This is a genomic window from Symplocastrum torsivum (assembly GCF_059505465.1).
In genome coordinates this window covers 1-56,057 of the sequence record NZ_JCACKQ010000044.1, presented here as the reverse complement: position 1 = coordinate 56,057, position 56,057 = coordinate 1, and the positions used below count along the sequence as shown (strand labels likewise).

General features: G+C 46.0%; 58 protein-coding genes. 30 read left to right on the top strand and 28 right to left on the bottom strand.

The window, feature by feature from the left end; all coding sequences use genetic code 11:
• Positions 1-289: 289 nt before the first annotated feature.
• Positions 290-853: a shikimate kinase gene (locus tag AC5JL3_RS13915; RefSeq protein ID WP_496075038.1), complete on the bottom strand. Its 564-nt coding sequence runs from the start codon at positions 851-853 to the stop codon at positions 290-292.
• 56 nt (positions 854-909) lie between these two features.
• A complete protein-coding gene (locus AC5JL3_RS13910; RefSeq protein ID WP_496075037.1) occupies positions 910-2,487 on the bottom strand; it encodes an NB-ARC domain-containing protein in 1,578 nt (525 codons plus the stop codon).
• Between the two features lie 347 nt (positions 2,488-2,834).
• Between AC5JL3_RS13910 and AC5JL3_RS13905 the strand changes: the two genes are divergently transcribed.
• Positions 2,835-3,026, top strand: coding sequence for a hypothetical protein (locus AC5JL3_RS13905; protein ID WP_192222106.1), 192 nt, complete (start codon positions 2,835-2,837; stop codon positions 3,024-3,026).
• A gap of 161 nt (positions 3,027-3,187) precedes the next feature.
• Here AC5JL3_RS13905 and AC5JL3_RS13900 read toward each other — a convergent pair whose 3' ends face one another.
• The 3 genes from AC5JL3_RS13900 to AC5JL3_RS13890 all read right to left on the bottom strand — a co-directional run bounded on the left by AC5JL3_RS13900 (position 3,188) and on the right by AC5JL3_RS13890 (position 7,017).
• Entirely contained in the window at positions 3,188-3,907 is a 720-nt protein-coding gene (locus AC5JL3_RS13900; protein ID WP_496075036.1) for a hypothetical protein, read from the bottom strand.
• A gap of 125 nt (positions 3,908-4,032) precedes the next feature.
• Positions 4,033-4,662 (bottom strand): flavin prenyltransferase UbiX, encoded by a 630-nt coding sequence (locus AC5JL3_RS13895; RefSeq protein ID WP_496075035.1) that lies wholly within the window; start codon positions 4,660-4,662, stop codon positions 4,033-4,035.
• A gap of 99 nt (positions 4,663-4,761) precedes the next feature.
• On the bottom strand, positions 4,762-7,017 hold the full coding sequence (locus tag AC5JL3_RS13890; RefSeq protein ID WP_496075034.1) for a ribonuclease R family protein: 2,256 nt from the start codon (positions 7,015-7,017) through the stop codon (positions 4,762-4,764).
• A 985-nt stretch (positions 7,018-8,002) separates the two neighbouring features.
• Between AC5JL3_RS13890 and AC5JL3_RS13885 the strand changes: the two genes are divergently transcribed.
• Positions 8,003-8,953: a slr1353 family protein gene (locus AC5JL3_RS13885; RefSeq protein WP_496075040.1), complete on the top strand. Its 951-nt coding sequence runs from the start codon at positions 8,003-8,005 to the stop codon at positions 8,951-8,953.
• A gap of 100 nt (positions 8,954-9,053) precedes the next feature.
• Here the strand turns inward: AC5JL3_RS13885 and clpP are convergent, their stop codons facing one another.
• The 6 genes from clpP to argB form a co-directional block, all read right to left on the bottom strand.
• Complete coding sequence (clpP, locus tag AC5JL3_RS13880; RefSeq protein ID WP_192222111.1) at positions 9,054-9,662, bottom strand: ATP-dependent Clp endopeptidase proteolytic subunit ClpP; 609 nt, start codon at positions 9,660-9,662, stop codon at positions 9,054-9,056.
• A 139-nt stretch (positions 9,663-9,801) separates the two neighbouring features.
• Positions 9,802-10,632, bottom strand: a complete 831-nt coding sequence (locus AC5JL3_RS13875) for a DUF3153 domain-containing protein (protein WP_496075033.1) — start codon at positions 10,630-10,632, stop codon at positions 9,802-9,804.
• Positions 10,633-10,703: 71 nt separating this feature from the next.
• Positions 10,704-12,008, bottom strand: coding sequence for a TldD/PmbA family protein (locus AC5JL3_RS13870; RefSeq protein WP_496075032.1), 1,305 nt, complete (start codon positions 12,006-12,008; stop codon positions 10,704-10,706).
• A gap of 85 nt (positions 12,009-12,093) precedes the next feature.
• Positions 12,094-12,435 (bottom strand): hypothetical protein, encoded by a 342-nt coding sequence (locus tag AC5JL3_RS13865; RefSeq protein WP_496075031.1) that lies wholly within the window; start codon positions 12,433-12,435, stop codon positions 12,094-12,096.
• Positions 12,436-12,499: 64 nt separating this feature from the next.
• Entirely contained in the window at positions 12,500-13,024 is a 525-nt protein-coding gene (locus tag AC5JL3_RS13860) for a hypothetical protein (protein WP_496075030.1), read from the bottom strand.
• A 95-nt stretch (positions 13,025-13,119) separates the two neighbouring features.
• The gene (argB, locus tag AC5JL3_RS13855) at positions 13,120-14,013 is read right to left on the bottom strand and encodes an acetylglutamate kinase (protein WP_192222116.1); all 894 of its coding nucleotides are present in this window, start codon (positions 14,011-14,013) and stop codon (positions 13,120-13,122) included.
• A gap of 403 nt (positions 14,014-14,416) precedes the next feature.
• Between argB and AC5JL3_RS13850 the strand changes: the two genes are divergently transcribed.
• The gene (locus tag AC5JL3_RS13850; RefSeq protein WP_496075029.1) at positions 14,417-15,061 is read left to right on the top strand and encodes a DUF8692 domain-containing protein; all 645 of its coding nucleotides are present in this window, start codon (positions 14,417-14,419) and stop codon (positions 15,059-15,061) included.
• 144 nt (positions 15,062-15,205) lie between these two features.
• Here AC5JL3_RS13850 and AC5JL3_RS13845 read toward each other — a convergent pair whose 3' ends face one another.
• Together AC5JL3_RS13845 and AC5JL3_RS13840 are read right to left on the bottom strand one after the other, a co-directional pair.
• Positions 15,206-15,574 (bottom strand): hypothetical protein, encoded by a 369-nt coding sequence (locus AC5JL3_RS13845; RefSeq protein ID WP_496075028.1) that lies wholly within the window; start codon positions 15,572-15,574, stop codon positions 15,206-15,208.
• A 7-nt stretch (positions 15,575-15,581) separates the two neighbouring features.
• Entirely contained in the window at positions 15,582-15,926 is a 345-nt protein-coding gene (locus AC5JL3_RS13840) for a hypothetical protein (RefSeq protein WP_496075027.1), read from the bottom strand.
• A gap of 241 nt (positions 15,927-16,167) precedes the next feature.
• On the opposite strand from AC5JL3_RS13840, the gene AC5JL3_RS13835 reads away from it, so the two are divergent.
• On the top strand, positions 16,168-16,407 hold the full coding sequence (locus AC5JL3_RS13835) for a helix-turn-helix transcriptional regulator (protein WP_496075039.1): 240 nt from the start codon (positions 16,168-16,170) through the stop codon (positions 16,405-16,407).
• Positions 16,408-16,585: 178 nt separating this feature from the next.
• Here AC5JL3_RS13835 and AC5JL3_RS13830 read toward each other — a convergent pair whose 3' ends face one another.
• On the bottom strand, positions 16,586-17,527 hold the full coding sequence (locus AC5JL3_RS13830) for a helix-turn-helix domain-containing protein (RefSeq protein ID WP_496075026.1): 942 nt from the start codon (positions 17,525-17,527) through the stop codon (positions 16,586-16,588).
• A gap of 106 nt (positions 17,528-17,633) precedes the next feature.
• On the opposite strand from AC5JL3_RS13830, the gene AC5JL3_RS13825 reads away from it, so the two are divergent.
• Positions 17,634-17,948, top strand: coding sequence for an HNH endonuclease signature motif containing protein (locus AC5JL3_RS13825; RefSeq protein ID WP_496075025.1), 315 nt, complete (start codon positions 17,634-17,636; stop codon positions 17,946-17,948).
• 9 nt (positions 17,949-17,957) lie between these two features.
• A complete protein-coding gene (locus tag AC5JL3_RS13820; protein ID WP_496075024.1) occupies positions 17,958-18,491 on the top strand; it encodes an SMI1/KNR4 family protein in 534 nt (177 codons plus the stop codon).
• Between the two features lie 32 nt (positions 18,492-18,523).
• Here the strand turns inward: AC5JL3_RS13820 and AC5JL3_RS13815 are convergent, their stop codons facing one another.
• Both AC5JL3_RS13815 and AC5JL3_RS13810 read right to left on the bottom strand, forming a co-directional pair.
• Positions 18,524-18,925 carry a helix-turn-helix domain-containing protein gene (locus AC5JL3_RS13815; protein WP_496075023.1) on the bottom strand — a complete coding sequence of 134 codons (402 nt, stop codon included), beginning with the start codon at positions 18,923-18,925 and terminating at the stop codon, positions 18,524-18,526.
• The gene (locus AC5JL3_RS13810) at positions 18,909-19,208 is read right to left on the bottom strand and encodes a type II toxin-antitoxin system HigB family toxin (protein ID WP_496075022.1); all 300 of its coding nucleotides are present in this window, start codon (positions 19,206-19,208) and stop codon (positions 18,909-18,911) included. The genes AC5JL3_RS13815 and AC5JL3_RS13810 overlap by 17 nt, the downstream gene beginning before the upstream one ends.
• Before the next feature lie 114 nt (positions 19,209-19,322).
• Here AC5JL3_RS13810 and AC5JL3_RS13805 point away from each other — a divergent pair, with 114 nt between their 5' ends.
• The gene (locus AC5JL3_RS13805) at positions 19,323-19,985 is read left to right on the top strand and encodes a YbhB/YbcL family Raf kinase inhibitor-like protein (RefSeq protein ID WP_496075021.1); all 663 of its coding nucleotides are present in this window, start codon (positions 19,323-19,325) and stop codon (positions 19,983-19,985) included.
• A 64-nt stretch (positions 19,986-20,049) separates the two neighbouring features.
• Here AC5JL3_RS13805 and AC5JL3_RS13800 read toward each other — a convergent pair whose 3' ends face one another.
• Entirely contained in the window at positions 20,050-20,385 is a 336-nt protein-coding gene (locus AC5JL3_RS13800; protein ID WP_192222125.1) for a YbjQ family protein, read from the bottom strand.
• Between the two features lie 151 nt (positions 20,386-20,536).
• Here AC5JL3_RS13800 and AC5JL3_RS13795 point away from each other — a divergent pair, with 151 nt between their 5' ends.
• Positions 20,537-21,637, top strand: coding sequence for a tetratricopeptide repeat protein (locus AC5JL3_RS13795; protein ID WP_496075020.1), 1,101 nt, complete (start codon positions 20,537-20,539; stop codon positions 21,635-21,637).
• Between the two features lie 25 nt (positions 21,638-21,662).
• On the opposite strand, the gene AC5JL3_RS13790 is transcribed toward AC5JL3_RS13795, so the two are convergent.
• Together AC5JL3_RS13790 and AC5JL3_RS13785 are read right to left on the bottom strand one after the other, a co-directional pair.
• Positions 21,663-21,803 carry a QAALIT motif small membrane protein gene (locus AC5JL3_RS13790; protein ID WP_496075019.1) on the bottom strand — a complete coding sequence of 47 codons (141 nt, stop codon included), beginning with the start codon at positions 21,801-21,803 and terminating at the stop codon, positions 21,663-21,665.
• A 277-nt stretch (positions 21,804-22,080) separates the two neighbouring features.
• Complete coding sequence (locus tag AC5JL3_RS13785; RefSeq protein WP_496075018.1) at positions 22,081-22,842, bottom strand: HEAT repeat domain-containing protein; 762 nt, start codon at positions 22,840-22,842, stop codon at positions 22,081-22,083.
• A gap of 205 nt (positions 22,843-23,047) precedes the next feature.
• Here AC5JL3_RS13785 and AC5JL3_RS13780 point away from each other — a divergent pair, with 205 nt between their 5' ends.
• From AC5JL3_RS13780 to AC5JL3_RS13730, 11 genes are all read left to right on the top strand, one after another.
• Positions 23,048-24,481, top strand: coding sequence for a transposase (locus tag AC5JL3_RS13780; RefSeq protein WP_496075017.1), 1,434 nt, complete (start codon positions 23,048-23,050; stop codon positions 24,479-24,481).
• Positions 24,482-24,917: 436 nt separating this feature from the next.
• Positions 24,918-25,838 carry an ornithine carbamoyltransferase gene (gene argF, locus AC5JL3_RS13775; RefSeq protein ID WP_496075016.1) on the top strand — a complete coding sequence of 307 codons (921 nt, stop codon included), beginning with the start codon at positions 24,918-24,920 and terminating at the stop codon, positions 25,836-25,838.
• Between the two features lie 169 nt (positions 25,839-26,007).
• Complete coding sequence (gene lexA / locus AC5JL3_RS13770) at positions 26,008-26,652, top strand: transcriptional repressor LexA (protein ID WP_192222131.1); 645 nt, start codon at positions 26,008-26,010, stop codon at positions 26,650-26,652.
• A 68-nt stretch (positions 26,653-26,720) separates the two neighbouring features.
• Positions 26,721-28,019, top strand: coding sequence for an AmpG family muropeptide MFS transporter (locus AC5JL3_RS13765; protein ID WP_496075015.1), 1,299 nt, complete (start codon positions 26,721-26,723; stop codon positions 28,017-28,019).
• The gene (locus AC5JL3_RS13760) at positions 28,009-28,473 is read left to right on the top strand and encodes an ABC transporter permease (RefSeq protein ID WP_192222133.1); all 465 of its coding nucleotides are present in this window, start codon (positions 28,009-28,011) and stop codon (positions 28,471-28,473) included. Before AC5JL3_RS13765 ends, AC5JL3_RS13760 begins: the two co-directional genes overlap by 11 nt.
• A 101-nt stretch (positions 28,474-28,574) precedes the next feature.
• Complete coding sequence (locus tag AC5JL3_RS13755; protein WP_496075014.1) at positions 28,575-28,808, top strand: DUF8624 family small hydrophobic protein; 234 nt, start codon at positions 28,575-28,577, stop codon at positions 28,806-28,808.
• A gap of 183 nt (positions 28,809-28,991) precedes the next feature.
• Positions 28,992-29,498 (top strand): GNAT family N-acetyltransferase, encoded by a 507-nt coding sequence (locus tag AC5JL3_RS13750; RefSeq protein ID WP_496075013.1) that lies wholly within the window; start codon positions 28,992-28,994, stop codon positions 29,496-29,498.
• Positions 29,499-29,641: 143 nt separating this feature from the next.
• Entirely contained in the window at positions 29,642-31,378 is a 1,737-nt protein-coding gene (locus AC5JL3_RS13745; RefSeq protein WP_496075012.1) for an alpha/beta hydrolase, read from the top strand.
• 12 nt (positions 31,379-31,390) lie between these two features.
• Positions 31,391-31,942 (top strand): DUF1963 domain-containing protein, encoded by a 552-nt coding sequence (locus AC5JL3_RS13740; protein WP_496075011.1) that lies wholly within the window; start codon positions 31,391-31,393, stop codon positions 31,940-31,942.
• A 217-nt stretch (positions 31,943-32,159) separates the two neighbouring features.
• Positions 32,160-33,080, top strand: coding sequence for a tRNA pseudouridine(55) synthase TruB (gene truB / locus AC5JL3_RS13735; RefSeq protein ID WP_496075010.1), 921 nt, complete (start codon positions 32,160-32,162; stop codon positions 33,078-33,080).
• Between the two features lie 89 nt (positions 33,081-33,169).
• On the top strand, positions 33,170-33,400 hold the full coding sequence (locus tag AC5JL3_RS13730) for a hypothetical protein (protein ID WP_496075009.1): 231 nt from the start codon (positions 33,170-33,172) through the stop codon (positions 33,398-33,400).
• A gap of 586 nt (positions 33,401-33,986) precedes the next feature.
• On the opposite strand, the gene AC5JL3_RS13725 is transcribed toward AC5JL3_RS13730, so the two are convergent.
• Positions 33,987-34,205 carry a hypothetical protein gene (locus tag AC5JL3_RS13725; RefSeq protein WP_496075008.1) on the bottom strand — a complete coding sequence of 73 codons (219 nt, stop codon included), beginning with the start codon at positions 34,203-34,205 and terminating at the stop codon, positions 33,987-33,989.
• Positions 34,206-34,418: 213 nt separating this feature from the next.
• Here AC5JL3_RS13725 and AC5JL3_RS13720 point away from each other — a divergent pair, with 213 nt between their 5' ends.
• The 6 genes from AC5JL3_RS13720 (at position 34,419) to AC5JL3_RS13695 (ending at position 40,203) form a co-directional block, all read left to right on the top strand.
• On the top strand, positions 34,419-34,940 hold the full coding sequence (locus AC5JL3_RS13720) for a DUF1499 domain-containing protein (protein ID WP_496075007.1): 522 nt from the start codon (positions 34,419-34,421) through the stop codon (positions 34,938-34,940).
• Between the two features lie 85 nt (positions 34,941-35,025).
• Positions 35,026-37,017, top strand: coding sequence for a S9 family peptidase (locus AC5JL3_RS13715; RefSeq protein ID WP_496075006.1), 1,992 nt, complete (start codon positions 35,026-35,028; stop codon positions 37,015-37,017).
• Between the two features lie 50 nt (positions 37,018-37,067).
• Positions 37,068-37,673 carry a rhomboid family intramembrane serine protease gene (locus AC5JL3_RS13710; protein ID WP_496075005.1) on the top strand — a complete coding sequence of 202 codons (606 nt, stop codon included), beginning with the start codon at positions 37,068-37,070 and terminating at the stop codon, positions 37,671-37,673.
• Between the two features lie 18 nt (positions 37,674-37,691).
• Positions 37,692-37,934, top strand: a complete 243-nt coding sequence (locus tag AC5JL3_RS13705; protein WP_496075004.1) for a TIGR02450 family Trp-rich protein — start codon at positions 37,692-37,694, stop codon at positions 37,932-37,934.
• 376 nt (positions 37,935-38,310) lie between these two features.
• A complete protein-coding gene (locus AC5JL3_RS13700; RefSeq protein WP_496075003.1) occupies positions 38,311-38,847 on the top strand; it encodes a hypothetical protein in 537 nt (178 codons plus the stop codon).
• Between the two features lie 375 nt (positions 38,848-39,222).
• Positions 39,223-40,203 carry a calcium-binding protein gene (locus AC5JL3_RS13695; protein ID WP_496075002.1) on the top strand — a complete coding sequence of 327 codons (981 nt, stop codon included), beginning with the start codon at positions 39,223-39,225 and terminating at the stop codon, positions 40,201-40,203.
• A 1-nt stretch (position 40,204) separates the two neighbouring features.
• Here the strand turns inward: AC5JL3_RS13695 and AC5JL3_RS13690 are convergent, their stop codons facing one another.
• The 6 genes from AC5JL3_RS13690 to AC5JL3_RS13665 all read right to left on the bottom strand — a co-directional run bounded on the left by AC5JL3_RS13690 (position 40,205) and on the right by AC5JL3_RS13665 (position 46,203).
• Positions 40,205-40,432, bottom strand: coding sequence for a hypothetical protein (locus AC5JL3_RS13690; protein WP_496075001.1), 228 nt, complete (start codon positions 40,430-40,432; stop codon positions 40,205-40,207).
• 46 nt (positions 40,433-40,478) lie between these two features.
• Positions 40,479-42,725, bottom strand: coding sequence for a glycoside hydrolase family 57 protein (locus tag AC5JL3_RS13685; RefSeq protein WP_496075000.1), 2,247 nt, complete (start codon positions 42,723-42,725; stop codon positions 40,479-40,481).
• A 234-nt stretch (positions 42,726-42,959) separates the two neighbouring features.
• On the bottom strand, positions 42,960-43,202 hold the full coding sequence (locus tag AC5JL3_RS13680; protein WP_192222149.1) for a NifU family protein: 243 nt from the start codon (positions 43,200-43,202) through the stop codon (positions 42,960-42,962).
• Between the two features lie 160 nt (positions 43,203-43,362).
• Positions 43,363-44,013: a DUF3386 domain-containing protein gene (locus AC5JL3_RS13675; RefSeq protein ID WP_192222150.1), complete on the bottom strand. Its 651-nt coding sequence runs from the start codon at positions 44,011-44,013 to the stop codon at positions 43,363-43,365.
• Positions 44,014-44,134: 121 nt separating this feature from the next.
• Positions 44,135-45,799, bottom strand: a complete 1,665-nt coding sequence (locus AC5JL3_RS13670) for a sensor histidine kinase (RefSeq protein ID WP_496074999.1) — start codon at positions 45,797-45,799, stop codon at positions 44,135-44,137.
• Between the two features lie 173 nt (positions 45,800-45,972).
• Positions 45,973-46,203, bottom strand: a complete 231-nt coding sequence (locus AC5JL3_RS13665; RefSeq protein WP_496074998.1) for a type II toxin-antitoxin system CcdA family antitoxin — start codon at positions 46,201-46,203, stop codon at positions 45,973-45,975.
• 210 nt (positions 46,204-46,413) lie between these two features.
• On the opposite strand from AC5JL3_RS13665, the gene lepA reads away from it, so the two are divergent.
• From lepA to AC5JL3_RS13650, 3 genes are all read left to right on the top strand, one after another.
• Positions 46,414-48,225, top strand: a complete 1,812-nt coding sequence (gene lepA, locus AC5JL3_RS13660; protein WP_496074997.1) for a translation elongation factor 4 — start codon at positions 46,414-46,416, stop codon at positions 48,223-48,225.
• A gap of 601 nt (positions 48,226-48,826) precedes the next feature.
• Complete coding sequence (locus AC5JL3_RS13655; RefSeq protein ID WP_192222154.1) at positions 48,827-49,789, top strand: UDP-glucuronic acid decarboxylase family protein; 963 nt, start codon at positions 48,827-48,829, stop codon at positions 49,787-49,789.
• Between the two features lie 166 nt (positions 49,790-49,955).
• Positions 49,956-51,344: a UDP-glucose dehydrogenase family protein gene (locus tag AC5JL3_RS13650; RefSeq protein ID WP_496074996.1), complete on the top strand. Its 1,389-nt coding sequence runs from the start codon at positions 49,956-49,958 to the stop codon at positions 51,342-51,344.
• A gap of 131 nt (positions 51,345-51,475) precedes the next feature.
• Here the strand turns inward: AC5JL3_RS13650 and AC5JL3_RS13645 are convergent, their stop codons facing one another.
• Positions 51,476-52,255: an ABC transporter permease gene (locus AC5JL3_RS13645; RefSeq protein WP_496074995.1), complete on the bottom strand. Its 780-nt coding sequence runs from the start codon at positions 52,253-52,255 to the stop codon at positions 51,476-51,478.
• Between the two features lie 284 nt (positions 52,256-52,539).
• Between AC5JL3_RS13645 and AC5JL3_RS13640 the strand changes: the two genes are divergently transcribed.
• The gene (locus AC5JL3_RS13640) at positions 52,540-53,673 is read left to right on the top strand and encodes a DegT/DnrJ/EryC1/StrS family aminotransferase (protein WP_496074994.1); all 1,134 of its coding nucleotides are present in this window, start codon (positions 52,540-52,542) and stop codon (positions 53,671-53,673) included.
• Positions 53,674-53,762: 89 nt separating this feature from the next.
• On the opposite strand, the gene AC5JL3_RS13635 is transcribed toward AC5JL3_RS13640, so the two are convergent.
• Entirely contained in the window at positions 53,763-54,512 is a 750-nt protein-coding gene (locus AC5JL3_RS13635; protein ID WP_496074993.1) for a DUF561 domain-containing protein, read from the bottom strand.
• 133 nt (positions 54,513-54,645) lie between these two features.
• Here AC5JL3_RS13635 and AC5JL3_RS13630 point away from each other — a divergent pair, with 133 nt between their 5' ends.
• Positions 54,646-55,749, top strand: coding sequence for a protein kinase domain-containing protein (locus AC5JL3_RS13630; protein WP_496074992.1), 1,104 nt, complete (start codon positions 54,646-54,648; stop codon positions 55,747-55,749).
• Positions 55,750-56,057: the final 308 nt, after the last annotated feature.

Genomic DNA, 56,057 nt, shown 5'->3' with positions numbered 1-56,057 from the left:
GGGTAAGGCTTTGGCGGCATAATGGCAGGTAGACTTCCGCCGAAGTCTACTAGAGCAACAACAAGAGCATTGATTAAACGATGCTTCATTGCTTTTTTATCCTCCTTATTGATGCCACTCCCTCTAAGCGTTTCATCACGATGAAACTTGACTGCTAAAACAGGAATTCGTTGTGCTATTTATGCGGCTTAGCTTTGGGGCTTTCCTCAGTAGTAAACCCAGACACATAGAATACGCCGAGAAGGTATTCTTACTTCAGTATCAGGGTTAACTGTATTAATACCAAAACTCAGTTATTTGGGTTAGATGAGTCAGCCGGTAGTGATTTCAGTACCGTGGGAATCTTGGCAATAATCGCATCTGCAATCTGTTCTGGTGTCTCAGTAGCGCTTACTGGGATGTGGAGGTCGGCTTCAGCATAGAGGAGATTCCGCTGGTTAAGGAGTGTTTGTAGAGCTTGTGCCGGATTCGCATCTTGCAGAAGAGGGCGACTTGTATCGTTTTGGAGACGCTCAACCAATACTTCTACGGGTGCATCTAGCCAGACAATCAAGCCGTGATGTAAATAACTCCAGTTTAAGTGTCGCAGTACGATGCCACCACCTGTAGCAATTGCCAACTTAGTATGAGCCGATAATTCCGATAGGACTTGAGATTCCAACTGCCGAAAGGCATCTTCACCATCATCAGCAAAAATCTCATTAATCGTTTTACGGGCAACTTTCTCAATCAAGACATCTGTATCAAAAAATTGGTAGCCTAGCTTATTGGCTAGTAGCTGTCCTACCGTTGTTTTTCCGGCACCCATCATGCCAATGATAAAAACGTTGAGTCCTTGTAATAAGTTGTTCACAATCAAGAGGTTATTAGTTTTTAGTTGTTAGCTAAACCTGGCTATCTATGAATTAATCAGCTTTTTGGTACTACATCCTCATTCGTTGCGGCTAAGCTTGTTAAGGTTCCATTTTGATTTGTTGCCGCTGGTTTACTCTGGTTGTCGTTGAATAGCAAACTTGTGAGAGTACGCCCAACGAGCAAGGCAACTTCCTTTGCACTCATCTCTTGTACCATTTGGTCAGTTAATTTTTGAATGACATAGACTTTAAGGAGAGGGGATTGTGTAAAGCTAGTGGACTTTCTTTCAATAAGCGATCGCCTTTGCAAGGACTCCAACGCTTCTAACCTCTGCCACTTTGACATACCTGGTACAAGCGCCTCTGACCCTACAGGTAACATCTCCAAGCGTGGCTCTATCGCCAATCCATACATCAGTTGCTTTTCTATAGGCGAAAGGCGATTGAATTGCTGGTCTAATAGTTCGCGGATATCACCAAAAACAATCGTACCTTCTGCCAAAAATTCTGTAACATCCCCATCAAAGATATCTTGAATCGTCGTTGCAGCAATTTTGATGAGTAATGGATTATTGGCGTAAAGCCTAACAATTGACTCCTGTTCAGGCTCTAAACCAGATTGACATTTGATTTGAAAAAGCTTGATACATTCTTCCGTATTTAAGCCATCTAATTGGAATGTGCGAATAGGTAGTTTTGTTCCTGCAAGAATTGCAATGTCTTTTGGTTTTTCTCGACTAGTAACTACACAACAGCTTTTGTGGCATTCTTCTCCCAGACGCGCAAAGAGTTGCCCATAGTCTTCATAGCCTTCACAATACCCTCCAGCGAATTCGTGAGGGCGCAAAATTGCTTCCACCTGATCTAAAACAAGTAAACACCGATGCGATCGCAAATACGCCATCAACCAGGAAATTTTCCCTCCCACTGTGATGGGTAGACTGATAGGCTGTTGTTCACCAAGCGATTGAACAAGGTCTTCCAAGAAGTCTTCTAGTCGTGGAGATGACCGAAGGCTGCGCCAAATCAAAGACTCAAACTGCGGGGCTGCTTGTTCGGCTAGCTTGGTAGCCAGAACAGTTTTTCCAATCCCTCCCATCCCCAAAATCGCAATTAAGCGACAGCCCTCTTCAACAATCCACTCATTTAGCTGAGTCAGTTCCTTCTGGCGTCCATAGAAGACTTCAACCGCAATCCCTGCCTGCCACTCCTGATGCTTATCAATCGCCTGACTAACCTTAGTTGAGGGTTGAGGAGATTCAGGTTGGTAATCAGCTACAGCTTGTTGACCATAGGGTAGCTTATAACCAGCTTTCTCCAGCAGATTCGTGATGCGGCTCCAGTTCTTAATCGCCATCCCCGACCCGCCCTGTTGAAGCAGCAAGTCCTGAATGTATTTGTACAGCCCATTGGATAAATAAACCCTTACCGCGCTGCTACTACCACTTTTGTATACTTGAGCGGCAATCTCCGCAGGGCTGTAGCCACAAAGCAATCCTCTCAAAAATTTCTTTTCAACTGGTGTTAGACCCCTACCCTTAGCAACGGCAAGGTCTACATAGAGCTTTTCCAGATTCCAGTTGTTTGCCGCTTCTGTAAAGTTCGCTTCAAGCTGCTCATCAGTAGATGCCATTGGCTTGCCAGGTTGTCAAATACCAGATTGTTAACGATTCACTCTAACAAAGTAACAGGGACATCATAACGAATTTGCTAACGTTGGTTAGCTGCTAGAGAGTGCCTACTTTGGTTATGCTAAGCTTCAGCAATACTTCATCTATACTTGATATGAGCTTTGCATAAAATTCATCATAGCTTGCGACAAGTACTAGAGATGAAGTTATTGAGCGTCTATTGTTTTGAGGCTTCTGCCACTGAGGGGGCTACTCTTCTAGAGGACGGTCAATGTTTACCGTCAAGCTCCTTAACAACTTCTAAGACTTAACGTTCCATAACTGTTGTCAATATAGGGTGACAAAGCATATGCTCATGATTCGTAACGTTGTCCAACAGGCAATTGCTACCGGGTATTTGACGATAGAGGCAGAGGAGCAATTGCGACAAATGCTGGCTAAAAAGTATGACCGGGAAGATTTAAGGGCTTTTATGAGCTTACAGCAAGCAGCTATGGCAGGCTTGGTAAAGCAACAGTCTCGTGAACTCCTGCACTCATAGATTTTGTAATCACAATCAGGAGCCAGATCAATTCCGTTTGAATACTGCTCCTATTGGAAGCTGCCACTTGATTTAGGGAAGTTAGCGATTTTTGCTAATGGTTTCAGTCGCAACAACTATAGGCGAAGGATGAAAAATAGAATGGAATCAGTAGGGCTTCGCTAGCGCCGTCTCGGATCTCGCTCATCATCATCAAACTCCTCATCATCTTCAAAACCCCAATCCTCTTCATCGTCTTCCGGTTCAACGGGTTTTTGAAAGGGTGGCGTAATCACCCGATAGTTGGCATCATAAACCGCATCAGATCTGCCCACACCTGACTCGTTTTCATCCCGGTAGCTGTAGGAGTAGACAGAACCCGCTTGGGAACTAGATTTTGGCTCTTGCTTCACTTCATAATTTGTGCGATCGCCTTGTGGGGTACTTCTGGAGTAATTACGACTCGCCTCTTGGTTTACTGAAGTTGATGCGGCTGGCTCTTCATCAAAATCCCAGTCCTCATCAATACCCTCTTCCCAATCCGATGACTCGCTTCTACTAGTTGGTGTTTCAGGAGGGGGTGGGGGTGGGCTGTAGCGAGTTTGAGTCTCCGGTTCTGGTTCTGGAGTTTCCCGCGAAAAAGAACGGCTTCGGGGCGGTACCTCAGTGCGTTCTGCCACACGCCGAGGTGAAGAACCTCTGACAAGAGAGTTCAACAGTTGCAGGAAAAAACTAGTTGCCACTCCAGCCGCAAATGCTCCTCCAATCCATGTGGCTAATGGCTGGGCAGGCGTTGTCACCCCCAAAAACACAAGCGGCAGTACTGGCGACAAATTGGAAAAGGCAAACAAGGTTAGTCCGCCCACCAGTGACAATAGCAGTACAATCCGAATTACAGGCATTTTAAGAGTTATGAGCTTTGAGTTGAGTTAGGAAGGTGCCAGCGATTGCTTTCTTGAGAAAATGCTAGAAGTTGGATTCTAACTCTAGGGTACTGCTTTAATCCCCACTCATCACCCACAACTCCTCAATGTCCCTGCCAACGATTAATTGGAATACAGTCAATATCCAACTGATCTAAAGCCCGCGCCACAACAAAATCCACTAAATCTTCAATCGTTTGAGGATGGTGATACCAAGCGGGGATAGCAGGAACAATTCTTACCCCTGCTTCTGCCAGCGTGGTGAGGTTGCGGAGGTGAATCACGCTCAAGGGAGTCTCACGAGGGACAAGAACCAGATTTCGCCCTTCTTTGAGTTGAACATCGGCTGCGCGTTCTAGCAGGTCAGAACTTAAACCTGTGGCAATTTTTGCTACGGTACTCATACTACAAGGAATAATCACCATCCCTAGCGTCCGGAAAGAGCCGCTAGCGATCGCCGCTCCGACATCCCCCCAGCGATGACAACTTAGTTTGCCGCCTGTAGGCACTCCAGCTTGTTGACGCCAAAATTGTTCCTGTTGGTCAGGTTCTGGTGGCATCCGAATGTTATCCTCGGCTTGCCACACCATGTAGGCTGATTTCGAGGCCACAAGGTCAATGGTATAGTCAGCCTCTAAGAGAAACTTTAAGGTTCTCACCGCATAAATTAAGCCAGAAGCACCCGTAACACCTAAAATTAGGGGTTTAGTCTGTTGTCCGTTGTCTGTTGTCATTTATCGTTAGTTGTTGGTTATTAGTTGTTAGTTGTTAGAGGGGTAGCTGTTTAACAACTAACAACTGGCGTTGGAGGAGTGACCAATATGACAAATGACTTACTCTTCTAAATCTTCCTTGCGGGCAATGCTACCGCCACCAACGGTTACGAGGTCGATTTGCTGGCGATAGTAATCAACGCTCTTCACTTGGACTTCAACGCGATCGCCTAGTCGATAAGCGGTGCGGTTTTTGCGCCCGACCAAACAGGCGTGGCGAGAGCGATACTCATACCAGTCATCTTTAAGAGAGCTGACGTGAACGAGTCCTTCTACGAGCAAGTCTTCAATTTCAACAAAGAAGCCGTAGGACTGCACCCCAGTAATCAAGCCACTGAAGACATCCCCTGTGCGCTCTTTCATCTGCTCAGCTTTCTTTAAGCCCTGCAAATCAATCTCCGCATCAGCCGTAAGCTTCTCACGGTCATTGAGATGGGGAACCAGGGTTGTCGCTTGAGTTTCCAACTCTTGCTGCGTCTCTGGTGGTAAAACATTCCAGTTGACGTTACCGTGGCTGCTGCTATGGGTGAGTGTAACGCGATCTTTGGAACGGGTAGAACGGCGATCGCGTCCTTGGTCAAACATTTCCAGTAGCACCCGTTGCACAAACAAATCGGCATAGCGCCTCAGGGGCGAACAAGCGTGGGTATAGCCACTATCTAACGCTAGACCAAAGTGAAATCCCGGTTTAGAGCTGTAGCCCACTGGCTTTAGAGTTGACTGCAATAAGTAGGTCAACACTTTGGGCGCGGTTGATTTGGCAAACAGTTGGGTAAAGCGTTGGTAGTCCTGAGGTATAACCTCTTCCTCCTGCTCTAGCTGCATATCTAGCTGGAGATTGTTGCCCAGCTTGATCAAGTCCTGAAGCTCATCGGCATCGGGTGGAGATTGTACGCAGTAAATCCCTGGCAAGGCTAAGGCGTGTAAATGAGAGGCGACAGTTTGATTCGCTAATACGGCTAATTCAGCTAAAAGCGATCGCACTGGCAATGAGGAGGAAGCCACTAACGCTCCCAGTCTTCCTTCATCTTTATAAGGGTAGGGGTACTGATTGTCAGTGATACTGAATTCAAATGCCCCCCGTTGCTGTCGCTGGGCTTTTAGAGCAGGACTGATCGTAAAAAATAGCTGGTTGAGCATCTCAGCAGCATCGCTTACCTCTGAGTTTGCCTCCTGATGCTGTACCAAAATTAACTGGGCTTGCTCGTAAGTTAGCTGATGGTTGACCTGAATGACTGAAGGTCGAATTTCAAACTCTACGAGTTGACCTGTCTCATCAAGGGTCAGGAGTACAGAAATTGCTAAGCGGTCTTCACCGGGAACCAAAGAACAAAGACGCTCAACCGCTTCAGGCAGCAACGGCAGCAACGTATCTCCTAGATAAACAGCAGTGCCGCGTTTTCTCGCTTCTTTATCCAACGGCGAGTCAGGCTTAACAAAGCTAGCGACATCAGCGATGTGGACACCTAGCTGCCATCCCGTTTCCGTTTCTTCCAAAGTAAAAGCGTTTTCAACAAGCCCAGAATTACCGATTTCTGAATTATCCTCAATCGTAATTGTGAGCAGCGATCGCAAATCGAGACGTTTCTTTAAATCCGCCTTGCGTAGCTGTTTGGGGAGTGAGTCAGCGGCTTTGAGGATGTCTTCCGGGAAGTTGCGGCGTAAATCATGCTTACAGCAAACGATATCGGTATCAGCCGCGTCTTCAGCGTCAGTGCCTAGGATACGGGCAACCCGACCAAGCGGAGGGTAGTGTCCTAAGGGGTAGCGTAATACTTCAACATGAACCAGATTCTCAACCGCCTGCGCTAAGGTTTCGTCATTCGGTTGGAGGTCAAGTTCAAAGAGCAGTCGGTCATCCAGAGGGACGGCTCGATAACCGTTGTCAGTCTGTTTGACTCGCGCCAGGACAGAAGGGTTGACCCGCTCTAAAATTAAGCGCACCTGCCCTTCAGGACTCCGGCGTCGGCTGCCTTCTTTCGTAATCTTTACCAAAACGCGATCGCCATTCCAAGCCGTACTCAGATGGCTCTTCTGAATGTAAATATCATCAGCTCCCTCAACATCTTGAATCGCAAAGCAAAATCCCTTGCTCGAACAGCGCAGCTTGGCTTCAACAACGTCTTCTTCCTGAACCCGTCGGTACCTGCCACGGTCTTTAATTAAGATGCCGACTTTTTCCAGTGCATCTAGGGCAATGTGGAGTCTTTGGAGACAGTCCTCATCCTGACAACCGAGTTTCTTCTCCAAAACCTTAGGAGCGACTAATTTTTCATCTGAGAAATTTGAAAGCAATGTAGCGATTGAAAATTCCATCAACAATCCTTCTTATCTGATTCGTGATTTTGCTGCTCTTGCCCTGTTGGCAATGCGCTCACACACTGTGACGGTACCTAGGAGAGCACGTAACCAAAGGACTCCACCAGTTGCGATTGGGAACAACAGTCCTCGTGGGTGTGGGGAAAGTTGCCTCATCGCTCCCAATTCAAAGTTCAAAATCCAAAATGTTTGAACTTTGAATTTTGAGATTCAAACCCCATCCAGGCGGGTAGGGCACTTCACCGGGTTAGGCAAGTAAAGATTTACCTAAATCGGTTTGCTGACTGTATCTGTTGTCTTCCGAAGTGAGACTGGGAGCCTCAATCCATTACAAGAGAGATGGATTAACTTACTCTTGAAATTTCCCTAACCTTGAGAAAGTGCCGATTTTTACTAGTGTTTCAACGGCAAGGGTCTATTCCTGCTTTTCACTACTCTTATCCTGTATGATTACTTCCCACCCCAGATAACTGCCACAAAACAGGGAACTCAGGATACAGTTATCTGGAAGAAGTCATCAATACTGGGTTAAGAGTGCTTAAACTACCCAGTTTCTAGCTTACGGACACATAGTTTGACACACCGCCTTTCAGGGATTGTTACCGCTCTTCGTTCTGGCTCTTCCAATTTTAGATTTTGGATGATTAGACGGCTGGCTTCGTTTCAAGCTCCCGGATTAATCCATGGAAACCTAATCTAAAGTCTTAATCCCGAATCACTCTTCGCGTAGCAGGTGCGGAGCGCGTAGACCTCCGAGAAAGTCCTTAGGGTTTAATCCAAACGATTGAGGCTATTTAAGATTGGAGTAGACCGATGGTCTTTTAGCCATCGCGAAGACTTCCAACCCTCACGCCCCAACAATCGTCCATTCAAAATCGGATGAGTCGCTTTGCGGCAAGGGCAATGGGTTACAGTGACAATAGACAGTCTTTAATTATTCTAGGTTCTAGGCGTCCGTTCACAAAATCTGTTCTTGAAAAGAGTGTATGTAGTTTATAGCCATGTGCGCTTTTCTCTTGGCAGTGGTGTAGAAACAGCGCCACGTTTGAAACACGGTGAAACGTTTATGTTTACTCACTTTAGAGTTCGTTATCCTAACGGCAGCCTAGTCACTGAGCTATCAGCAATTGATCATGGTAAGTACATCGTGCGTTGTTTAGTTCAAGATGGGGGAACCACCTTAGTGACAGGTCTTGCTGCTGCCCAAACAGTTGAATTGGCAGAAGATCAGGCAAGAAGCCGCGCTTTAGCGATTTTAGGTATTGACACAACAGCTACTGAGGAAAAGGAAACTCACCTCGAAACTCGTGAGGTGACGGTTCCACTCAACCCAACACTCCATACTTCTCCCACAGTCTCAGACGCTACCGCAGCGCTATCAGAAAGCCTCAAAACAACTCAACCGACTCAGCTTCCAGACGCTCCGGTAGACAATAATGGTAGCCATGTGTCGCCAATTGAGCCAGCAGAAGTGACTGCGCCTCCTGTTGTGGAGGTTTCCACCAAAACCCAGCGTCGGTCAAAGCGCGAGAAAGTGACTGACGTTACGCCAACAACGCCACCTGTCGTTGATGAAATTCCGTTTGCTGATGAAATTCCCTCAGTTGAGGTTGAACCCTTTGAAGAGGCTGAACCTTCTTTGGTAACAGCAGAGATGTCCCCGACTTCGCTAAATGACACTTCAGCCGAGTCTTACTTGCCCAGCGAACCTGAGATAGCGACTAGTGAACCACCCATTCCTAGTACTCCTATTGATTTTTCTGACATCATTGCCAGAACAAATGTGGAACTCAAGCGTTTAGGCTGGACTAATCAGCAGGGGCGTGATTATCTGGTACAAACTTACGGTAAGCGATCGCGTCAGCTTCTAACCGACGCTGAATTACTTGACTTCCTACATCATCTCGAATCTGAGCCAACACCGGAAGATTAAGTATGAAGTGTTGTTTGTTGTTGGTTACTTGTTTTTTGTATTCTTTAACAAACAACAAATAACCAACAACCAAGCAGACAATTCACACCTTTAGTGTTATCTATCCAACCGCAACCGCTGTACGTGTTGCCGAGGGACGGCGTTCAATCACTTGGTCAATTAAGCCGTAGTCCTTCGCTTCTCCAGGCGACATGAAAAAGTCACGCTCTGTGTCTTCCTCAATCCGCTCCATTGGCTGACCCGTGTGTTGTGCCAAGAACTCGTTAAGCCGCTGCTTGTGGTAGAGAATTTCTCTGGCTTGAATTTCAATATCCGTCGCCTGTCCTTGGGCACCGCCTAGGGGCTGGTGAATCATGATTCGGGAATGTGGTAAGCTCATCCGCTTACCCTTTGCTCCGGCACTTAAGAGGAAAGCGCCCATACTAGCGGCTAAGCCCAGACAGATTGTACAGACATCTGGACGGACTTGATTCATCGTATCGAAAATGCCCATACCCGCTGTCACAGAACCGCCGGGAGAGTTGATGTAGAGGTAAATGTCTTTTTCAGGGTCTTCAGCTTCTAAAAATAGTAGCTGAGCAACAATTAAGTTTGCCAAGTCAGAATCAACCTGTTGTCCTAGAAAGACAATTCGCTCCCGTAGAAGACGAGAGTAGATGTCAAAGGCGCGTTCACCACGCCCGGATTGTTCAATAACTGTGGGAATCATGCAGTACAGCCGTTTGTATCTCTTTAGTTAGATTGTAGCGATTGCCACGATAGGCTGTTGTTCCTGAAGAAGGGGAGTAGGGTGCGTCATCACGTACCCTACTACGAGAGAGGTTCTGTGTAAGTCCTGAACTTATTGTTTACGGTACCTCTGACAAAACCTTGGGCGTAACAGGTTTAACCGTTGTCCACGGGAAAGATTTGTACTTCCAGTAGAAACCACCTAATACCAACAACAAAATCACGAGTGTACCTGTCCCAAGTGGGCTAGGAAGCCAAAACACTGCTTCAATATGGTTCAACTGACCCGGCTTAAGCGTCCACAATAGCTGATGCCCGTTATTGTAGGCTTCTGGGCTAATCGCATTGTCCGCGTTCTGGATACTACGTGCGCCCCAAGGTGTTTCTAAACTAAACTGCAAATTTAACAGTGAGTCGGGGCTAATAATGACGTTGCCATTGCTTGAGAGGACACCTAGCGATCGCAAATCTACGTCATAACTGAAATGATTACGATGCCACAGTAAAAAGTTACCTTGATCAATGTGGAACTTAGAATCAAAATCGGGTAAATCTACCGCCTCAACTGGCTTAGATTTAGCATCTTTCTTCACAACCGGATTGAAAAACTGGTTAAACTTTGACTCCAGTTCCGCACCGCTACTAAACGGAATGGTGACAATAATCTCCTGATTGGAAAGACGCTTCGTTCTACCCTGAAGCTGCTTTGCTCGACCCTCAATACTTTTGAGCCATTCCCGTACCTGAGAATTGCTAAAGTTCGTCAGGCGTTCTTCCAGCTTGATATGCTGAACAATCGCGCCGTGATGCTGACCTTCAAAATTCACCCCGACATCGTACCTAACACAACCAGAAAGCAACACCGATGCCAGCAAAATTACCCAAAGCACACGCAAGCGCCCCAGAGTTTGACGGATAAACAGCAATACATCAAAAGTCACTCGTTTCACTCTCGTCCCCTCCTTATCGTTCTCGTCTTCGCCGCGCTTGGTTAATGCCTCTTCACAGTTCACTCAAAAAACTACTCACGAGCAGCAACCCCTAACTGCCCAAACAAGAGACAGGGTAAATAAGCACTACCACCGACCCATTCCGGCTTATCGCCCAAATCTACCAGATTTTTGAAGGCTTCAAAAATACTTCCGGCAACCATCGTATTCTTAACGCGACCAACAATCTCCCCTTTTTCAACCTTATAGCCCAAATCCAGGTTTACCGAAAACTCTCCGGCTAGTTGATTCGATTGACCTGCACCCAGCACTTGATCGACAATTACCCCTTCTTCCATACCTGCTATCAAATCAGCAGTGGAAGTCTTCCCAGGCGACATACAGCCATTCACCAACTCGGTTCCTGGACGAGATAATCCACCTCGGAAACCATTCCCCGTCGGCGCACAACCCGCACGGGCTGCCCAACGCCGATCCCAGTAAAATTCCTTCACAATGCCCTGTTCAATCAGCACTTTGCGCGTCGTTGGTGTCCCCTCATCATCAAACGCACAAGCAGAAGAACCAATACTAGGGTCTTCAAAAATCGTTAAACGCTGATCAAATAGCTGCTCCCCAACTTTACCAGCCAGAGGAGATGCCTTTTGGAAAACCGCTTGACCGGAAAGAATGGTCTTAAACAACCGTCCAATCGTACTAGCTGCTGCTGTGGGGGTAAAAAGTACTGGAAAAGTTCCACTCTTGATTGTTGCTTGCTGCTCTGAGTGCTGATACTTTTGCAAAAGTTTTTGGAGGAGGTGTTCATAGTCAGGGATACCATCGTGCACCACGTCGTAGGTGTAAGCTTGGAGAAAATCTTCCCCTTTAACCAAGTTTCCTGACAGCGATGCACTAACAACCTGATTAAAGCGTGAACCATAAGCGTTGCCCGTCGTCGCAATCTTGACAGCGCCAGAGCGGACATGAAACCCGACATCTACCAAAATATCAGGGTTGTAGGCATGAATCTGCTCAATCAGACGCTCTCCCACCTCTACAAATTCTTGAGTTTTCGGTGGTATGTAATCTGTTTCAGGGGCACTCAGTTGGACATTACTCGCAAATTCAAACTCAGCCGGGTCACCAATTTCTGAAGTCTGTACGGCAGCAGCAACTAAGTCATCTAGTCGGGTTAAATCTGTGGAACTTGCAAATCCGATCCGACCATTACAAATGACACGCAGCGCCACACCCTGAAGGGCTTTTGTGGAGAGTGACTTTAAGCGATTATTTTCAAACTGAATCGGCGTGTCTTGGCTTGAAAGGTAGTAGACTTCAGCCGCATCGACGTGCTGAGTCGCCAGTGTCAAAATCTTCTCTAGCGTTGCATCGCTCACAATCCAGACTCCCGCTTTACCCCTACAGATTTTAACCTGACTTCAATGCCAACAAACTTAATCTCCTCTGCTCCTCCTGCTCCCCCTACTCTCTCTCTCGTCCCTTTCTCTTGTTCCCTCTGCCTTGATTAATCTGCCACAACACTATTCCGCTAATTCCTCCTAGCACTGTAGCCACAGGAATAACTAGGGATAGCTTTGGGTCTATCATCGCTCTTTCTATCGAAACCTGCTGGATAATCATCACAATCAGTCTCACAATGGCGCCAACCCCTACCCCAATCCAGGCTCCAGTTAAGCAAAGGTTAATCAATAAAGATGATTCCAAGGCTCTAGACGTGAGCGTTCCTATAACAGCAGCAATAATGAAGCCAAATAAGGCTTCCGTGAACATCACAAAAATTAGCCCAATGATTAAGTCTGCCATGGCAAATCCCTTAAGTTAACCTACCGCCATACCCAACGACTGGGTGTAAGGGCATTCTTCTGGTTCAAAAACTAAACCAAATCAGTCCACCTACTGTTAGAGTAAGCGCAAGCAGTGCTACCCAGATAAATTGATTATCTTTGGTATTTACCTGAGTGAGATCGACGGGTTTTGGTTCAGGTTGTTCTCGTGGTTTGCGGGTAGCAACCGTGTTAACACTACCCCGACGTTCTTTAGGGTCACTTTCTGCGATCGCACCTAGGTCGGGAATTTTTGTCATCCATTCCGAAGGTCTGGCTAGCTGGGGGGCTTGCAGAATATAAAGTAAGCGTTTGCCTTCTTTACTCGTTTCCGGATCAGGATGACGACTAAGTTGCTGACAAAGAGCGATCGCTTCTGTTTTTTGCCCAGCCGCCTCATACGCTGTCACTAACCACATTTGTGCCTCTCCTCCCAAGCGAGAGGTTCGCCCCATCAAAGCACTTGCTGCTTCCAATCGCTGTACAGCGATGCGATAGTCACCGCGTTCAAATGCCGCTTTCCCTGCCTGGTACTCAATGAGGAATTTTTCCTTGTTTTCTGAACTCACGTTTCGACTTTGCTGATCTACTTTACTTAAAGCTAACGAAGTAGGCGTGCAAAATAAACAAGACCCGGAATACAAGGTAATCAGTTCTTCTGTGCCTAGCTGAAAAACTCTGAGGCAACAATCATTGAGCCAATCCCCTCATCGGTAAAGATTTCCAGGAGTAGTGCATGGGGAATGCGACCATCAATAATGTGAGCCGCCCGAACGCCTTGAGCAAGCGATCGCACACAACAGCTAACCTTCGGAATCATCCCACCGCCAACAATACCAGCACTAATTAAATCTCGTGCTTCTTGAATGCTTACCTTGGGAATCAGAGTCGAGGGGTCTTTATAATCCTTCAATATCCCCGATGTATCGGTAAGCAAAATCAACTTCTCTGCCCCTAGAGCAGCAGCAATTTCACCAGCAACAGTATCCGCATTAATATTGTAGGCTTGCCCCGTTTCATCGGCGGCAACACTCGACACTACTGGAATGTAGCCACTGTTGCCCAGAGATTCTAGGAGATTAACATCCACACTGCTCACTTCCCCAACAAAGCCAATTCCCTCTCGACCTTCTGGACGGGCTGTGATGAGATTCCCATCCTTGCCACATAGTCCTACAGCTTTACCACCAGCACGGCTAATCAGAGAAACTAATTCTTTATTGACCCGACCGACTAATACCATCTCCACAACATCCATTGTGGGGGCATCAGTTACCCGTAAACCATTTTTAAATTGTGGCTCAATACCCAGCTTCCCTAGCCAACTATTAATTTCTGGGCCACCACCATGGACAACCACAGGTCGCAAACCCACACAGGCTAAAAAGACAATATCGCGAATAACTTTATCCTTCAGGGTGCTGTCTTTCATTGCAGCACCACCGTACTTAACAACTACCGTCCGACCAGTAAATTGCTGGATGTAGGGTAAGGCTTCACTCAGCACCCGCACACGGGTTGCTTCAGCTTGCCTAATATAATCGCTATCGTGAAGCATGGGCAGCGAACCTAGAACAAAAAACACCTCCAAAAAAGTTTAATTCATTTTGCACAGTGCTGATGAGGTAAGAGTGGCGGTAAAAAATCCGACTTTTAAAAATTTTCTTTTTTAGTGAATATCACTGACTTTGACTGTTCACAGTTAACAGTTAGACTAATTTTTTCAAGAAATCTCTTGTATTTACCTGTATGCACAGACATAAGCTCCTTGTTTTTCTGGAGGTTCTTTAGCCCTGTGCAAGTCTCGCTTCCTCTAGGCTATCCTGGCTCTAAGCCAACGCTCTGGGAAGGCATGAGTTATCAGTGATGCAATTGAATCAATAAGAACACTTCCGGAACTAACAACAAAGAAGTGGTAAACCTGCAATATACCTCTAGACGGAAGCTAGATTTTCATAATAATGTTTGAAACAATCACGAAGCAACTAAAAGCAGACCACTTCGTTGTCTGGTTCAACAGTTTCACTGTATTACTATTTTTTGCCCTTTCTATCTATGTCAAGCTTTTCGATAAAGGGGGACAACTTGTACTACTTTTTGAAGACCCTTTTTCAGCGAATCGCCCCTACATTGGAACCTTCTCCGCCGTATCTGATTTACTGTGGTGTGTAGCTGTAACAATCTGTCTATGTAGCTTTGGATTACTACAAGCAATTCGACCTGGGCAAAAAGTAAATTTCTTTATTTTGTGTTCTGCGATCACAACTGGAGTCTTGCTGATAGATGATGCCTTCCGAATCCATCTCATCGTCGGAAAGATTGGTATTTCCAAAACAATAGTGTATTTATTCTATGGCACTGCAGCACTGGTCTATGGATTCACTTTTTGGCGCATCATTCGAGTAACACCCTATATTTTGCTAATTCTCGCCGTGCTTTTATTTATCTTCTCTGCAATGGTTGACACAACACCTCTGCCAGGAGAAGGAAGTGTTGCAATGCTAGAGGATGGCACAAAGTTATTAGGGATTATTAACATCACCCTTTACTTTAGAAATGTCTGCTGGCAAGCTGTGTTAGAAACTCTTAGTGTATGGAAACGTTGAACAGTTAGGTGATCGCATCTTCAATGTCTCATTTGGAAGCGCTGATTGAAAAGCTCAGTCGCTTTGGTTCAACAGTTACCTCAATTGTGTTGTCCTCGCCTGTGAAGCTACGAGGAATTAAACCACAGCGGTTGTGATCAGAAATTAGGCTGATTCTTGCTGGTGCCAAAGTATATTCCAGCGTTTTGTCCAGATTTGGGACAAAAATGAATAATGCTCCTCGTACTGGGTTTTGTGAAGTTTGAAATCATCTTCGATGGCAAGCCATAGCGATCGCAGTTGTTGCCACGTTGAGCAGTTTTGAATTTGACAGGCGACAGCATTTTGCCACTGTTGCAGTTTCCGATAGCTGAGGAATTGTCCGCCTTTATCTTGGCGATGGATAAAGAGAACGTATGCCCAACATTCGACTCGCACAATTAGGTGTTGGGGAATTTTGAGGAGTTGTGCGATCGCGCTTATGGTAATTCGGAATTTCTGGGCAGGTTGGAGGCGGCGAAATAATTTGGTCATGATGGCTTTACTCCTGGGTTGACCTCTCCCCCAGCCCCTCTCCTGCAAGGAGAGGGGAGTTAGATTCATGCTCCCCCTTCCCTTGCAGGGAAGGGGGCTGGGGGGTTAGGTCTTCATCTTCTGGCGTAACATCAAACATGATTTCAAAAGGAACATTTGGAATCAGTTGTTTCAAGATTCTTAGATGACCCTCCGCGTCAACTCGACGGCGAAAGCGTCCGACGATTCGCATCTGGACATCGGACACGGCACGGATGATGCACCACGGATTCAGCTTGTCTTTGTAGCTCATAGGGATTCTGTGCGATCGCATTTTCGCGATCGCAATGCTTGGTTTTTGCAGATATGACACCCAGCCAGAACAGGCAGTTGCCGTTCAATGCCGAACGGAATTTACCAGACACCTGCTGGTTGGTGGTAAGCGTGACAATTTATGTAAGACACTAACAAAGGACAGGTATCTTAGAAGGTCTGAAGGTGACTAAGCCAGACAGTAGCTTTCTAGGTCACCTGCCCGTTTGTACTATCTATATTATCCAAGCACGCTTGGAATTAACTTGTCAAGTCTGCTTGGATAACTATGCTTGGAAGAAATGACAGAAGAACGAGAGTCGGCTCTGAGGAAGCGCAGAGAGGAATTAGGCTTAACTCAAAGAGACATTGCACTAGCTCTGGGTAAGACTGATCAAACCATCAGCAATTGGGAGACAGGTATATACGAGCCAAAGATGACGCCTCGCGAAATAAAAGCTCTTTGTCGGTTACTGAAATGGACTTTAGAAGAAATGCCTGATGAGTTTGGAGTGCCGCGATCGCAATCAGAGGACGCCTAGGTAAGTAATGAGCGTTATTGACAATCTGTGGGTTTTGGTGATTACGCTTTTAGTGAGGGTGCGCTCATAAAGCAATGGAGAAGAATCTTACTCTGTTCATCCTCCACTTTTCTTTACCTGTTGCAGTTGTTCAACACACTTGAGTACAGTCAGTTTATTAAAAAGGTAAATTTTACAATTAAATCTCTATTAATTTTTTTGTGAAATAACTTATAAATTCTTGTAGAACTTCACTTGAGTTGATACATACCTGCCAGTTTTCAGGAGAAAGTTTATCGTAATTGACTACTAAGTATGTGTCGCTTTCACTCAGAGTATCGAGGTTAAATTCATCCAAAAGAAGGCTAGGGGCAGCGACACACATGGGGGGATCATCATATTCCCAATAACAAGTATTGAGTTGAAAGTCACCTACTGTTTTTTTTTCAGCTTGCAATGAGTTCCAATAGTTACGGTGAAGTGAGTTTAAGAAGATATCTTTTTTACTAGGTAATACTAAGAGCCTTGCTTTTGTAAAAAGATCTGCCTCTCCTAACACAAAAGTGTATTTCCAATACTTCAGGTTCAATAAATGTGGGTCTAAGATATCTTGACGAATAGAAATGCATATACCATCTTTACGTTGCGATAGAATGAGTTGATGCGAGTTAGCTTTTTTTTCGTAATTCTTGAGCTGATACCCTACGTCTTGAAATGCTCTGTTAATCTTAAACTTTTGGTTAAAACCAAGTTGCTCAAACATCTTAGTAGCTAAAGACATCAAATTCTCCCCTGAACCCGCCTTGCTCTCTACTGATTCTTGGGGCGGCTTGGCGATCGCCTCTTCACTTTTAGCTAAACCAGGAGAAGCAAATATTGTTTTTCCGGCTGCCGAGTCACTATATCGATCAATTTGTTCCAGTAACTCTTGTTCTGTAATTCCTAATCCCTGTGCAAGTTGCTGACGTGTTTTTTTTCTAGGTTCTGCAATTTCATTTCCTGGCTTGGGATTGAGAAGTTTACTCACGTAGCTCTGTTGTAGTCCAGCTTGTTTGGCAAACTGTCGATCACTCAGGTTTTTCTCACGTAGTAACTGTTTTAGAGCCGCTCCAAATAACTTAGCTTCTTTAGGTTTGTACATCTAAAATTCAACCGTTGAAATTCAACCCGTGGAATGCTTTCAACCTTCCGAGACAATAATACTCGCCCTTAAGATTGGGCTGTAATAATTTAGGTATGCTATCAATATGGTAAACCGGGCTGGCAAACCCTATCCCTCTGTCATTGACCCAAGAACAAACAACCCAATCCCGTTTCCATCGGGGGATATAGTTAAAGTTCCGAAGTCCGACAGAGTACCGTGGGGAAGAAAAGAGCGAGGGGAGTATATCGCAGAATGGTATCGCAGAGGTTACGACACCCCTCCCGGAGGCTGGAAGCCATATGATATCCACCACATCAAGCCCAGAGAATACGGTGGAACCAACGATTTCGACAATCTTGTCCCTGTTTTGAGACAGGTTCACATTGATGAATTCAATTCCTTCTGGCGGGACTGGTAGCAACCAACTATGAACGAGCAAGACATCGAAAAGTTAATCCATACCATTGAATCCATAGGCGTTGTCGATTCTCCAGATGTGTCGATCCCAATGTCAATGCATTGTCAGGTTCTACCACCCCAACCTTGGGATAAAAAAGCATTTGAGGAGTCTCTGGGAATTACTTTGCCCTCAGCTATCATCCACCTCTGGGATAAAACATCCGGCTTACGTCTGTTTGAGGATATAACCTATGGGCAGTGGGGTTTGATATTTTGGTCTGCCAATCAAGTTATTACCGAGCAAGAAAAACGGATTGCCCAAAGAAAAGAAGATTTCTATCCAGGAGACTTAATCGTTGGTGAGTTTCTGGGTGATGCAGACCTTTTGGTACTGAGGTGCGATCCGACTTCCCCAGACTTCAGCAACGTGATAATTGCACTACCTTTGGATTCTCGTGAAGAATGGTATCTTGCCGCCAACTCCTTAGAAAGTTTCTTGAGTAAGTTTCTAGCAGCCAAGGGAGACAAATTTTGGGAGAATCAATCCCAACTTACGGCTTGAGTAACACGCACAGAAATAAGGCAAAGCAATTGTCAAATAAACAAACTAGAACTGACCTTAAAAAATTCTCCCATAGCCTTAGCTTGCTCCTGCGTTATCTCCTGCTTACCCTCAATCACTTCAGCAACAACCTCTTCAGAACCAATAACATCCACCAAATCTTGCTGCTTTATATCTTGCTGCTCCATCAAGAAAAGTAGTATCGAATGGGGAGTAGAAGCTTCTCCAGGTGAATAAAACTCTCGCTCAAACTTTTCTATCAAAGTGATGAGTAACTCATAAAGCTCATTTTCTTCTAGACTCCGATTTGGACGGTGCATTAACTCTTCTACAATTGCCAAAGCTCTCTCATTTTCCTCTTCCGTTCTAATCAGCTTTGGTTGATGCTGAATCAGTAACTCAGTATATTTATCTGGATTAAAAGTAAGAGTCATTTTTCCAGGTATCCTTATCGTATTCCGCATGAGTCAGAATATATTTGATGTAAATTAATTGTCTTTCATAATCTATACTCACAATTAATCGGTAGTTATTGCCCTTAATGTTAAATATAGTAAAGTTCCCGACTGCTTCCGCTGTTGGAAAAACTGATTGAACCTCAACTAAGTTAGACCAATCTGCCTTGCTAGCAATTTTATACCAGCTATCTAAAGCCTCACGACAATTACCGTGCTTTTTACTATATTCACGCAAGCGTCGGTAGCTGATGACGTGCATTAGCCAGAACCTACCTTAGTTAAATGAGTCTTATCATAAAAAAATAATTCTATTATTCAACTACACTAAAAGCCCCTGCTGAATAAGCAAAGGAAACGCGATCGCCTTTGTGGAATGAGCCACCGTTTACCCTACCACTCTCAAGGCTGGCTAGAGACCATAATCTCATCAACCATCAACTCTAACTCTATAGGTCGAAGAGACTTTCTACAGTGGAGTGCTAATCTGCTGGGGTTAATAGGGCTATTGCTGGCAAGTTGTAAGCCTACCAGCAACCGCTCAACCTCAACGCAGTTGCAAACACAATCTGTCAATAAGACGATGAAGATTGAGAGTACAGCTTTTATAGACAACGGGATGATTCCGTTTCTATACACTTGTGATGGTCAAGATATCTCCCCAGAACTCACTTGGGATGCCCCACCAGCAGGAACCCAGAGCCTCGCTTTGATTGTTGATGACCCCGATGCTCCAGATCAAACCTTTGTCCACTGGGTTCTCTACGATTTGCCCCCTGAAATCAACCAGTTACCTCAATCTGTTGGCACTGAACCGACGCTATCGGGTGGTGGTATCCAAGGAAAAAATGATTTTGGCAACTTCGGTTATGGAGGTCCTTGTCCACCGACAGGCGTCCATCGCTACTTTTTTAAACTCTATGCCCTTGACCGGGAACTAGGACTGGAGGCTGGTGCGACCAAAGCCAAGGTAGAGGCAGCAATGAATGGTCATATTCTTGCTGCTGCCGAACTCATTGGACGCTATGCACGTTCTTAAATTAAGCAGGCTTTAAGTAGTTGAACAATTAGAGTAGAAATTTAAAAGACCTAGCTGCTAAAAATTAAAGCCTACGCCCCAACTTCACCGCTGTACCAGTAGCTGTGATGAGTAACAGTGCGCCTTTTTGGTCAATATTTATCGTACCTGTGTCGATTTCAACGCCAATCACAGCATCAGCACCTAAGCGTTGGGCACGTTGTTGTAATTCAGCGATCGCATCCTGCTGACCTTTCTCAAAAACCCGCTCATAACTGTTGGTACGCCCACCAATTACATCACGAATTCCCGCAAAAAAATCTCGCAGGGCATTGGTACCATAAACGACCTCCGCCGTAACAATTCCCAAATATGTTTCAATAACTACACCTTGAATGACATCCGTTGTTGTTACAATCATCAACTGTCTATCTTAAAATCGTCTTCGAGAATTTCGAGCCAGTTTTCTGGCAACGATGGAAGCCCTTTCCCAGGACGATTAGTTCCTGATCAAAGGCTTCCGTAATCGTAACACTGAGAAATTGCACCGAATACATACGAGAAAATTAACTGTGCAAAAACAGATTCCGTTTCTAGTTAGTAGCCTGTTGTTAACTGGGTTATTTAACACACAGCTACTAGCCGTCCACGCAAGTCAACCTTTGGTACTGAGCCAACGACAAACCAACGAACAGCTCAATGAACTCCTTCGTAGAGGGCGAGAGTTGGTAGATGCAGGGAATTATGAGCAAGCGATCGCAACTTATCAACAAGCGGCCTCCCTAGATCGGCAAAATCCTAGGATTTTTTCCGGTATTGGCTACTTACAAGCGCGTCAGGGTAACTTTCGAGAAGCAGCCAAAGCTTATCAACAAGCGATCGCACTTGACCCCAATAACGCTGAATTTCAGTACGCGCTAGGTTACAGCCTTGCCAATACTGAGGATAATGCTGGTGCAGCTACTGCCTATCGCCGTGCCATTGGACTCAACAGTAATAACGTCAACAGTTATTTAGGTTTAGGTTTTGTGCTGCTGCGACAGAAAGACTATGACGGCGCTGTCGATGCTTATCAACGAGTGGTTGAATTTGAGCCAGGAAATGCCCAAGCTTATGAACTGATGGGTTCAGCACTGTTACAGGATGGGCGCACCCAGGAAGCGATTAAGGCACTTCAACAGGCAGCAACACTCGCTCCCCGTCAAGGCAGTGTACAGCTAAGTTTAGGAAACGCTTTTTTGAGCGAGGGTAATGTGACGGCTGGACTAGGCGCTTTTGAACAGGCAGCCCGCCTAGCCCCACGCAATGCTCAAGTTCACCTCCAAATCGGCAAAATTCTGCAATCACGAGAGGATTTCACTGGAGCCTTGCAAGCCTTTCAACGAGCGGCTTCTGCGGAACCAAATGCAGTGGAAGCCCATGCCGCCATTGGCGAACTCATGCTGGAGCAAAAGAACTATTTAGAAGCGATTGTTGCCTATCGACGCCTGACTGAACTCGCTCCCCAAAACCCACAAGCGTTCTACAACTTAGCGGTAGCTTTAAAAGAACGCGATCGCACCAGAGAAGCGATATCGGCTGTAGAAAAAGCCCGTGACCTTTACCAAAGTCAGGGCAACAAAGATGGTGTTAAACAAGCTGAATCCCTCTTAGATGAACTCAAATCCAGATAACCGGATGCTGCGGTTAGGGACTACCCTATCGCAAACCTATTAGTATTTTTTGCGGGACTTCTAGCGCCGGAGAAACGGCTGAGGGCTGAGTAGTGGTGGGATTCATGTGTGCTATGAGGTTAAGCACAAATGTAATAGTAGCGGCTTGGAGAAGTCTTTTGAACATCGTAGGCACTCCTCTATCTCGATTTTCATTGATTAGATTACGTCAGGTGATAATAACCGTACTTCATCTGACTGATTCACCCAACCGGATGTTTCTTGGTAATGCTACCTAATGAGAAATTCCGTGCCAAAGGTCTACGTTCCGCCTTTTCAACTGGCACACAATTGGGATCGAAGATTAAAGATTGGGGATTTCTGCTATAGCAGTCGGCAAGGCAAATAGAACAAAGCTATATATTGAAGCCAAGACCCGTCATTCTCTGCCTTCTGCCTTCTGCCTATAACAACCCCTCTAACTCCAACGACTCGACCATTTGAAGCCCACGAGGGTCCCCTACTCTCAAAAGTGCAGCCTTGGCATCTTCCTGAACTCCCATATCTTCATCTTCAGCAAAGGCTTCAATTAAGGCATCAATTGCACCCGCATAGACAGCATTAGACGGAAGTTGCCGACACAGTTGTCCTAATGACCAAGCACAATTACTCCGCACGGCAGCTATAGGGTCTTGCCTGAGGGCAGTAATAAGTGGCGGAATTGAGGCAACAATATCTTCATATGCCAACTCAGCCATCTGCGCTAGAGAACTAGCTGCCCACAAACGCACGGCTGAAATATCCGTTTTTAGCGCGTCAGTGAGAGAGGGTAAGCTACGGCGATCGCGACAATTACCTAATGCCCAAACAACGCCTTTACGGACATAACCATTCCAATCGCAATTAAGCTGATTAATCAATGGCTCTACAGCACTTGGACTCGGATTACGTCCAAGCGCATAGGCAGCACTCACCCGCACTAAGGGACAAACATCAGTCAACAGTCCAATCAGATGAGGAATCGCCCGCTCATCCTGAAGTTCACAAAAGGCTCTCGCCGCCAGCATCCGTTGCGGCGTTTCTGGTGCCGTCAAAAGGGCAAGCATCGCTTCTGGATTGGGCTTATGAGCCTCTGATTCGGCATCAACTGGCTCTAAGTTATCCAGAGGGCTTTCTTCTAGCTCATCCGCCGTATCAAGTAGGCTTAGATCGTCATCATCATACATACCTGATAAAGTATCGTATCCAATCCGATTAGACCACCCTCTTCTTGTGTCATTTAACCGAAAAAATGCAAAACGTTAAGAAAACTAACGTTCGAGCGCTATTTTCTAAGTTTCAAAACCTGAATTTGGTATTGGTATAGTAGACGACACCAAGAATTTAGTTGATAGACGAGTTTGCTGATGTGCTTAAACAAAGGGGGGTAATGTGACCGACCACCTAGAGCCATATCGACGGATGGTTCGTTCGATGCGATTTTCTCCCCCGCTTTCCTTAACCCAGTTGTCTCAAAAGTCAGTGGCTCATCTGCTGACAACAGAGCCAGTTGATTCATGGTCTAAGACAACTCTCCCTGACACTCATGTGCAGTCCGTTTCGGAACCACCGATTGACCCTTCCGAACATGCGGTAGCGTTAATTCGTGAGGCAGTTCGGAAACCAACAGTGCTTCCTACTACTTATGTAATTCTAGAAAATATAGGCGATCGCATCAGTCGATTGACTACCCCGAAGCCTCTTGCTCCCGTTACCATCCCCTTCAAAATTCCTCAAGCTGATGCCAACACAACGGCTATCCAGACGAGTGAACCTGAGTCTGTTCAAGCTGACAGCAGCGAGTTAATAGACGATACACCAGTTGTAGCTGTTGCTCAACCTGTTGAAGTTGAAGACACGCCTAGTCCTAAGGCTGACGAGACAGCATCTACGGTTATCACTGAACCTGTGGAAGCGGAAGAAACATCTGACGAAAACACAGTTGCGGTTTTCGCTCAACCTGTTGCAGAGGAAGACACATCGGCAAACGATGCAGCCGTTGTCACTGAACCTGTTGCAGAGGAAGAAATACTCGACAACAATCCAGTTGTTACTGAATCTGTTGAAGTTGAAGAGACACCCAGCGATGCCTTAGACAACAGTCTTTCAACCGATGTTATCGACGAATCCAGTGTCCTAACAAAAACAGTATCCGAAGTTGAGACCCCAGCCGTTGAAACAGAAGACACTCAACCACCAACACTCCTCGATAGAGTTTCCTCTGTGGTTGAGGCAGTTTCAAATGCTTTCAAGAAGCCGGATACTGAGCAGAATGATTCAGATGCAGTTGAAGAGCTTGCAGCGCCAGACTCAGTAACAACTGAGACGGATACCACTGAAGCCTTGACAACTACTGTACCAGCACTAGCACATGAAGCCGCCGAAGAAACTTCGGCACCGACGCTTGTAGAGAGAGTCTCTTCTGCCGTTGAAGCCGTTGTAACCACTCTCAAAGACATAGCTGTCGATCAAAAAAACTCTGAGCCAGTGATTGAACCCACACTAGCGAAGGATGACAACACCTTAGACAGCCAGATTAGTGAGATTACTTGTCCTAAATGTCAGTCTACCGATATTCGGAAGAACGGGCGTCGTCAGGACAAACAACGCTACTTCTGTAAAGACTGTGGAAGACAATTCGTAATCTCTAGTCTGGCAAAAGAAGAGGATAATCCAGAGCTTGATAAAAGCGCCTCTGTTGAGACTTCAAACATTGAAGGCTCCCAGGCGAATAAAGGAGTTACTAATAGCCACTCGAAATCATCCAAGCCCAGCAGCAAGAAAAAAGCGAAAGCGAAAGGATTTGGTAATTCTAAAGCTAAGTAGACGGATGATATCTTCGCATATCTTAGTATAAACTCTCAATATTTCTGACATTTACATTCTGCGTCTTTGAGTATCTGCTCGAAGACGTTCTTTTTCTTGGGCTGACGGCTCATCTCCTTGTAGTTGGTTACAGCTACAGATAGCCCAGTTTCTGAGCTAATATTCTCTGTAGTTAGCAATACAAAGTTCAAGAAATTGACAAAAACCAAAGAACAAAAAGGCAAATTGTTTTAAACTATACTGAAAATTTTGCGTCTGCCTCAAAAGGAAAATATTTGGGCTAATCTTATAAAAATCTGATAGGTTCTTAAGACAGTACTTATTGGAAAAACTGGGTAGCCAATAGAAGCGAATCCAGCGAGGGGTATCCTCTGTTTTTTGTCAGGGTGCGTAATGTTCTGGCAAGAGTAGATTAACTTAGTCAGTGGGGAAAAACATGGAGGCATTAAAAGGACGAGATTTTTTGGGTCTAGCAGACCTTACTCCTGATGAAATTCAGGAATTGTTGAAACTAGCTGCTCAATTGAAAGGTAATCAAGTGAGTCTACGGTGCAACAAGGTATTGGGTTTGCTGTTCTATAAAGCTTCCACCCGCACAAGGGTTAGTTTTTCTGTAGCAATGTATCAACTCGGTGGTCAAGTGATGGACTTGAATCCCAACGTTACGCAGGTTGGACGGGGCGAACCAGTCATTGATACAGCAAGGGTTTTGGATCGGTATCTCGATATTTTGGCAATTCGCACGTTTGAGCAGAAGGAGTTAGAAACGTTTGCTGAATATTCTCAGATTCCGATTATTAATGCCCTAACTGATTTGGAGCATCCTTGTCAGGTTTTAGCCGATTTGTTGACGATTCAGGAGTGCTTTGGAGAACTATCGGGTGCGACGTTGACTTATCTGGGAGATGGCAATAATGTTGCTCATTCACTCATGTTGGGGTGTGCCCTTGTGGGAATGAATGTTAGAGTTGCTACACCACCAGCCTATCAACCGGAGCAGGGTATTGTAGAACGGGCGAAGCAGATTGCTAATGGCAGGACACAAGTGATGCTTACCGATGACCCTGTTGCAGCAGCTAAGGGTGCTCATGTTCTTTATACTGACGTTTGGGCGAGTATGGGTCAGGAAGCCTCAGCTGATGAGCGAATTCCTGTTTTTCAGCCCTATCAGGTGAATGAACAACTGTTGGCTTGCGCTGACTCTGAAGCGATTTTGCTGCATTGTTTACCCGCTCACCGGGGAGAAGAAATTACCGATGAGGTTATGGAAGGTACGCGATCGCGTATTTGGGATCAAGCCGAAAACCGAATGCACGCACAAAAAGCTCTACTCGCATCGCTTTTGGGAGCTGATTAATATGAAAAATGGCAAATATAAAACCTAACTACTGGACAGATGAGGGGTTTTGGTAGTACGAATGTTCTATAGGTAGTAAAAACCAACACATGACTAGTTGATGAGTAATGAATAATTTTAATTCAAAACTCAAAACTACTAAATACATTTTTTCCACCCCTGTAACGTTATGGAATCCCTCACTGAAGCCCAGCAACAACTTTATGAATGGCTGGTGGACTATATTCGCACCTCCCAACATGCGCCTTCAATCCGGCAGATGATGCGAGCGATGAATTTACGCTCACCAGCACCCGTCCAAAGTCGCTTGGAACATTTACGAAACAAAGGATATATTGACTGGACAGAAGGAAAAGCCCGTACAATTCGGATTCTTGGTGGTACATCTGTAGGTGTGCCAGTACTCGGCGCGATCGCAGCAGGTGGTCTTGTAGAACCCTTTACGGATGCCGTTGAGCAACTGGATGTGTCTTCCTTTTTCCGTCACCCAGGTAACTTTGCGCTGCGGGTAATTGGCGACAGCATGATCGAAGACCTGATTGCTGAAGGGGATGTCGTGATTATGCGGCCTGTCCCTGACCCAGAACACCTTAAGAATGGTCTAATCGTCGCGGCACGAGTGGAAGGACAAGGCACGACCTTGAAACGCTTCTACCGTAAAGGTGAGCGGGTGACTCTTAAACCTGCTAACTCCAAGTACCATCCCATAGAGGTAGCCGCTGCAAGTGTCCAGGTACAAGGAGTTCTGGTCGGTGTCTGGCGTGGTTACGAAGTCGCAGACCAACCAGTCGCCACAAATCAGCCACGGCGATAAGACTAGCTCGAAAGGGAACCTTCCTATGGGATGATGACTCCAATCAATAGTTATCATCCCAATTACCTGTGAAAGCCATCCAATCTCTTTTACAAGTTTTTCAAAGCCGCAAGATGGTTGCGCTTCTATTCCTGGGCTTCGCGTCAGGCTTACCCTTGTTTTTGACAAGCCAGACGTTGCAAGCCTGGATGAGCATAGAAGGTGTCGATCTGGGTGCAATTGGGCTGTTTAGCTTAGTAGGCTTGCCCTACTCGTTGAAATTTATCTGGTCACCCTTGCTTGACCGATTTGTGCCGCCTTTTTTGGGACGGCGGCGAGGTTGGCTTGTGCTTACGCAAGCGGCGTTAATTTTTGCGATCGCAGCAATGGCGTTGCAACGTCCCAGTCAAGCCCTACAGTTCCTCGCTATCAATGCCTTAGTAATCGCTTTTTTCAGTGCCTCGCAGGACATTGCCTTTGATGCCTACCGTACAGATGTTCTAGAACCCTTAGAGATGGGGGCTGGTGCAGCGGTTGCCGTTTTAGGTTATCGCATCGCCCTGCTTGTTACTGGTTCTTTGGCGCTGATTCTTGCCGACCAAATTCCCTGGCCGACAGTTTATCTCTTGATGTCGGCTTTGATGGCGATCGGGCTACTCACATCTTTCTGGGCACCAGAACCCAGAAACCCCCGAACACCACCCGCTTCCTTAGCCGATGCTGTCAGCTTGCCATTCATTGAATTTTTTCAACGCTCCGGTTTAGTCCGAGGCATTTTAATTTTATTGTTCATCGTCCTCTATAAATTAGGTGACGCTCTAGTCAACAATATGTCCAAGCCGTTTTTATTACCAAACACGGGCTTGGGCTTTAGCCAAACAGAGATTGGAGCAATTCAAGGCGGCATGGGGCTACTGGCAACAATTGTTGGTACCCTAGCGGGTGGAGTAATCCTTAGCAAAATCGGCATCAATCGCTCACTTTGGGTTTTTGGCATCCTGCAAGCAGTGAGCAACTTTACTTATTTTCTCTTGGCACAAGTGGGGAAAAACTATTCCTTTCTAGTCCTTACGATCAACATTGAAAATTTTTGTGCAGGGTTAGGGACAGCCGCGTTTGTTGCTTTTTTGATGAGCCTTTGTAACCAGCGCTTCTCCGCCACACAGTATGCTTTACTATCAAGTTTGATGGCAGTCAGTCGCGATATCCTAGTCGCTCCGGCTGGGACTTTAGCAAAAGCGACAGGTTGGCCTTCATTTTTCCTGATTAGTATTGTCGCTGCCTTACCCGGATTACTACTGCTACCCGTATTTGCCCCTTGGAATCCTCGAAATGCCCCCGTACCTGTATCGGGACTGGAGGAAAAGGAAGAAACTGATGAGGTCTAATCTTGCAATTTTTATAGGAACGCTTCTGCTCTTCATTGCGATCGTTGCTGCGGCGATCTGGGGTTACATTCTCTCTCTTTTGTTCAGAGGATTCCTGACGATTAATCCTCAAACTGTTCTAGGAACGCTCATCCTCTTCATCACCGTTGTTTTACTGATTTGCGTTTTGTACTTCCTAATCAAGAGACAGCGAACATTAGCCTTGCGGCGAGTGACACCACTCCAGCCACCACCAACTACACTACAGCCGTTGTTGCTGCCACGAGACACCGCATCTCAGTCAAGTCTGAGTTCACCGAGTCCTGAACTCCAAAACCAACTCTACAGTATGTTGGGTGGCGATCGCGAACGGGCAGAACGCTTAGTTAATCAAGCCAAGAACAAACATCCTGGGATGTCGGAAGATTGGTATTGGGAAAAAGCGATCGCCGACTTAGGACGCGATCGGCGATGACGTTTTTTATAAATCGCCTAAAAATCGCTAGACTAAACAGCAAGGGCTTAACAAATCTTCAGCTAAGCTCTCACAAATATTCCGCTTTTACAGCTATCAATATGGCTATTTTTCGTCAATATGTTGCTCCATTTCTTGTATTGCTGGTGTTTTTGGTAGCGCTGTTGGCAGTAAGCGCTCGAATTTTCTTACCTTCAGATATGGCAGCCCCTGCACCGATTGAAGACGTTGAGTCTGCCAGTATACAATCACCCAAAAATGATCTAGCGCCGAGGTTGCCGACGGTGGATGTGCCAACGTTACCGACTTCCGCTGGTTCTGTTGAAATTAAATAGCTGCTCACGGGTGAGTTATAGCAGCAAGCCGTCAGCTATCAGTTATCAGCTTTTCGTTTTCTTGCTCTCTCTCTTTTTTCATTGGCTTGAGCTGTACCTCATCCAACTCAAAACCGCTATATCCACTCAGCTATTGAACATTTAACCCTTTCCCTAAAAGCAGCTAGCTAAGTATGCAATTTAATGCATAACAGTTTATTACCAGGCTACCGACTTCGTATTGGTTCAGGGCGGGAACGTCCAGCCTTAATGAAGTTCCTAGAACTCAGTTACCAAGAGCTTTTCCCAGAGCAGGACGATTTTTCCCATCTGACGGAAACGGTGGAACGGTACTTCTCTAGGGAAACGCCCCTTTTGTGGGTTGAGTTAGATAATCCAGAAGCCTCACCGACTGTTGTACACTTAGCACAGAGTCATCCTGTCGCTTGTCTTTGGCTAGGAAATGCGGTTGATCAGGTACAAGGCGATCGCCATGCTCATGTTTTTTTACTTTATGTGATGCCAGAACATCGTCGTCGAGGAATTGCCAAAGCGCTGATGCGTCATGCTGAAGACTGGGCAAGGGCAAGAGGCGATTTTCAGATTGGGCTTCAAGTCTTTCAAAGTAACCAATCAGCTCAGGGTCTTTACCATCAACTAGGCTATCAAACTCAATCACTTTGGATGGTTAAGCCCCTTCATCACTCCTAATACTGTTTCACGTTTAATCGGTTACATAAGCTGATGGGGGATGGGGAGACAAAGAAATAAAGCAATAATTTTAAAGATTTGGGGAACCAGGCTGAGAAGTTGTTAATTGTTGGTTGTTGGTAATGTGAGGGGCGACCGGCAGGATGAATAGTAACTTCGGAATACTTCAGCGTGATTTTAAACTAAAAGCTCCTGACCGGAAAAAGCGAAGCCATCCAAAATTGGATTTTAGTCGGAGGAAGCTACCTATAGGGTTAGGATTTGCGCTTGTGAATCTGGGGTTGTTGATTTCCCCATCCATCATTTCTAATCCTGTTCAGGCGGCAGAACAGATTTATGTCTCCTTTGGCCCAATAGAAGTATCTCTACCGATCGCGGCTTTAGAAGTGTATGCCAAAGAAGGAAGAATTGAGCCAGCATTAGCGGCTTATACTGGCTATCTCACTCCGGAACAACTCGAACAACTTAAGCAAGTTTTAGTGGCTCGTGTCGATATCACACCTGTTGCGATCGCACAATTTCTCTATTCCCCTCCAGGAGAAATCATCCTGCGACGAGTGGGTCAAATCATTGAAACCAAAGCTCGTCAACCTGGATTCTATGCGATTCGCGCAGCACTGATTAAAGCAGCCGCTGACCCAGAAGGCTTAACACTGTTAAATGTGTTGCGGGAGTTTCCTACCTACGGCATTCGGATTAACTCGTCTCGCGGCTTTGAGGTTATTGACGAACTCTCGAATCTAATTCAGCAAACGGGAGGTGCGATCGCAGCCGTTGAACAACAAGCCATCACTGAAGCCTCTGCCCAATCTCCAGTCAATTTCTCACAGTTACTAGACCTGCGGCAACCAGGTCCCTTCAGTAACTCGAAGCAATCGTTTACCCTCAATGACCTTCGCCGTAACCGAACTTTCCCCGTTGACCTTTACCTGCCGACTTTTTCATCAGGATTAGCACCTGTGATTGTCATTTCTCACGGACTCGGTTCTGATCGCCAGACTTTTGCTTATTTAGCGGCTCACTTAGCATCTTACGGATTTGCTGTGGCGGTACCAGAGCATCCAGGGAGTAATGCTGAGCAAGTGCAGGCATTGATTAATGGTCTTGTCAGTGAGGTGGCTTCCCCACAGGAATTAATTGACCGACCGTTGGATATCAAGTTTTTGCTTGATGAACTAAAGCGCTCCTATGGAGGACAACTGAATCTACAACGGGTCGGCGTTTTGGGTCAGTCGTTTGGTGGCTATACAGCTTTAGCTCTGGCTGGTTCAGAAATTAATTTTGAACAATTGCAACAAGATTGCGGTCTTGAAAACAATTCTTTGAATTTGTCGCTACTCTTGCAATGTCGTGCTGAGGAGTTGCTACCCGCTCAATATGACTTGCAAGATAAACGAGTCACTGCTGCGATCGCCATTAATCCAGTTGGCAGCACAATCTTTGGACAATCGCAATTCAGCCAAATTAACATCCCACTGATGTTGGTCGCTGGTAGCGCTGATACCGTTGCGCCTGCCTTACCCGAACAAATTCAACCCTTCACCTGGCTCACTACTCCGAACAAATATCTGGTTTTACTCGAAGATGCAACCCACTTTTCCACCTTGGCAGCATCAACCGGTTCAGTACCCGTGCCACCTCAAGTGATCGGGCTTGCCCCAGAAGTTGCACAAGAATATATGAAAGCCCTAAGTGTTGCCTTCTTTCAAACGTTTATTGCAGGTGAATCAGACTTTCAAGTTTACCTTAGTGCTTCTTATGCTCAATACATTAGTCAAAGTATTATCCCCTTGAGCCTAATACAGACTTTGACCCCAAACCAATTAACAGGAGTAACCGCTGCTGGAGCCAGTCAACAACCATCTTGGTTGCAACCATAAAAGAAATTAAATATGGCAGAATCTGATGTGAAATTAGAACAACTCAAACAGAAATCAAGTCCCCTTAAACGCTCAGCTTGGAAACCAATAGTTCAGGAAGGTGATGGTGCTTTAACAGCATCAAAATTTGCGGGAACCCCTTGGCTAAATGCTAGTGAACGCTGGCTACTTTGCCCCAACTGCAACAAACCCATGCAGTTTTTTCTTCAGCTAAACCTGGATGAGCTACCTGGAGCGTTGAAAGCAAAGTTTGGTAGCGGTCTACTGCAACTTTTTTATTGTACAAATTATAAACCTCCTTGTGAATGTGATTGCCAGGGTTGGGAACCATTCTCAACTATAAAAGTTGTGAGAATTGTTCAACCCAGTAATTTAAATGTAAAAGTTGAGATTTCTCAACCAAACAAATCATTTCCTGCTAAATTAATTGAAGCTTGGGAAGCCGTTGATGATTATCCCGATTATCAAACGATAGAAAATTGTGAAATCGCAATCAATGAAGAAGAATCGAATACTTTAGTTGAAAATCACATAACAGTTACAGGAGATAAGTTAGGTGGTTAGCCTGAGTGGGTACAATATCCTGAATATCCAGATTGCCCAACTTGTAATAAACCCATAAAACAATTTGTTTTTCAGATTGATTCAGAAGATAATCTTCCTTATATGTGGGGGGATGTTGGGGTAGGATATCTCTTCCAATGCTCAAATCACAAAGAACAGCTAGCTTTCTTATGGCAGTGTGGCTAACCAAGCTAAGCAAAATTTATAGAATCGTGTTGTGCAAGGATTTTTAAACTTAAACAAACCAACAGGGTTAACGTCCCATGACTGTGTTGCCAGAGTACGGCGGTTGGTACGCCTGAAGCGAGTAGGACATGGAGGAACGTTAGATCCAGAAGCTACGGGTGTCCTACCGATCGCATTGGGTAAGGCAACACGATTATTGCAGTTTATGCAATCCGATAAAGCTTATCAAGCAACAATCCGATTGGGAGTAAGGACAACAACCGACGACTTGGAAGGGGAAGTTATCGCCACACAAGCCGCAGCTACGTTGACGCTGGAGGATGTCTTACCCTCACTCCAGCAATTCAAAGGAAAGATTCAGCAAGTCCCACCAATTTACAGCGCGATTCAGGTAAAAGGGAAACGCTTGTACGAGCTAGCGAGAGCGGGTGAAACGGTTGAGGTTCCAGTACGAACAGTAGAAATTTATCACATTGAAGTTTTAGCTTGGCGTCCAGGGGAATTTCCAGAGATTGATGTAGCGATCGCGTGTGGTGCCGGAACCTACATTCGTGCGATCGCGCGTGACTTAGGAGAGTCCCTGAATACTGGCGGAGTCCTAGCCTCCCTCATCCGTACCGAAAGCAGTGGATTCAACCTAGCAGATAGCCTGACTTTAGACGAATTAGAAGCCCAACTCCAAGAAGGAATATTCCAACCGATACCACCAGTAGCCGCTTTAGAGCATTTACCTGGCGTTGCATTACTCCCAGAAGATGCCTATCGCTGGTGTTTGGGGCAGCGTATTCCTTGGCACAGTACCTTACCTAACACCTCGACAAAAGCAATACGAGTTCACCACGACGATGGTACATTTCTGGGAATTGGTCAGGTGATGCCCTCAGAAACAGGACAACTACTGATTCCCAAACTGGTTTTTGAACAAACTGGAGTTCCCGAAAAGGGCAATTAACTCAAAAGTCAAACATTACGTCAACGCGATCGCAAACCTCAGCATCTGATACTGAAATTACAAATTTCTAGCTTAGGAAAGCGCAGACAATGAAATTGACAGCTTTAATCAGCGTAATCCTCATCACAAGTATTGGTTTAGCATCAGAGCTTCCCAGTTTGTCAAAAACTAGTTCTAATTCTCAACTCAAGCAAGCTTTTGGCGCACAAAAATGGGGACGAACTATCAAAGTTGTTAATCAGATGAAAAAAGGTACTGACCCTAAGTACAACTCCAACCTCACTCTCTATCAAGCGGTACGTTTGCCTAAACAGCAGTAGCTAGTGCCGCTCCCTTGGCACTCACGCATTCAAGGCGTTATCGCTCTTCTGTCAGTTCTATAGCAATCCTAAATGATTCGTAAACGCTAAGATTCCCGACTTCTTGAAGAAGTCGGGAATCTGAACAGTAAAAGTTTGTAACTAAAATAGGATTGCTATAGTCGTAACTGATTGATATTCTCCGCAAGTATTGATGCTCTAGTTACCGGGTTAAACCACAACCCAAACAGCGCATACAAATAGAGAAAACGGGGATAATGATAGCAACCTCAACCAGTATTTGAAATGCCTGGGGGGTTAGAGCAAATCCCCAGATCAGAAAAATCGACCCAGCTACCAGAGCTGCAATACGATTAACCTCGTCTTTTGTCCTCAGAGCGATTAGGGAAGCCCCAAAACCAGCTACCAGGAATACCAAGCTCGTCATCTGCCTACCTATTACTTAGCTAGTAAGGTAAATATAGCCAAGCTGCTAACTGCTGCTTGCACAGAAAGCCAAATATTTACAAATTAACAGTTGGAGGGCAGACCTGCGAATTCAAATTTTTCCAAAGAATCAGGACTCTTGTCTATCAGTGCATTCAACCTACGACAGCGCAGAAATGTCGCTGACTACCTTCATCCGTCCCCGGTAGCAAGCATGTAGCATCCTATCAACAGATGCTCTCTCTTCTTCCGTCAGCCTCTCTTCTAATATTGCCGCCATAAGTCCATAGCGGTCAGCAAGAGTGATTTGACCAGAACTGCTAACATCGGCAAATAAATCGGCGATCGCACCAGGCAGGAGGAGAACTTGAGTTGACATCTTCTGACCAGAGAAAAATCACTGTTCTTACTATCCTTTGTTTTCCGTGTTTGGGGGGTATGGGTCAGACCCCGTATCCTGAACGAAGGCGATTCATAACTTAGCCTTGTTTAAGTAATACAGACTAAATAGACTAAGTGTATCTATCGTCTCAAACACAAGAGCAGTGGTAAGGTCATAAAGCAGACTTAAAGCAAAATACTTATAACGAAGATGACCGGAGAACTCCAAACTCAATCACCGCTCAGAATTTTACTAATCATCTGTATAGCCTTAGTATTAGTTGCTGCCACTTTGATTGGTGTCAAGCTAATCTCCTCAGGAGGGATGAAGTTCGCTGGGCAAAGACCTACAAATATTGGTATACAGTCGGGGCAACTAGCACCTTGCCCTAACACACCCAATTGTGTCAACAGCCAAAGTCAAGATGCTCAGAACCGTATTGAGCCATTAACTTACAATTCAACACCAACAGAAGCGATCGCAAACCTCAAAAAAGTGATCGAGGGCCAAGAGCGAACAAAAATCATCACCGAAACCGACAATTACCTCTACGCTGAATTTACGAGTAAATTGATGGGGTTTGTCGATGATGTGGAATTTTTAGTCGATGATAGTGCTAAGGTGATTCACGTCCGCTCTGCCTCACGTCTCGGAAAGTCAGATTTGGGCGTGAACCGTACACGCATTGAAACAATTCGAGCGAAACTTAACGAACTCAAAAGCCAGGTGTAGACTCTAACCTAAAAGTAATTTACTCTGTCCAGGGTGCCACTAACATTCATTAGCCTTTAGGCATGGGATAAAAAGAGGAATACGCATGACTGAGCCGCAAATTGCCCCTTATGGTTCCTGGAAATCGCCCATTACGGCTGATCTGATTGTCGCTGGCACAATTGGGCTAGGTCAGATTGCCCTCGATGGGGAAGATGTCTACTGGATTGAGGGACGACCTGCCGAAGCGGGGCGAAGTGTAATTGTACGACGGACACCCGATGGTGAGATAACTGATGTCACACCGTTTCCCTTCAACGTCCGTACTCGCGTTCACGAGTATGGTGGCGGTGCTTTTACAGTCAAAGACGGCACAATTTACTTTTCCAACTTCACTGACCAACGCCTCTATCAGCAGACTCCCGATTCTGAGCCGCAGCCTTTAACCTCACAAGCAGAGCGGCGTTATGCGGACGCTGTAATTGACTCAAAACGAGGACGGATTATCTGTGTGCAAGAAGACCACACGGATAGTGAGCAGGAGCCTGTCAATACGCTGGTCAGCATTAGCTTAGTCAATGGTGAAGATGTCCAAGTATTAGCTTCTAGTAGCGACTTCTACTCGTCTCCACGCCTTAGCCCTGACAATTCTCAGCTAGCGTGGCTAAGCTGGAACCACCCAAATATGCCGTGGGATGGGACTCAACTTTGGGTTGCTCAGATCAAGAAAGATGGTTCTGTGGGAGAAGCGGAATGTATCGCAGGTGGAACTGAGGAGTCGATTTTTCAACCAGAGTGGTCTCCGGATGGTGTACTCTACTTTGTCTCTGACTGCACTGGTTGGTGGAATCTCTATCGCTGGCTACCTCCCCTAGCGGCACAAGGACAAGGACGACCTCCTTTAAGTAAAGAAGGGTTAGGAGGTGCTGAAGGGGTTGAGCTACTGTGTGAAATGACAGCAGAGTTTGGGCTTCCCCAGTGGGTTTTTGGGATGTCTACTTATGCGTTTGAGTCAGCAAATCGCCTGATCTGTACCTATACACAGGAAGGGAGTTGGCAACTAGCGAGTCTCGACCTGCAAACAAGACAGTTAGAGGTCATTGAAACACCTTACACAGATATCTCATCGCCAAAAGCAACAAGTGGTCGAGTAGTATTTGGTGCAGGTTCAGCAACAGAACCGACGGCGATTGTTCGGATCGATTTGGCAACAGGTGAGAACTCAGTTTTGCGTCGGTCGAGTGAGTTGGAGATTAATACGGGATATCTATCGATACCACAAGCGCTCGCTTTTCCTACAGAAAATGACCTGACTGCCTACGCCTTCTTCTACCCCCCACAAAACCAAGACTACACCGCACCTGCTGGAGAGAAGCCGCCACTGATCGTTAAAAGTCATGGTGGACCCACGGCTTCTACCTCCAGTACGTTTAACTTAAAAGTTCAATACTGGACAAGTCGCGGATTTGCGGTTCTCGATGTCAACTATGGTGGCAGCACTGGCTATGGACGGGAATATCGTCAACGGTTAAAAGACCAGTGGGGAATTGTTGATGTTGACGACTGCGCTAATGGGGCAAAGTATTTAGCTGAGCAAGGATTAGTTGATGGTGAGCGATTAGCGATCGCAGGAGGTAGTGCTGGGGGGTATACAACCCTTTGCGCTCTCACGTTCCGAAATGTTTTTAAGGCAGGTGCCAGTTACTACGGCGTTAGTGATTTGGAGGCGTTGGCAACCGATACCCACAAATTTGAATCGCGCTACCTGGATGGGTTGATTGGACCTTATCCGGAGCGAAAGGATTTATATGAAGCGCGATCGCCAATTCACTTTACCCACCAACTTGCCTGCCCCGTAATTTTCTTCCAAGGGCTAGAAGACAAGATTGTACCGCCAAATCAGGCAGAAATAATGGTCGAATCCCTGAAGGCGAAGGGTTTACCAGTAGCGTATGTTGCCTATGAGGGAGAACAGCATGGTTTCCGTCGTGCGGAGAACATCAAACGTACCTTAGATGGCGAATTCTACTTCTACTCCCGTGTCTTCGGCTTTGAACCAGGGGAGGCTGTGGAACCCGTGCCGATCAATAATCTCTGAAATTGTTAGTCTGGAAGCATAAACATTTGCGTCACCCCAGAGATACAACAATGAGCAGGCAAGACACAAAAGCGCTCGTCCATCAGGAAACAAAAGCGCTCGCCCGTGAATTGAAAACCCAAGGGACAATCTTAGGTGGATTCGTTGCCACTATCTGGGTTTTAGAGTTTGTGGATGTTTTTCTTGGAGGGGCACTGAACAGGTACGGTATCCTCCCGCGTAACCTAATCGGGCTACGTGGCATCTTGTTCGCCCCGTTTCTCCACGGTAATTTCGCACATCTAATTGCCAACACTATACCCTTCCTAACTCTGGGCTGGTTTGTAATGTTACGAGAAACCAGTGACTTTTTTGTAGTAACTGGGATAACAATGCTAGTCAGTGGGTTGGGTGTCTGGCTGATCGGTTCAGCAGGGCTTCACATTGGTGCAAGTGGTGTTGTTTTCGGCTACCTAGGTTTCCTGCTGGCGCGTGGCTACTTTGAACGAAATATTCCCTCAATTCTGCTCTCAGTGATTGTCGGTTTCCTCTACGGTGGAGCAATTTGGGGAGTCTTACCAACACAGCCAGGAGTCTCTTGGGAAGGCCATTTGTTCGGGTTTATTGGTGGAGTAATCGCCGCACGCTTCCTATCACAGCGCAAGCAGGTTTCATAAGTACGCTCAAGACAAGAAATGCAGAGAAAGCAAAAATTTCCTTACCTGGTTGGTTCCAAATGGACAGCCCAACAGAAAACTTGGGGTTGGCGACATTTCCAAGTCGTCAACCGCAAAAACCAGGGAAAGTGGGTTTTTGCAGAAATGATTGCTTCGTGTGACCCCAATGTACGTTTTTGGCTCAACGCTCAACAACTTAAAGACCGTTCCTTGTGGCAAGCGGGCTGGCAGTCTCTAGGAGAGATGGAACAAAGTCAGTAGTTGTGGAACAACTTCCTTGGTTAGAGTAACGCAGGAAGCAAAGACTCTTCAAACAAAGAGAATCAGCTATAGAAAAAGCCTCTTACCGTTTGCTTCTAGAGCAAATTCATCGGTTGCAGGGATTTTTGGAACTGGTATAACTTAATTTTTCTGGGGTTCAGGATGTGCGATCGCATTCTGAATCACACTTCTTTTAAACACTCCGTTCCTATAGAGTACTTACTTGTTTGAGTTTACGAAGCTGAAAAATTAGCTACAAGTACTGGGTAGAACTTGACTCCTAACAAATGCTTTAATAGATGCCATCGATAATCTCAACTCGGTGGAACAAAGCCGCCGCAATGGGAGCAACAGTCATTAGATATTTCTGATTCTTATGAAAATCTCAAAGCCGATTCAGTATGTGATTGCTGTTGGAGGTCTATTAATTCTTGGTTTACTTGGATGGAATGCTTACAGTGCCTATCAGGAAAATAACGCTGTAACTAGTGAACCGGTTCCAATAGCGCCAAAACCAAAGGCGAAAGCTTCACCCACTCCAGTCGCTCAAAAAGCCTCCGCTCCAGCCGCTAAAGCTTCACCCACTCCAGTCGCTCAAAAAGCCTCCGCTCCAACCGCTAAAGCTTCACCCAAACCAGTTGCTCAAAAAGCCTCCGCTCCAGCCGCGCAAGCCTCAGCCCCAGCTACCGCTTTCTACAATGCTGTTAATAATGCAACAAGTGCCGCAGAATTAACTCAAACCGCTAAGACGAAAGCTCAATGGAATACCGTCGCCACCAATTGGCAACAAGCGATCGCCTTGATGAAGGCTGTACCGAAAGCTAACCCGAATCATAAAGTCGCACAACAAAAAGTTGCAGAGTATCAAAAAAATCTGAACTACGCCCAACAGGCATCAGCTAACGCCAAGTAAAAACCAGAGATTTATATCAGCTAAATACCTTACCTAATACCGCCCTAGCGGCGAACAGTTTGACTCGTTAGTTAAACGAGCTTGTTCGCATGCAAAAAAAGTCACTACATCAACAAGCTAAGCTACTGAGCTTTTATAGCTGTCGCTTTCTTAGGTTAAGACATCGACGAGAGGCTAGTTTTCGCCCCTTCGCCTACGAGAGCTAAAAGCTGATTGCTGAAAGCTGACTGCTGATTGCCATAAAAGCTACTTTTCTGATTCCAACGTATACATTTGGGACGTATACGCAAACTGGACGTTACGCAATCGTGATTGTATACCTCGGCTCTCAATACTTAAAGAAGAAACAAGTTTGAAGCCCAGGAGCAAAAGACAATGACGACTTACCAAGGAACCGCCGCCAACGACCAATACACTTGCACCAGCCTTGAAAGCGCTTCACTACTTGGTAATGGCGGTAACGATGAGTTATGGGGAAATACTAACAACGATTATCTTAATGGCGGAGAGGGCAACGACTGCTTGTATGGACAGGGTGGTGATGACTATGTGTGTGGTGGTTGGGGTGATGACCACATGTCTGGAGAAACAGGCAACGACTCCTACCTGGTTGACAGCATTAATGACTTGGTAGTCGAGAATCTGAATGAAGGCAATGACACTGTCATCTCTTATGTCAGCTACACACTTGGAAACAACCTAGAGAACCTGAGGTTGTTGGACGGCACCGCAACTACAGGCAACGGCAACAGCCTCAACAACACCATTGAAGGGAATAACATTGGCAACATTCTGTCGGCTGGTAACGGAAACGACTTGGTTTACGGCAACGCGGGTAATGACACACTCAACGGTGGTAATGGCAACGATGAACTTGATGGTGGCGATGGCAATGACTCTCTATACGGGGAAAATGGCAGTGACACGCTGATAGGTGGTTTTGGCAACGACAGCTTGGTTGGTGGCAAGGGCAATGATGTTCTGTTAGGTGGCTCTCACAACGACACTTTATCGGGGGGTCAGGGTAATGACCGCCTGAATGGTTATGCCACGACTGGCTTAGGGACTACAGAGTTTGACACACTTACAGGCGGAAGAGGGTCTGATACATTTATCCTCGGAGGCTCGTGGGGAGTTTCTTACCTCGGAGATGGCTATGCCACAATTACAAATTGGCAAGCGTCATCTGATCGTATTGAAGTTTCTGGTGATTTAGATCAGTATTCCTTCCAATCGGCAGACTTGAGTGGCACGTCAGCACTGGATATGGGCATTTACTATAACAACGACTTAGTTGGTATTGTGCAAGACTCGACTAACGTCACCATTGAACAGCATTTCATCTCAGTTGCTTAATTCATGGTTCAGCCGCGAATTGTAATTTTATCCCGACTTGACTCATCAACCTAATCTGACCCAAAGCGATCGCTCGTAGGAAGCAACACAAAGCAACGAATACTATAAAATAGTGCAGCACCTCTTCACAAAAGCTCACCAGAACAAGCACAGACGCGATCGCATTAACAGGTTTTTGTTTCCACTTCTTTCGGATGAACCTAGATAGCTCAAAGACGCTAAGATACACATTTCCTGCCCACCTTAGCGCCTCTATCACAATAATTAGAATTGCCTCACGGTGCCTGAATTAGCACTAAAGAATTCTCTGGTACATAACTGCGGAAAATTCCGTTATCCGCTAAAGCTAGAACGAGTCGCAGTGGAGAATCTGGTCCAATTTGTAAGTCTGCCCATGGGACAGCAACCTCTAAACATTGCTTGAGTGCGACTTTGGCACGACTAGAACGAGGATGCCACTGATAATGTTCCCCAGCCTCCTGGAACCAAAATGATTGGCTTAGGAGATTAATCCCTAGTTGGTGGTGGAACAGATAGTGCATCGGTGCTTCGTCTGGTAGTTCTGCCAAGGGTGCAGGGCTATTGTGCATTATCCGCTCAGGGTAGAACCAGAGCAGGTGCAGTTCACCTGGAATATCTTGACCCAGTTGGATGCCCGCTTTGAAGTCCAGTCTTAGATAAAAGTTAAGGTGGTCAACACCATACCAGAGGCGTTGGATATCGCTGCTGCGGTGCATTGTGCCGCGTGCGCCTCCGATTTCAATTCGACCCGCCTTGTCCCAGTCCTGCTCATCTCCCATTCCGTCAATGACGGGATGGATAAAGCTTTCTGGTGTATGGCTTCCCCGGACATCGTGAATTTCAACAGGTTGCTTGAGACTCGGAGGAATTGGCTCATTCAACGCCTGGTAAATCGCACAGACATGTTCCCGGAACAGTTGGTCAAACATCGCATCCTGATTTGAGGTATGACCTTCCCCAAACCACCAGAACCAGTCAGAACCTTCAGCAGCATACAGCGCTTCCCAAACTTCTGGGTTATTTTCTTCTGTGGCTTCTGGGTGGTTCGCCAAGACTTGCCGCGCTTCAGTTAGCAAATCCCAAGCACGATTTTTTGCTGGGTCACCAATCCAGGTTGTGAAGCTGCCATCGACCCAGGAACCAGTATGCAGTTGACCCTCTGGCAAAATTTCCGTAGGTGGAAACTGTTCAACAAATTCACTCACAGTTACCAGTTTGATTTCTGGATGTTGCGAGAATCTTTCATAGAGTGATTCTAGGAAGGGGATACCGTCTCTTTCGTAATGCTCCCAGCAATTTTCTCCATCCAGAGCAATATTGACTAACCAAGGCTGTTCTAACGATGTTCCACCGCCCGGTTGTCTAGCTTTTAGGGAACGTGCGATCGCTTCTAAATGTCCCACTAAATCAGCCGCAGCCTGTTTTGGCTCCATGGCTCCATAAGTAAAGCCAATTAAATCCGATAACCGATGGTCTCGAAATACAATTGATAGCGGACCATGAGGGGTTTCCAAACGATAAGGACGATAAAGCAACTCTGGTTCTGAAACATTCCCCGCTTCATCCCGGTGGAAAAAGTGCTTTAGTGTACAACCCAAGACAGCCTCATCGGAGCAAATCCATTCAAACCCTGTTTGGGCAATATAAGGTAAAATCTCTGGGCTAACAGACTGCTCTGACGGCCATAAGCCACGCGGAGCGCGACCGAAGCGGTCTTTATACATTTCCCAAGCTTTGTTAAGATGCCGAGGAATGTCCTCTTCCCACTGGAAGCGAGACTGCGGTAGGGTCATGTTTGGCACAGCCCGTTGCCCAACGTTTGTATCTGCCAGTAGAGGTAATATTGGGTGAGTGTAAGGCGTTGTCGTCACTTCTAGCTGACCCGCATCTTGCATTTTCCGGTGCTGGGGAATAATCCGGCTGAGGATTTCTCTCTGCTTTGAGAAAATCCGTTGGCGATCGCCTAAAGTAAAATTGCGCTCCTGCTTTAACCATCCTTCAATCTCTGGGTCATCCCAAAATAGCGGGTCAATCCAGCTCAAATTGTGCCATGCTAGCAGGTCACTATAGTCTTGATCTGTCCAATTTTCTAAACACCACGCCCTTCCCTTATCCTGCCGCGTCCAGTACAGCTCAGCATAGCGAGGGTGGGGGTCAATCAGCGTGTGGTGATTGCCATCAAAGAAATGCTCAATAATGAATTGCCGTTGTCCAGTATTTAGCTGTTCTGTGGGCGTTAACGCTACTGCCAGATAAGGGTCGAAGGCAGTACCCGCGATGTAATCTTCGAGTTGCAAAATCAGCGACGGAACTAAGTTCACTGTTTGATGCAACTTTGGATAGCGCTCCAGCAGTAGCACTAAATCCAAGTAATCTTTCGTACCATGTAATCGCACCCAAGGTAGACGGTATTGCCCTGGAGCAACCGAGGCGCTATCACGGCATTTATACAGTGGCTGGTGCTGGTGCCAGATAAAGGCGACGTATAACGGATGAGCCATAGTTGAGAGTTAAAAGTTTAGTGTTAGGAGTTGAGCTGATTGATGGTAGCTCTCTAACTCTATAACTCTTAACCCTTAACTCAAAATTAAGCTGTTGTACATTTAACTGACTTACTGGGGAATGCTTTTGAAAAGCAAGAGGTGAGAGATTAGAGGTCTTGCCTTACCTCTTACCTCTCACCTCTTACCAAACGATTGATGTTAAGTTATGCCCTTTAAAGGCACAGGCGCTTGTTAAAAGACTTGTTCAACTTCAGCAATTTCAGGGATGAATTCGCGCAAACGGCGCTCAATCCCCATTCTCAAAGTCATTGCTGAACTGGGGCAAGAGCCACAAGCTCCTTGAAGCCGGAGTTTAACAATGGGTCCATCCAACTCAACGAGTTCAACATTGCCGCCATCAGCCATTAGGTAAGGACGCATTTCATCCAAAACCGTTTCGACGTTTTCAGAAGTTAGTGCCAATGTTTCGGACATAATTCACCTTTTAATGTTGTTGATAGTGGGTACGCACAAACCTAATGGGACGAGTCACGTCCCTTGCCACTACATTCATCCTAGCTCTCTTCAAAGTGAGCCAAGTGAGCTTTGAGCTTACTACTATGAGTAGGTGTCAACTCAAGACTCAGTATGTCGCTCAGACGGCTACAGGTTGCAACAGCTTCACATTCGAGAACGAATATTCGGTAGTGATTGGCTTGCCGTCTTGCTCTGATTGGATCATGCGACGAGTCATGATGTAGTAATCGCCAACCTTTTCATAACTATCTTCAGATTGGCTACCTCCCTTAAGCTCACCCGTTTTCACATCGTGATACACGGAATCATAACGGCTAGCCAGATAGCCTTCACCCGTATCGAGACTGCTAAAGGTGTTGATGGTGACAACAATACCGTGGATGTGACGGTGGACGAGGCTCACTTCGTTATTACGGATTTTATAGCGATCGCCCATCGCCTTACCACTCACCAGAATTTCCACCGCTCCGGTTTCATCCGTTTCACCAAAGTCGAAGGTATTTTTACCGTGGGATTCTTCAAAAGTACGGCGAACGCGATGAATAGTAATTTCGCGTAACTGATTTACAATGTCCTCTTTTGCTTTCTCGTCGTCTACTCCAGTGACTTCTACAGCTAGTTTAGGACTAATGTGAACGGTACCTGTATAGACTTCATCACCCTGCTGCAACTGGACATCAGCCGTGTAGCCAGGGAAGTTTTTGTCCCAAGTGTAGCGGTTTTCGTAGGCAGACTGAAACAACTCACGAGCGCTTTTTTGCTCTGTCATAAGATCTTTATGCAATCAACCTCTCTAGTTTAAAAATCTTTGCAGAGGCTTGGAGCGTCTGCAAGAAAATTCAACCGTTTTGACACCAAAGACTAAGCGTTAAATAATTTAGTCTGTTTTATCAGTCTGGTTGGATAGAAATCATTACAGGCTCCTGATATAACGGCACCGTGAACGTTACTGTCGAACCTAGTCCTTCGCCCATGCTGTAAAAATTGACGACACCACCCATCGTTTCTACCAGTTTTTGGGAGATGGTTAACCCTAAACCAGTACCACCATATTGCCGAGTGCGCTCACCATCCACCTGGCTGAAGGATTGAAACAGTTTATCTTGCTTATCGAGCGAAACTCCAATCCCGGTATCTGCCACCCGAACTTTTACCAATCCAGGAAGTTCCTGATCTTTGAAGGTTACCTTTTTCTTGAGAACCTCCGCACTCACGGTTACGCCGCCTTCGTGGGTAAATTTGATCGCGTTGCCAATCAAATTCAGCAGCACCTGCAACAGCCGTTGATAGTTGCCGTACAGAATCACATCATCATGGGTGGAAGGTAATTCAATATTCAGGCTGAGGTTCTTTTGTTGTGCTTGATTTTGAGTAAAGTTTTTGACATCATTCATCAGTTCACGAAGCTTGACTTGACTGAGTTCAAGCTCCATTTTGCCAGCTTCGATTTTGGCAATATCCAGGATGTCGTTGATGATATCCAGTAGATGCAGGGCTGAACGATGAGCATCATCAATGAATTCACTCTGTTCCTCTGATGTATCAACCATTCCGTCGATAATCAGCTTGAGGCTACAGATAATGCCATTGAGGGGAGTCCGCAGTTCATGAGTTGTGTTGGCGAGAAACTGACTCTTGAGGCGAGACACCGCTTCGGCTTGCTCACGCGCTTCTTCTAACTGCTTGTACAACGTAGCATGAGCGATCGCGGTTCCCACTTGTTCTGCGAGTTCGCGTACCAACTCAATTTCTGCCTCACTCCATTGACGATGGCGATCGCATTGTTGCAATCGAATTAAACCATTGGGTTCGTCTTTGTCGGAAGTGGAAACAACCAGCACCGACTGCGCCGGAGTATTAGCTTTTGCGGCTATCTCTACTACGACTGGCTCCCGACTCATGAGAGCTTGCTTTAGGTCAGGTTCAGCACTCAGTTTCAGGGATTTGCCTACCGTTGACGCTGATGAGTCTTGAGAATACTCTGCCTTTACCTTGACTTCTAGAGCATTGGGCCTGTACGAGCAGATGGTACATCGAGTTACCTGTAGCGCTTTCCCCAAGCTCTTCACCGTCTCCTGCCAGATCGTATCTAGGTCGAGTGTCCGACGAATCTTACGGGCAATCTGGGTTAGGAGTTTTTGATTGGGGTCTAAACTTAAAGGCATCAGAGAGTCGATCACCGTCTGAACCGATGCTTCAGGCAACAGGTGACCCATCACGAGAACTCTCGTCGCTTTGCCATCAGCTTGCAAAATTGGGCTGATGACCAACTCAAACGGGAAAAATTGATCTTGGTAACAAAACGAATGGATGCAACGCTCAGGAGTCAGTTGTTCCAAAATTCGTTGAATTTGTTCCCGATACGCTTCTAATGCGATCGGACGAAACGTATCATTTAGGGGAAGTCCTAGCACTTGCTCGTTCGCCAGACCATAGCGCTCAGCCGCTTGCCAATAAAACGAGTGGTACTGACCAGATGCATCCTGAGTAAACACAAGCTCGGACCCCAACCCCTGCAAAAAGCCTTGCTTGCCTACTGCAGTAGCCGATTCCATATTGCTATACCCAGATCGAGGACATTGTAGATTAGCAGGAGCAGTCATTCAGAAGACACCTGGAAACTGCAAACGTTAAAGGATTAGCTGAAGCTATCGGGCGTAAATGCAACCAAAACAGCCGGGAGCCTCAGGCACAATTTCACGCGCATGAGTCCTTTACCTGTTTTATCTCAATCGTTCCATTCACCTCGTGGTGGTACAGGCGGATTTCGCTCTAATGTACGGGTCAGTTCATCATCCCGTTCCCGTTCACCTCGAAGCCACTGACGAATTGCTGTCTCAATTACCTTACTTGGATCGTTAGTCAAGTGCTTGATTTGTTCTAACAGGTCTGAGTCCAGATGGATAGAAATTTCCTCCTTATCCGCTGAACGCTCTCGATGTACGGCATGATTGTTCATGTTAGGTATGTTCACTTCCTCTTATTCATCTTACGTTAACTAGCCCTTGACACGCCAAGGGTCTGGTCTTGCTGCAATTTATGCTGTTTTGTTAACCCTTCCCAATCATGCCATCTCCAGTATGTCTCCCGCTTTAGTGTGCGGAAACATTAAAATACATTAAGTGCTACTGAACTCTGTGCCAGTTCTTTAAGAGTCACCACCATAGCTATGACTGACGTTCCTGTCTCTCGCATTCGTAACTTTTCAATAATTGCCCACATTGACCACGGAAAATCCACTCTTGCCGATCGCTTGCTGCAAACTACTGGTACTGTAAAAGACCGGGAGATGAAGGAACAGTTCCTGGACAACATGGATCTGGAAAGGGAGCGGGGCATTACGATTAAGCTACAAGCCGCACGAATGAACTACACCGCCAGTGATGGTGAGCAGTACGTTCTGAACTTAATTGACACTCCGGGTCATGTCGATTTTTCCTACGAGGTATCGCGATCGCTTGTTGCCTGTGAAGGCGCACTGCTAGTGGTAGATGCTTCTCAAGGCGTTGAGGCACAAACACTCGCGAATGTTTATTTAGCACTTGAGCATAATCTCGAAATTATTCCCGTTCTCAATAAAATCGACTTGCCCGGAGCTGAACCAGAGCGGGTGAGCAGCGAAATTGAAGAAATAATCGGACTCGATTGTAGCGGAGCAATCAAGGCATCGGCAAAAGAAGGGATTGGGATTAATGAAATTCTAGAGTCGATCGTGCATCTGGTGCCTCCCCCGAAGGACACGGTAAACCAGCCATTGCGGGCGTTGATTTTTGATAGCTACTATGACCCCTATCGGGGCGTGATCGTGTATTTCCGGGTGATGGATGGAACGGTTAAAAAAGGCGATCGTGTCCGTTTGATGGCATCCGGCAAAGAGTACGAATTGGATGAACTCGGTATTCTTTCTCCTACTCAAGTTCAGGTTAATGAACTACACGCCGGAGAAGTAGGCTATCTGGCAGCCGCCATTAAAGCTGTAGAAGATGCCCGTGTCGGTGACACCATTACCTTAGCCGCAGCACCAGCCGCTGAGCCTCTACCTGGCTACACGAAAGCTAAGCCTATGGTGTTTTGTGGCTTGTTCCCAATTGATGCTGACCAGTATGAAGACTTACGGGATGCCTTAGAGAAGCTGAAGCTTAATGACGCTGCCCTCAACTATGAGCCAGAAACCTCCAGTGCTATGGGATTTGGCTTCCGCTGTGGCTTTTTGGGCTTACTGCACATGGAAATTGTTCAGGAGCGACTGGAGCGAGAATACAATCTGGATTTAATCACTACAGCGCCTTCTGTAGTTTATAAAGTCACCACCATTAGCGGCGAAGCCTTTGAGATTGACAATCCCAGCACTCTCCCACCGCCCCAGGAACGAGAAAAAATTGAAGAACCCTATGTCCAGGTAGAGATGATTACGCCAGAAACCTACGTTGGCACCTTAATGGAACTCTGCCAAAATCGGCGAGGTGTGTTTAAGGACATGAAGTATCTTACCCAAGGACGAACTACATTAATTTATGAGTTGCCCTTGGCAGAAGTCGTAACAGACTTTTTTGACCAGTTGAAATCGCGATCGCGTGGCTATGCCAGCATGGAGTATCACATCATCGGCTACCGAGAGAACCCTCTGGTCAAATTGGATATTTTAATTAATGCTGATGCCGTTGACTCTTTGGCGATGATTGTCCACCGAGACAAAGCCTACAATGTTGGTCGTGGAATGGTTGAAAAGCTTAAGGAACTAATTCCCCGTCACCAATTCAAAATTCCGATCCAAGCTTCCATTGGAAGCCGAGTAATCGCCAGTGAACACATCCCCGCTTTACGCAAAGATGTTCTTGCGAAGTGCTATGGCGGCGACATCAGCCGCAAGAAAAAACTGCTTCAAAAGCAAGCCAAAGGTAAAAAGCGGATGAAATCCGTTGGCACTGTTGATGTTCCGCAGGAAGCATTTATGGCCGTATTGCGCCTCGACCCACAGTAAAATTCCGAATATTTGTAAGGACTTTAGGTCGGCTCAAGGTTAAGGCTAAAGCTTGACAGAAAAATCTAAAGTTGAAAGCCAAACTTCTGTATCGCAGCATACATATTTGAAATAAACTAAGAGAGATGGCTCAAACAAGCTCTCAGGAGACTCTGTTGTCGAAAACTGTAAAACAACAGAGCTTTCTTTTAGAACAAGAGTCTATTCATACAGAGAAAATCCTAGACGTTGAGCTAGTGTACATTTATCCAGCAGATTGACACGCCGGAGTCCATGAACTTCGATGCACAACAAAACCCTGAAAGTCTCTTTCTCCGAATGCCTAATCACAACGGTCAAGCCGATTTCTCGAAACGAAGCAATTAAGAAAAAATGAATCAAACTTCTACTGGAATTATCTTGCAAGCTTTTTCTGAGTCACCAACTTCTAATTCCTAAAATTAGGCACTCAGAGGAAAATATAGAGGCAGAGTAGGAACCTTTGTCAGTATCTTCACACAGTCTTTAAATTTAGCTTGGTTTCACTTATCAAAATTGTGGCATCTTCAACATAAAGCGATTAGCATAGTCTTGCTAAAGTGATCCCCCTGTACTTGAAATTATGAGAATCCTGGTTACTGGTGGTGCTGGTTTTATCGGTTCCCATCTTATAGATCGATTGATGGAAGACGGGCATGAAGTAATTTGTATAGATAACTTCTACACCGGTCACAAGCGCAACATCCTCAAATGGCTAGATCACCCCTACTTTGAACTGATCCGCCACGATATCACCGAACCAATTCGGTTAGAAGCCGACCAAATTTACCACCTTGCTTGTCCAGCTTCGCCAGTTCATTACCAGTACAATCCGGTCAAGACGATTAAAACGAACGTCCTAGGCACTCTGAACATGCTGGGTTTAGCGAAGCGGGTGAAGGCAAGATTTTTACTGGCTTCTACCTCTGAGATTTACGGAGACCCTGAGGTTCATCCTCAATCAGAAGATTACAGAGGGAACGTTAATCCCATTGGTCCTCGTAGCTGTTACGACGAAGGAAAGCGAGTTGCAGAGACTCTTGCTTTTGACTACCATCGGCAAAATGATGTAGAAATTCGCGTTGCTCGAATTTTCAATACCTATGGCAGTCGGATGTTTGAACAGGATGGTCGAGTTGTCAGTAATTTTGTCGTGCAAACCCTCCAGGGTAAGCCTTTGACAGTGTATGGGGATGGTTCACAAACCCGAAGCTTCTGCTATGTATCCGACTTGGTAGAAGGACTAATGCGGTTAATGAATGGTGAACATACCGGTCCCATCAATTTAGGCAATCCAGATGAATACACAATTCTAGAACTGGCTCAAGCTGTTCAGAAGATGGTGAATCCCGATGCTGAGATTATCTTTAAGCCTCTCCCTCAGGATGACCCAAAACGTCGCAGACCGGATATTACAAAAGCAAAGTCTTTGCTGGGATGGCAACCTACCGTACCCTTACAAGAAGGGTTAAAAATGACAGTGGAAGATTTTCGTGCTCGCGTAGCATCTCCTCAAGGGCAGCATCTAGCTTCAGTTTCAGAGTAGTCATCTTGTCAGGGTAAAAATCGGTAGACCAAGTGATTGAGAAGCTTGCACATCATTTGTTTGGGGCTACCGATTCTGGAGAGCTAAAAAATTTCGGGTGCAGAGGAGATAGATGCAACAGCAAAAATTCCCTGACCCATCACTTGTATCAGTAAGGAGCTAATTTATGCGCGTTTGTGTCATTGGTACTGGATATGTTGGTTTAGTAACTGGCGTTTGCCTTGCTCATATTGGGCATCACGTCATTTGCATAGACAATAACGAAGAGAAAGTCAAGCTGATGAAGTCTGGGCAGTCACCTATTTATGAGCCGGGACTTTCGGAAATTATGCATGAGGCAAGTCATGCTGGGAATCTAGAATTTACTTCAGATTTAGCAGCAGGTGTGGCTCATGGTGAGGTTTTATTTATTGCTGTAGGAACACCTGCTTTACCAAACGGTGAAAGTGATACTCGTTATGTTGAAGCCGTGGCTCGTGGAATTGGCGCGAATCTTAACGGTGGTTATAAGGTAATTGTTAATAAATCAACGGTACCGATTGGCTCTGGTGACTGGGTACGGATGATTGTGTTAGATGGTGTTGCTGAGCGTCAGATGGCTCTGGTTGGCGCGGGTGGCATTGCGACAGAAGCACCACCAGAAACGACGAGTGAGTTTGAAGTCGTCAGTAATCCAGAGTTTTTGCGTGAAGGCTCAGCGGTTTACGACACGTTTAACCCAGATCGAATTGTGCTGGGAAGCAATAGTGAACGTGCGATCGCAATGATGAAGGAACTCTATGCTCCCATCGTTGAGCGTAAGGTTGCTGAAGATAAGTCACTGCCTCCTGTTCCTGTTGTGGTTACAGATGTCAGCTCAGCGGAGATGGTGAAGTACGCCGCGAATGCCTTCTTAGCAACCAAAATTAGCTTTATCAATGAAGTTGCTAACATTTGCGATCGCGTTGGTGCTGATGTTACCCAAGTTGCGAAAGGAATTGGCTTAGACTCCCGAATTGGCAACAAGTTTTTGCAAGCTGGTATTGGCTGGGGTGGTTCCTGCTTCCCCAAAGATGTCTCCGCGTTAATTCATACCGCTGACGACTATGGCTACGACGCTCAACTGATGAAAGCGGCTGTTAATGTCAACCAGCGCCAGCGCTTAATTGCGATCGAAAAACTCCAGCAAGCACTCAAAATCCTCAAAGGTAAAACCGTTGGCTTGTTAGGCTTAACCTTTAAGCCAGACACCGACGACCTCCGGGATGCTCCAGCACTCATTCTAATTGAACAGCTAAACCGCCTTGGAACAAAAGTTAAAGCCTACGACCCGATTATTTCTCAAACCGGGATGCGTCATGGTTTAACAGGTGTTTTTGTAGAAACCGATCCAGAGCGGCTAGCAGATGGCTGTGATGCCTTGGTAGTAGTGACAGACTGGGAACAATTCCGGAAGCTGGACTATGTCAAGATGGCGAAGTTAATGAACAACCCTGTCATCATTGATGGTCGCAACTTCTTAGATCGAGAAGAAGTAGAGAAGGCTGGTTTCCGCTTTTTAGGCATTGGGCGATAGCATCCTTGTCCTTCAGAGAAGAGTTACAGAAAGCGGCGGACGAAATACCCTTCCTGCTTGAGGAAGGGGTTTCCCGCTGCTTTGTTATTTGTTAAAGAATATAGATAACCAACAACCTTACGTGGGATGAGTTAAGGTAACTGTAGTTGAGCTTGTGTATTGAAAAATTGGCGGCAGAGTCCTTGTGTCACTAAGACGGTTGTCACGAGGTTGGCAAAGGCAAGCATAAACATAATCAAGATTTGGTAAGAGGCTGCATTTAAGGGGTCAATACCGCTCAACAGTTGACCTGTGATAATCCCCGGTAGCGTGACAACACCGACAACCATCATTTGGTTGAGGGTGGGGATGAGTCCGGCGCGGATAGCGTCTTTGCGGTAGGTAGCTACTGCCTGTTGTGGAGTTGCGCCTAGGCTTAAATGAGTTTCGATTTCCAGGCGACTACTGCTAATTGTGCTGACGAGGCGTTCACCTGCAATCGCAGCCCCATTCATCGCATTTCCCAGGACAATCCCAGCTAAGGGAATTAAGTACTGTGGCTCATACCAGCTTTCTGGTTGAATAATCAACAGATTTGTATAACTCAACGTGAGGGCTGTACTGAAGAAAATTGCCCCAAACACTACATACAACAGTTGGGGAATCTTTTTGCTGATGCGATTGCGAGCCGTAATCGTAGCAATCGTCAGCATCACCAGTAAGACGGCTAGAACAGCGAAAGGGTCGTTTAGGGCAAAGATGATAGCGAGGATGTACCCGACACCTAGTAGCTGTATAACAGTGCGTACTGTCGCGATCGCAAGTGACATTTCTAGCCCCAACCCTTGCCAACTGGATAACCCAATTGCGATCGCCATCAGGCCCAATCCCCAAACTAAGTCAGTTAAGTCAAGTTCAATTAAAGAATCCACGTTCGGTTACACGTAAGAGGTAAAAGGTGAGAAATCTGCGTTCTTCAGAGTGCCTCCAAGACTAAATGAAGGATAGAGGAAGATGCTTCAACTGGAAGCCAAGCAACCCTCCAGAATCTCCAGCCTCTTTTAATTATCTCCGTCACTAGCTGACACATAATGTCATGAGTACTTGAAACAATTTGAGAACTTTATCATTCTGAAGAAACATGAACAGGGAACACCTGGATTCCCTTTTTCGGCAAAATTTGATTTATTTAAGTAAAAATTCTAGGTGTAAGCGAGTGAATAACGTTCCCACTTTTGACCTGACACGGCAGTACCAACTGATTGGAGAAGAAGTAAATGCTGCGGTTCAGGACGTTTTGACCTCTGGCTGCTACATCGGTGGTTCAATTGTTAAGGGTTTTGAGCAACAGTTTGCGGATTACACAGGGGTTAAAGACTGCGTAGCTTGTAATTCTGGTACTGATGCTCTCTATCTTGCACTACGCGCTTTGCAAATCGGTTCTGGTGATGAGGTGATCACAACACCCTTCACGTTTATTGCTACGGCTGAAGTAATTACGGTTGTTGGTGCAACGCCTGTTTTTGTTGATATTAACCCGAAAACTTTTAATCTTGATGTCACGCAATTAAAAGCGGCAATCACAAAACGGACAAAAGCCATCCTGCCCGTTCACTTATTTGGACAGTCGGTGGATATGACGGCACTGATGGCGATCGCAAACGAGGCAGGAATAGCTGTAATTGAAGATTGTGCCCAAGCAGTAGGCGCCCAGTGGAAGGGGCAAAAGGTAGGGAGTATTGGGCATATTGGCTGTTTTAGTTTCTATCCCACAAAAAATCTGGGTGCCTGTGGCGATGGCGGCGCGGTAACGACAAATGATCCTGCGATCGCGGATTCCATCCGTAAGCTGCGAGAGCATGGAATGAGTAGTGTTCGCTATCGTCATGACGAAACGGGCATCAACAGTCGCTTGGATGCCATGCAAGCGGCAATCCTCCAAATAAAACTACGCTACCTTGACCGTTGGAATAATGCACGTCGTGAGCTGGCTGCCAATTATCACCAGTTGTTGCAGCCAGTACCAGGAGTAGTGATTCCCGAAGAAGCTGCCGAAGGGCGTTCTGTCTGGAATCAATACACCATCCGTTTGATTAAAGAAAGTAATACTAACCACTACCGGGACGAGGTACGTAACAAGCTACAGCAAGTTGGTGTCAATACAGCGGTTTATTACCCGTTACCTTTGCACTTGCAGCCAGTCTACAAGGATTTAGGTTGCAAACCCGGTCAGTTGCCGATCGCTGAGCAAGCTTGCCATGAGGTATTGTCGCTGCCAATGTTCCCAGAACTGTCGTTTGAGGAACAGCAGCAAGTAGTCTACAGCTTGAAGGATTGTATTATTTATTAGCCCACTGGCTGCCCATAAGCTTTTGCAGGGGCGCTGCGTCTTGCGCCCCTACAGCAATTGTTTAGGCAATTGATGCTTTTGGAAGTCCTCTATACGCGATCGCGCACAGGGGTAGCAGTTGCCAATGCTTCAACCAGGCTACGGACAGCGGCAACCATCGCGACTTCGTTATCTAATTGATTGATGGCAGAACCGACACCAACACCCGCCGCACCAGCAGCGATCGCCATTGGTACAGTTACGTTGGATAAACCAGACGCACACAGTACTGGTACGGATACAGCACGGGAAATCTCATACGCGGCTGCTAAGGTTGGAGAAGCTTTTTCAACTAACCCTAATGTCCCGGCAGAACGAGGGGTGCTGCTGGTTCCGCCTTCAGTTTGGATGATGTCGGCACCCGCTTGCACCAATTCCTCGGCAAGTTGTACTTGCTGATCGAGCGTCAGGATGTGGGGGACAGTGACAGACAAGGTGATGTTGGGGAGAAGTGATCGCGTTTCTTGGGTGAGTGCTAACACTTCTTCTGCCTCAAACCGCCGTCCCTGAGCATAAAAGCTATCGAAGTTACCAATCTCGATTAGATCGGCACCTGCTTGGGTTGCTTTCACAAACAGGTTGGGTTCCACAGCAGATACACAAACTGGGAGATTAGTCAATCCCTTCACTAGTTTTACCAAATCAGGGTCAGCAGCGATGTCAACAAACGTCGCACCACCCCGCTCGGCTGCCTTGACGATTGCTGCCACACGGTTGGCATCAAAATTATTCAAGCCGCTAATTACTTTGAGAACTCGGCTCTGCTCAAACGCTTTTTGTAATCTAGGATGCATAGTCATAGTTGCTCTTCATCGTTACTTTACAACTATCTATCCTAAATTGTTATATCTTAGTGGCTTGGACGGAAAGGGGGCTTTTTGCCTAGACTAAAAGCATACTAGAGATCCAACATCATCCTGCCATTGAAAATCCATGAATTTTCCGCCTGGAAACCTCTCTACGTTTCATACAGACGTTTTGCAGCAAACACAGTTGGGTCAGCTGTGTGGTCAAGATCAACTATTTCGCGATCGCTATGAAGTGCTGCGGATGATTGGCCGAGGTGGTTTTGGCGTTACCTTTCTGGCAAGAGATGTGTTGTTACCCGGTGAACCCTGGTGTGTTATCAAGCAATTGTGTCCCAAAGTTATTGAGCCTAGTGCCTTGGAAACGGCGCGTAAGCGTTTTGAACGTGAGGCGAAAACTTTAGGGAAGCTGGGTAGCCACTCTCAAATTCCTCTGCTACTTGATTATTTCGTTGCAGATGGGGAGTTTTACTTAGTTCAGGAATACGTGCGTGGAATGACGTTGGCAAGGCTGGTGAGGCGGGTAGGTTGTCTAACGGAAGCTTCAGTCAAGCGCTTTTTACGAGAAATTCTCCCAGCAGTGCAGTATGTCCACAGCCAGCAAGTTATTCATCGCGATATAAAGCCGCAGAATATCATTCGTTGTGAAGACGATGGAAGGCTAGTACTGATTGATTTTGGGGCAGTGAAGGAGCTTATTGCTCAGGCTGGCGATAATACGATGAAAACGCCAACAACCCATTTTATTGGAACAGTAGGATTTGCACCACCCGAACAATTTTCTCTACGACCTGTATTTGGTAGTGATATTTATGCTCTAGGCATTACCTGCCTCTATTTATTGACAGGAAAAGCTCCCCTAGATTTTGATACCGATCGCCAAACAGGTGAACTTCTGTGGCAAAATTCTGTGCAAATTAGTGACTCCTTTGCCAAGATTCTCGGCAAAATGCTCAAGATTTCCCTACAAGAACGCTATAAATCAGTTAAAGCGATTCTACGAGCGCTCGATCAAGAATCACCGCATGATAGTTTATCCAAGTGTCTAGTCATGCGCCACCAACCAGACTACACCGTTGCAGCAAGTAAGAATGACAGCACTGGTGATAATCCTCACTCTCCTGCTGCCAAAGCTGCGATCGCAATTCGAGACTGGAAATACCGAATGCAAGTCAGACAGCAGCAGCGTGATAAGGAAAAAATTGATAGTTTACTCAATGAATCTGATTAGTTCTTGGTTGTTTGTATCTTTACCGTGATAGGGATTCATTTTACTTGAAGTTTTTTCAACCTTTCAAGGATTACCTTATTCGTTTCAATCCCTGATAGGGATTCATGTTAGTTGAAAGTCGTGCCCTTGAGGAGATGAATACCCGTAAAGAGGTTTCAATCCCTGATAGGGATTCATGTTAGTTGAAAGAGCGTGTGCCTGAAAGGCTTACAGTATGCAGTTTTCAAGGTTCTTTTGCGCGGTTCAATTCGATTATAGCGTTTTCAAATGAGACATGAAAAAGCGTCATAGTTTTCAAGACTAGGAAA

Bases quoted from the DNA above. Each gene is read 5' to 3' on its own strand.
- AC5JL3_RS13910 (WP_496075037.1), bottom strand. From the start codon at position 2,487: ATGGCATCTACTGATGAGCAGCTTGAAGCGAACTTTACAGAAGCGGCA.
- AC5JL3_RS13905 (WP_192222106.1), top strand. From the start codon at position 2,835: ATGCTCATGATTCGTAACGTTGTCCAACAGGCAATTGCTACCGGGTAT.
- AC5JL3_RS13900 (WP_496075036.1), bottom strand. From the start codon at position 3,907: ATGCCTGTAATTCGGATTGTACTGCTATTGTCACTGGTGGGCGGACTA.
- AC5JL3_RS13895 (WP_496075035.1), bottom strand. From the start codon at position 4,662: ATGACAACAGACAACGGACAACAGACTAAACCCCTAATTTTAGGTGTT.
- AC5JL3_RS13890 (WP_496075034.1), bottom strand. From the start codon at position 7,017: ATGGAATTTTCAATCGCTACATTGCTTTCAAATTTCTCAGATGAAAAA.
- clpP (WP_192222111.1), bottom strand. From the start codon at position 9,662: ATGATTCCCACAGTTATTGAACAATCCGGGCGTGGTGAACGCGCCTTT.
- AC5JL3_RS13865 (WP_496075031.1), bottom strand. From the start codon at position 12,435: ATGGCAGACTTAATCATTGGGCTAATTTTTGTGATGTTCACGGAAGCC.
- argB (WP_192222116.1), bottom strand. From the start codon at position 14,013: ATGCTTCACGATAGCGATTATATTAGGCAAGCTGAAGCAACCCGTGTG.
- AC5JL3_RS13850 (WP_496075029.1), top strand. From the start codon at position 14,417: ATGTTTGAAACAATCACGAAGCAACTAAAAGCAGACCACTTCGTTGTC.
- AC5JL3_RS13845 (WP_496075028.1), bottom strand. From the start codon at position 15,574: ATGACCAAATTATTTCGCCGCCTCCAACCTGCCCAGAAATTCCGAATT.
- AC5JL3_RS13835 (WP_496075039.1), top strand. From the start codon at position 16,168: ATGACAGAAGAACGAGAGTCGGCTCTGAGGAAGCGCAGAGAGGAATTA.
- AC5JL3_RS13830 (WP_496075026.1), bottom strand. From the start codon at position 17,527: ATGTACAAACCTAAAGAAGCTAAGTTATTTGGAGCGGCTCTAAAACAG.
- AC5JL3_RS13825 (WP_496075025.1), top strand. From the start codon at position 17,634: ATGGTAAACCGGGCTGGCAAACCCTATCCCTCTGTCATTGACCCAAGA.
- AC5JL3_RS13820 (WP_496075024.1), top strand. From the start codon at position 17,958: ATGAACGAGCAAGACATCGAAAAGTTAATCCATACCATTGAATCCATA.
- AC5JL3_RS13815 (WP_496075023.1), bottom strand. From the start codon at position 18,925: ATGACTCTTACTTTTAATCCAGATAAATATACTGAGTTACTGATTCAG.
- AC5JL3_RS13810 (WP_496075022.1), bottom strand. From the start codon at position 19,208: ATGCACGTCATCAGCTACCGACGCTTGCGTGAATATAGTAAAAAGCAC.
- AC5JL3_RS13805 (WP_496075021.1), top strand. From the start codon at position 19,323: ATGAGCCACCGTTTACCCTACCACTCTCAAGGCTGGCTAGAGACCATA.
- AC5JL3_RS13800 (WP_192222125.1), bottom strand. From the start codon at position 20,385: ATGATTGTAACAACAACGGATGTCATTCAAGGTGTAGTTATTGAAACA.
- AC5JL3_RS13790 (WP_496075019.1), bottom strand. From the start codon at position 21,803: ATGTTCAAAAGACTTCTCCAAGCCGCTACTATTACATTTGTGCTTAAC.
- AC5JL3_RS13785 (WP_496075018.1), bottom strand. From the start codon at position 22,842: ATGTATGATGATGACGATCTAAGCCTACTTGATACGGCGGATGAGCTA.
- argF (WP_496075016.1), top strand. From the start codon at position 24,918: ATGGAGGCATTAAAAGGACGAGATTTTTTGGGTCTAGCAGACCTTACT.
- lexA (WP_192222131.1), top strand. From the start codon at position 26,008: ATGGAATCCCTCACTGAAGCCCAGCAACAACTTTATGAATGGCTGGTG.
- AC5JL3_RS13760 (WP_192222133.1), top strand. From the start codon at position 28,009: ATGAGGTCTAATCTTGCAATTTTTATAGGAACGCTTCTGCTCTTCATT.
- AC5JL3_RS13755 (WP_496075014.1), top strand. From the start codon at position 28,575: ATGGCTATTTTTCGTCAATATGTTGCTCCATTTCTTGTATTGCTGGTG.
- AC5JL3_RS13750 (WP_496075013.1), top strand. From the start codon at position 28,992: ATGCATAACAGTTTATTACCAGGCTACCGACTTCGTATTGGTTCAGGG.
- AC5JL3_RS13745 (WP_496075012.1), top strand. From the start codon at position 29,642: ATGAATAGTAACTTCGGAATACTTCAGCGTGATTTTAAACTAAAAGCT.
- AC5JL3_RS13740 (WP_496075011.1), top strand. From the start codon at position 31,391: ATGGCAGAATCTGATGTGAAATTAGAACAACTCAAACAGAAATCAAGT.
- AC5JL3_RS13730 (WP_496075009.1), top strand. From the start codon at position 33,170: ATGAAATTGACAGCTTTAATCAGCGTAATCCTCATCACAAGTATTGGT.
- AC5JL3_RS13725 (WP_496075008.1), bottom strand. From the start codon at position 34,205: ATGTCAACTCAAGTTCTCCTCCTGCCTGGTGCGATCGCCGATTTATTT.
- AC5JL3_RS13720 (WP_496075007.1), top strand. From the start codon at position 34,419: ATGACCGGAGAACTCCAAACTCAATCACCGCTCAGAATTTTACTAATC.
- AC5JL3_RS13715 (WP_496075006.1), top strand. From the start codon at position 35,026: ATGACTGAGCCGCAAATTGCCCCTTATGGTTCCTGGAAATCGCCCATT.
- AC5JL3_RS13710 (WP_496075005.1), top strand. From the start codon at position 37,068: ATGAGCAGGCAAGACACAAAAGCGCTCGTCCATCAGGAAACAAAAGCG.
- AC5JL3_RS13705 (WP_496075004.1), top strand. From the start codon at position 37,692: ATGCAGAGAAAGCAAAAATTTCCTTACCTGGTTGGTTCCAAATGGACA.
- AC5JL3_RS13700 (WP_496075003.1), top strand. From the start codon at position 38,311: ATGAAAATCTCAAAGCCGATTCAGTATGTGATTGCTGTTGGAGGTCTA.
- AC5JL3_RS13695 (WP_496075002.1), top strand. From the start codon at position 39,223: ATGACGACTTACCAAGGAACCGCCGCCAACGACCAATACACTTGCACC.
- AC5JL3_RS13685 (WP_496075000.1), bottom strand. From the start codon at position 42,725: ATGGCTCATCCGTTATACGTCGCCTTTATCTGGCACCAGCACCAGCCA.
- AC5JL3_RS13680 (WP_192222149.1), bottom strand. From the start codon at position 43,202: ATGTCCGAAACATTGGCACTAACTTCTGAAAACGTCGAAACGGTTTTG.
- AC5JL3_RS13675 (WP_192222150.1), bottom strand. From the start codon at position 44,013: ATGACAGAGCAAAAAAGCGCTCGTGAGTTGTTTCAGTCTGCCTACGAA.
- AC5JL3_RS13670 (WP_496074999.1), bottom strand. From the start codon at position 45,799: ATGGAATCGGCTACTGCAGTAGGCAAGCAAGGCTTTTTGCAGGGGTTG.
- AC5JL3_RS13665 (WP_496074998.1), bottom strand. From the start codon at position 46,203: ATGAACAATCATGCCGTACATCGAGAGCGTTCAGCGGATAAGGAGGAA.
- lepA (WP_496074997.1), top strand. From the start codon at position 46,414: ATGACTGACGTTCCTGTCTCTCGCATTCGTAACTTTTCAATAATTGCC.
- AC5JL3_RS13655 (WP_192222154.1), top strand. From the start codon at position 48,827: ATGAGAATCCTGGTTACTGGTGGTGCTGGTTTTATCGGTTCCCATCTT.
- AC5JL3_RS13650 (WP_496074996.1), top strand. From the start codon at position 49,956: ATGCGCGTTTGTGTCATTGGTACTGGATATGTTGGTTTAGTAACTGGC.
- AC5JL3_RS13635 (WP_496074993.1), bottom strand. From the start codon at position 54,512: ATGACTATGCATCCTAGATTACAAAAAGCGTTTGAGCAGAGCCGAGTT.
- AC5JL3_RS13630 (WP_496074992.1), top strand. From the start codon at position 54,646: ATGAATTTTCCGCCTGGAAACCTCTCTACGTTTCATACAGACGTTTTG.